The following is a 57,305-nucleotide window of genomic DNA, read 5'->3' on the forward strand; positions in this document are numbered from 1 at the left end:
GCAAGGCCGAACTCTTCGCCGTGGCGGTCACGCTCAACGCTCAGAGCGTTCAGTAACGGACCATTAGCGGCAGTTCCCGCCAAAACAAGACCTCGTGGTTGCCTGTCGCTAGCGTCCCGAGCCATGAACACCGACCGCACGCGCGGCGCGCAACTCGGCGACCCCGCTCCACAGAGTCACCCCTACGTGCCGCCGCAGCCCGGCACCCACCACTCGCCGACCCAGACGGTGACCGCGGGGGACAACAACAAGATCACGCAGAAGAACACCTCGCTGAAGTTCTCGATCCCGGTCGTCGGACCTCTGCTCAGCCTGGCGTACACCCATCCGCTGATGGCCGGTCTCATGGGAGTCCTGCTCCTCGGGGGAGGCGGCGCGGCGGTGGGCGCGGCCCTGCCCGACTCGACGCCGACACCCTCGACTTCGCTCGTGCGCGGCTTCGCCATGCAACGCTCGGACGGCGAGAAGGGGGCCGTCGGCTACGACTTCACCCACTCGCCGCCCGCCGTCGCCGACGCCGGCACGGACGCCCTGTACGTCCAGAACGGCTACCTGATGTCCACCAACGGCAAGCTGGCGTCGTGGAGTTCGTCCGAAGTGCCGACGGCCGAGGGCTGCCGCAAGGCCGTCAAGGAGCACCCCACGCGGGAGACTCCCGTGTCGGTCACGTACGTGATGTGCTACCTCGACCGCAACGGCGACCCCGGCTACATCTCCGTCACCGGCACCGACGACAGGTCGGTCACGATCGACACCGCCCACCTGACCTGACCCGCACCCGGCGGCCGGTCCCGTCACCCGGCCGCCCGCCCCCACCGCCCCACCGGCACGGCCACGCGGTGTGATTGACTGCCTCCGTGCTGCATGAGTCGGTCTTCCGCACCACGGACCTGCCGGTGGACGACCGGTTCGAGGCGTGGACGGAGCGCATGGGCCGGACCCACGCCCCCATGCAGCTCGCCAGCGACCGCACCGAGGACTACCGGGGCCACCAACGCGTGATCGGGCTGGGCGACGTGACCCTGTGGCCGGCGACCTTCGACCACCTGGTCTTCCGCCGGACGCCGAAGCTCATCCGCCAGTCCGACCCCGAGTCCTACCATCTCTCCCTCTTGCTGAAGGGCGAGGGCGCCGCCGACTGGGGCAGGCAGCGAAGCGCCTACCGGGTCCACGACTTCCACACCAACTCCTCCTCGCGGGCAGGGGAGATATTCACCGGCACCGACCCCGTCACCATCGTCGGCGTCGAGGTTCCACGTGCCCTCGTGGCCGTGCCCGCGGGCCGCGTGGACCGCGTCCTGGGCAGTCTCATCTCGGGGCGGGAGGGCATCGGCGCCCTGCTGGCGCAGTTCCTTCTGAACGTGGTCTCGGACACCTCCGTGTACGAGCCCTCCGACGCGCCCCGGCTGGGCACGGTCGTCACGGACCTGGTCACGGCCGCCTTCGCGCACGCCGTCGACGCCGACCTCCGGCTCCCGCCGGAGACGCACAGCCGTACGCTCACCCTCCGCGTCAAGGCGTTCATCCGCCGCCACCTCGAGGACCCCGATCTGACGCCCGCCGGGATCGCCGCCGCGCACCACATCTCCCGCAGCTACCTGTACCGCCTGTTCCAGAGCGAAGGCCTCACGGTCGCCTCCTACATCCGCGACCAGCGACTGGCCCACGCCCGCCGCGAACTCGTCGATCCCCGCCTGCGCGCCCTGCCGATCCACGCCGTCGCCGCCCGCTGGGGCTTCCCTCGCGCCGCGGAGTTCACCCGGGCCTTCCGCACCGCCTACGGGCTGCCGCCCAGCGAACTGCGCGAACAGGCACTCGCCGGGAGGTTCGACGCCGCCCCGCCCGGCGGCGCGGTGGACGCTGTGCACAGCGGTCGTGGACTGTCAGCCAACGACACACCGGGCGTCTCTCCCGCACCCTGGTGATCACGCGGCACACGCCCGCGCCGTCCTCGCCGTGCCAGGACGACAGGGGAGTCCTGGCACGGCACGGACAGAGCGCCGCCTCCTGTCGCACACCGCCGGTCGTGTGCGTCGTCGGCCCCTCGGCCGCGGATCGGTCGAGTGGTGACGGTCCGGCGGCGGGCGTACCGTCGAACGGTGGACCCGACAGTGGACGGAACCGTTCACCGACCTCTCCCCAGGGCCCGCCTCCGCGCGGGCGACGTGTCATGAGCAGCGTTCCGCAGCCCACCTCAGAACCCCGGACCACCGCCCGACAGGACGGTGGGGGCAACGCGATGGCGCTGCTGGTCATCGCCTCGTGTCAGCTGATGGTGGTCCTGGACATCACCATCGTGAACATCGCCCTGCCGGACATCCAGCGCTCCCTGGACTTCTCCACCACGAGCCTGGCCTGGGTGGTGAACGCCTACACGCTCACCTTCGGCGGACTGCTGCTCCTCGGCGGCCGAACGGGCGACATCCTGGGACGGCGGCGCATGTTCGTCTGCGGAGTGCTGCTCTTCGTGCTCGCCTCCCTGCTCGGCGGACTCGCCCAGAACGAGGGCCAACTCCTCGCCGCACGCGCCCTGCAGGGCGTCGGCGGCGCCATCGCGTCGCCGACCGCGCTCTCCCTGGTCAGCACCACCTTCCGCGAAGGCCCCGAACGCAACCGCGCCTTCGGGGTGTTCGCCGCGGTCTCGGCGGGCGGCGGCGCGATCGGCCTGCTCGCGGGCGGCATACTCGTCGAGTGGCTGAACTGGCGCTGGGTGCTGTTCGTCAACGTCCCCATCGGGCTGCTGATCGCGCTCGCCACGCCACGCTGGATCAAGGAGTCCGAGCGGCACCCGGGGCACTTCGACCTCACGGGCGCGTTCACCTCCACCGTGGGCATGGTGCTGCTGGTGTACGGGTTCATCAGAGCGGCGCAGGAAGGGTGGCGGGACCCCTTGACCCTGGCCTCGTTCGCCGCGGCCGTCGTGGTCCTCGCGCTGTTCGTCCTCGTCGAGAGGCGATCGCGGCAACCCATCACGCCGCTGCACATGTTCGCCGACCGCAACCGCGCGGGCACCTACGGGATCATGCTGTGTCTGGCCGCCGCGATCTTCGGCATGTTCTTCTTCCTGACGCTCTTCGTGCAGAACGTGCTCGGCTTCAGCCCGCTCGCGGCCGGGTTCGCCTTCCTGCCGGTCAGCGCCGTGATCGCGGTGGGCGCCGGGCTGGCCTCACGGTTTCTGCCCAGGTTCGGCCCCAAGCCCTTCATGGTGGGAGGCGCCGTGCTGGCGGCGGGAGGCCTGTCCTGGCTGACCCTGACGGACGTGCACTCCACGTACCTGGGCAGCGTTCTCGGGCCGATGCTCGTCTTCAGCCTCGGCATGGGCATGGAGTTCGTGTCCCTCACCCTGATGGCGCTCTCCGACGTCGCCCCGCGGGAGACCGGCGCGGCGTCCGGACTGCTCAACGCCACCCAGCAGGTGGGCGGTTCGCTCGGCCTGTCCATCCTGGTCACCATGTACGGCACGGCCAGCCGCAACGAGGCGGAGCAGCAGATCCCGGATTTCCTGGCGCAGGCCGGCCCGGCCGAGCGTCTGCGCTTCCGGCGCACCGGTCTGCTCCCCGCGCCCTGGTCCGACGAGATCCTCACCGCGGGCGTCACGGCGGCCTTCGTCATGGCGGCCATCTTCACGGTGCTGGCCGCGCTGATCGCGGTCCTGGTGATCCAGGTCCGCCCCTCGGACCTGGAACGCCTCAAGGGCGGCACGCCCTCCGGCGGCGTCTGAACCGCCGCCGCGGGCGATCACCTGCCGGTCGTCCGTCTTCCCGGTCACGCCTACTCACGCCGCCATAGGGGTTTGCCACCGGAGTGAGGGGCAACGCGAAGTCCATGACTGAACCGAACAGGAAGACGAACGAAGAGTCCGGAGCGAAGCAGGCGACCGCCGCCAAGGCCCGCCGCTCCGCTGCCAAGGCCACCGCTCCGGCCTCCCAGGCCGCGAAGAGCGCCGCGACCAGGACGACCGACGCCGCCTCCACCGCCAAGAACGGAGTCGAGCGTTCGGCCGAGGCGACGAGCGGCGCCGTGCAGAGCGCGGCACAGGGCGCCGTGCGGGGCGTCGAGGCGAGCCGCCAGGCGATCGTGACGACGTCGGGTCATGTCGCCGCGACCGCCAAGACGGCGTGGACGGTCATCGCCCACCGGAAGCTGGTCGCCGCCGGCGCGGCCGCCGGCCTCTCCGCGCTGACCGCCGCCTCGTACGCCGTGGGCCGCCGTTCCGGCCGTCACACGCACGGACCGATCACCCGGCTCACCGGCGGCCGGATCTGACCCTGCGGTCGCCTCGGCAGGACGGCCCCCGACGCGCCCGCGCCGGGGGCCGGGCCGTGCCCGGCGCCGTTCCGCGCCCGCGCCACCTGTAGAGCCGGCCGCACCACGGGTCCACCGCGAGACGCCGCCCCCTCGACCGCTCGTCCGACGACGACTCGCCCACCGACTCGCGCACGGTCCGTCCGGCAACTCGTCCGACACATCGTCGACGAAGTCGATCTGACACACCCTCACTCGGTGCAGGCCGTCTGCCCACCGCCCTGACGTCGGATCAGGGAGGAGGCCCTTCCAGCTTCCCCCCGTGAATCGGTCCGGGAGGGCGGAGGAGCCTCCGGCGACATGCCCGCCCCGAGGCCCGGGGGCACGGGTGGCACGTGAGCACGCCGCCTCCAAGGCCGGACGGGCCGCCTGACCGACCGCCGACCCTGCGCACGCGTCCACTTTCGTCTCGGCGATCCAGACCATCGGCCGACTGCGCCCCCGCCCCGCCCCACGGCACCGTGGGGGCATGGACGAAACCGATCGGATCACTCGGGCCGGGTTCCTGGCGGCCATGGCAGCGGTGGGCGCCGCGGGCGTGCTCGGGCCGGCGGGACGGGCACACGCCGCGGGTCACCGACGCGGGCTGCGGCACCGGGGCGTCGTCTACACCGTGGGGGAGGGCGAGACCCCGGCCACGGGTTGGAGCGCCCCCCGGATGAGAGCGGACATCCGCGCCATCCGCCACCGACTGCACGCCGACACCGTGGACGTCACCGGCGACGGCGTGGAACGCCTCACGGCGACCGCCGCGGAGGCGGCCGAACAGGGCCTGCACGTATGGCTGCAGCCCACGCTCGGCGACGTCCCGGAGCGCGACATCCTCGAACACCTCGCGGAGACGGGCCGGTTCGCGCAACGGCTGCGCAGACAGGGCGCGAGCGTCGACCTCAGCGTGGGCTGCGAGTTCTGGTTGTTCGTGCCCGGCATCGTGCCGGGGGACACGGCGCTGGAGCGCGTGCGCAACCTCATGAACGGCACCTACGACCCGGTGGTCTTCCAGCGCCGCCTCAAGGCCTTCACCGCCCGTGCCGCCGGAACCGCCCGGTCCGTCTTCGCCGGCCGGCTCGGCTACGCCGCCGCGCAGGACGACGCGGTCGACTGGTCGCTGTTCGACATCGTGGGCATCGACTACTACTCCTTCTTCCACCGCCCCGCCGACCATGTCGCGGAACTGCGCAGGTATCTGCGCTGGGGCAAGCCCCTCGCCGTCACCGAGTTCGGCACGTGCGCCTACCTGGGCGCCCCGCAGACCGCCGGCATGGGCTGGGACGTGGTCGACCACGACAAGGACCCCGAGGAGATCAAGGGGCGCCTGGTGCGCAGCGAACGCACCCAGGCCGACTACGTCATCGCGCTCCTGAACGTCTTCGAGTCGATGGGCCTGTACGCGGCGATGGCCTTCGAGTTCGTCACCCCCGACGCCCCGCACCGCCCCGACGATCCCCGACACGACCTCGACCTGGCTTCCTACGCCATCACCAAGACCATCGAGAGACGCCCGGGCCACCCGGAGTCCGGCTGGCACTGGGAACCCAAACAGGCCTTCCACGCCCTGGCCCGCCACTACGCCGGCCACGCGGCGGACCGGCGCCCCCGGTGACCCGCGGCGCGCGGCGCGCAGCGGACAACCGGAGCGGCCCCAGCGGCCGGCCGGACCGACCGGGAGGTCGGGGCGGGGTGCTTGTCCGGCGCGCGGGCGGCCACTACCTTGCCGAAGTGGATCTCTTCTCGCGCTCCTGGACGGCGTTGCGCACAGCGGTCGGCGAACTCGGTGACGAGGACTGGGAAAGGCCCTCCGGCTGTGCCGGCTGGCTCGTGCGGGACCTGGTGTGCCACCTGGTCATCGACGCCCAGGACGTCCTGATCACGCTGGTCACCCCCGTCGATGCCGAACCGACCGTGGACGACCTCACCTACTGGAACCTCGTCGAGCCTCCCACCGGGGAGGATCCGCTGGACGCGCTGATCCCGCGGCTGGCCGCCGCCTACGGGGAACCCCGTTGGCTCCGCTTCCACTTCGACGACGTCGGCGCCGCCGCCGGCCGCGCCGCCGGACTCGCCGACCGGGGTATGCGCGTCGGCACCCGCGACGAAGTCCTGACCGCGGAGGACTACCTGTCGGCGTACGTCATGGAATGGACACTGCACCACCTCGACCTGATCGCGCACCTGCCCGCCGCGGCGGGACCGCCCGCCGAGACGCTCGCGGCCGCCCGCGCCTCGCTGGAGCGGATCGCCGGTGCGCGGATCCCCGCCTCGTTCTGCGACGCGGACGCCCTGCGCGTCGGGACCGGACGACGCGCTCCGACGGACCCCGAACGGGCCGCGCTGGGGGAACTGGCCGGGAAAATCCCCTTCGTGCTGGGCTGAGCACGGGGTCATGGCCCGCAGGGGCGCATGGTGCGGCCCGTTGCGGTTACTCCGGTGACATGGCACCGAGCGCGAATTCCCACGACGGCCTCTCCCCGGCTCCGGCGTCCGGCCGGGAGCAGACGGCGCGGCCGGACGAGCAGGTGGAACGGCAGGAGCCGGACGAGCCGGCACAGTTGCCGAAGCGGTCCTGGTGGGCCGTGCTGAAGGGCACCGTGAGGGAGTTCCAGGACGACGAGCTCACGGACCGCGCCGCGGCACTGACGTACTACGGCGTCCTGTCTCTGTTCCCGGCCCTGTTGGTCCTGGTGTCCCTGCTGGGGGTGGCGGGCAAGTCGGCGACCGACGAGGTCCTCGACAACCTCCGCAAGGTGACGCCGGGGTCGGCCCGGGACGTCATCAGCGACGCCGTGCAGCAGTTGCAGGGCCGCGGCGGCGTCGGCTCCGTCATGGCGGTCGTCGGGCTCGTGCTCGCGGTGTGGTCGGCCTCCGGCTACACCGCCGCCTTCATCCGCAGCGCCAACGCGGTGTACGACATTCCCGAGGGGCGTCCGGTGTGGAAGGTGCTGCCGATCCGCGTGGGCGTGACGGTGGTGCTGCTGGTGCTCGCGGTGGTCAGCGCGCTGATCGTGGTCTTCACGGGAGGCCTCGCCCGTCAGGCGGGCGCAGCGCTCGGCGTCGGGGACACGGCGCTGACCGTGTGGTCGATCGCCAAGTGGCCGGTCCTGGTCGTCCTCGTCACGATCATGGTCGGCATCCTGTACTGGGCCGCGCCGAACGTACGCGGCCGGGGGTTCCGGTGGATCACCCCCGGGAGCGTCGTGGCGCTGGTCATCTGGCTGGTCGCGTCGGCCGGGTTCGCGTTCTACGTGGCCAACTTCGCCTCGTACAACAAGACCTACGGCGCGGTCGCCGGCGTGATCGTGTTCCTGGTGTGGCTGTGGATCAGCAACATCGCGATCCTGCTGGGCCTGGAGTTCGACGCCGAGATGGCTCGTCAGCGCGCCGTGGCGGGGGGCCTTCCGGAGGGTGAGGAGCCCTACGTCCGGCCACGGGACACCCGCGCGTGGAGCGAGGAGGACAAGCGCCGGGCGGAGGAGTGACGCCGGCCGGCGCGGCGGCTTCGCTCAGCGCACCGGGAAGCCGAAGGAGTAGCCCTGCTGCTTCAGCCACGGAAGGACCTCGCGCAGGGCGGCCACGGTCTCGGACCGGTCGCCGCCCGCGTCGTGGAAGAGGATGGTCGGGCCGTTGCCGACCTCGCTCTTGACGGTCGCGACGATGGCGGCGGAGCCCGGCTTCTCGAAGTCCTTGGTGTCGACGTTCCAGCCCAGCGGCCGCATTCCGCGGGAGGCGGCGAGACTGCGGCTGTAGGGGGTGAACGCACCGCCCGGCGCCCGGTAGTACACCGGCCGGACGCCTCCGGAGGCCTCGGTGATCATGCGTTCGGCGTCCAGGATCTGCTGCGACTGGTACGCGTCGGGTTTCTTGTCCATCGCGGTGTCGTGCGACACGGTGTGGTCGCACAGCCGGTGCCCGTCCGCCACCACCGCCTTGACCAGGTCCGGGTGGGCCTTGGCCTGCGTGCCCACCATGCAGAACGTCGCCTTCACGCCGTTCTCCCGCAGCACTTTCAGCACTTCGGGCGTCCACGTCGGGTCCGGCCCGTCGTCCACGGTGATGTTGACGCCCCGGGCGCCGTGGTCGGAGGCGTGGGCGATGTCCACCGACACCTTCGCCGGGACCGAGCCGGGGCTGCCCGGGGACGGGCTCGCCGACACGCCCGCCCCTGACGGGGCGCCGGAGGCGGGACCGGCCTGCGCGGTCCACACCGAGGTGACGGCCGCCACTGTCGTGACCCCGATCGCCGCCGCGAATACCCGGCCGTACCAACCCCGCCCGCCATGCCGCGCCATGTCTGCCCTGTCCTCGTCGTGTCCGTGTGTCCCGTGCAGTTGTCAGGACGGCGAAAGGACGCGGCGGGATCCGCCTGTTACCGATTGAGGACACTTCCGCGGGAGTTCAGGGACGTAGAAGGGAAGGCACGGCGACGCGGCGGCGCGGGACGTCGCCTCGGAGAGGCCCGACGTCGAGATGAACGCGCCGCCGCGTCTTGGGTGTTCGGCCCTTTCCGGACGTCACCAGGTGTGCGCGACGTCCACCACGAGATGGTCGGCCTGGCGCAGCACCCTGAACGGCAGGCGGGCGCGCACGCCGAGCCCGAACTGCGTGACGCCCTCGAAGCTCCCGCCGTAGCGGGTGTCCCGGAACGTGCGGTACCCGGTGAGGTCCACGCCCGGCAAGGGTTGGGCGACCCGCCCGGGATAGGTGGAGGCGCCGGTGTCGACGTTGTAGGCGGGGGCGTCGACCCGGACCTCCAGGATCGCGCCGCCGCCGACCGGGATGGGGCGGCCCGATCCGTCCTGGTAGAGCTGGTCGACGTAGCCGACGGAGAAGCCGAGCCGGTCGGCGCTCGCGCCGGGCACGTCGATGACGAACCGGTCGTAGCAGTCGTGGCGGCCGGTGCGCACGTTCGTCACCGGCGCGGTGGTGGAGGCGAGGTACGTCTTGCCCAGGCTGCCCCAGCCGGTGGGGCAGACGACGGCGGCGGTGCGTGCGGTGGCGGCCGGAGCGGCCACGGCGGGAGCCATGGACGCGCCGAGCGTGACGGTGACAAGGGCGATGGTGGCCCAGACGGTTCTGCTTCGCATCATGGTCTCCCCCGAGGGGTGCGCGTGTCGGACATCTACTGAGACAACCGGAACGCCCCGGGGGTTGCACCGCTTTTCGCCCCGGTGAGGCCCGAACGTGTCCGTGCCCCCGGCCGCCGACATCGGCCAGGGACACGGACGCCCTGGGGTCAGCGCGAGGTCAGCTTCCAGAGGTGGTCCGCTGTGCCGTTGTCGGTCCACTGCAGGACCTGCGCGCCGGACGAGGTGCTCATGCCGTTGACGCCCAGCAGGAGCCCGCTGTTGTAGTTGGCGATCTTGTAGTAGCCGTCGCGGGCCGGGACGACCTGCCAGAGGTGGTCGGCGGTGTTGTTGTCGCCCCAGATCAGGGCGGTGCCGCCCGCGGTGGTGCTCATCTTGTCGATGCCCAGCAGCAGTCCGCTCTTCTGGTTGACGATCTTGTACAGGCCCGAACCGGCGGCCGTCAGCGTCCAGTTCTGGTCCGTGCCCGTGGTGGCGGCCGACTGGACGACCGCAGTGCCCTGGGCGGTGCCCGCGTTCTGGGTGTCCAGCGCGAGACCGCTGTTCCGGTTGGTGATCTGGTAGCGGCCGGCCAGCGAGGTGCTCGTGCCGGCCGGGGTGATCACCAGGTGGTAGCCGTCGGAGGCGTTCATGGTGACGGGCACGGTGACCGAGCCGTTGCTCACGGTGTAGTCGGCGTCGGAGACGGTGATCGGGCCGGGGGAGGCGGTGGTGCGGCCGGTGTACGGGCTGTACTCCAGCTTCACGTGGACGGCGCCGCCGAAGGCCGGCAGTGAGGAGAGGCCGTTCACGGTCACGGCGCAGGAGCCGGTGCAGCCGCCGGCGACGACGCTGATCTGGTTGCCGGCGCCGTTGAGGGAGGCGAGACCGTCGATGCCGGTCTGGGCGGGAGGCGTGGTGACGAGCATGTTGCCCGACATGTCGCCGTACCACTTGTACGTCCAGTAGGCGCCGTTGGGGGAGCCGCCGGTGTCGACGAGGGTGTCGCCGAGGGTGCCGTAGTGGTTCCAGAAGGCGAGTTCCGCGTCGCGCACGCCGGCTCGTTCGAACTTGGCGGCGTAGCCGATGAGGGCGCCGGAGTCGCCCATCTCGCCAGGGGTGCCGTACTCCTCGATCGCGATCGGGCGCGGGCTGATGCCGAGGCTCGACTCCAGCGAGCGGTAGGCGGCGACATGGGCGGCGATGCCGGCACTGCCCTGCAGCTCGTGCCAGGCGATGACGTCGGGGACCGTGCCGCTCGCCTTGGCGTCGGTGAGGAACGAGGTCATCCAGGACTGGTTCCAGTAGGAGTGACTGGGCCCCTGGACGGGCGTCCTGGCGTCCTTGGCGCGGACCTCCTTGTACGTGCGAGCCCAACCGGCGTCGAACGCACCGGCCTTCGCGGTGTCCCAGGTCCAGTCGGGCTCGTTCCACAGCTCGTACGCGCTGACGTTCGTCGCGCCCGAGGACTGTACGGAGGCGACCTGCTTGTCCACCGCGCCCAGCCAGTCGGTCCAGCTCACCCACTTGTAGGGGAAGTTCGGGTACCAGTCCGGCATGCGGACGACGACCTTGGCGCCGGCACGGGCCGCCTTCGGCGCGACGACCAGGGTGTCCCCGGCCGGCCTGGGCTCGCCGTTGGGCAGTTGGGAGCCGCCCGGGGCCATCTGCACGAAGGTGTTCGGCTTCAGGGCGGTGACCAGGCTGTCGGCGGGCGTGGCGTTGTCCGCGAGGCCGTAGAGGCTGCCGGTCGCGACGTGGGTGACCGGACGCAGGGTCCGGCCCGCGTCGACGACCAGCGTGGTGGCCGGGGTGGGCGCCGCGTCGGCGGGGGCCGCCGTGGACAGCGCGGCGGCGGACAGCGCGGCCACGGCGACGGCGACGGTGAGGCGTGCGGGCAGGGGCGCTCTGGTGCGGCTCATGACGGAGTTCTCCTCACGGAGGGAGGGGGGAAGGGGTGGTCAGTCCTTGACCGCGCCGGCGGTGACGCCCGCGGCCACATAGCGCTGGGCCAGTACCAGCAGGACCGCTGCGGGGATGGACGCGAGGACGGCGGTCGCCATGATCGCGTTCCATTCCTGGTTGTTGTTGCCGATGTACTTGTAGATGCCGAGGGTGATCGGCCTCAGATCGCCGCCGCCGTCCAGGGTGGTGGCGAAGACGAAGTCGGACCAGGCCCACAGGAAGGAGAAGAGGGAGACGGTGACGAGGGCGTTGCGGCTGACCGGCAGCACCACCGACCAGAAGGTGCGCAGGGACCCCGCGCCGTCGATGCGGGCGGCGGAGACGAGCTCGTCGGGGATGCCCGACATGAACGCGGTGAAGATCATGACGGCGAACGGCACGGCGATGGTGGAGTCCGCGATGATCAGTCCCCACCAGGCGTTGAGCAGACCGAGGTCGAGGAAGAAGCCGTAGAAGCCCATCGCCATGACGATGCCGGGGATCATCTGCGCGACGAGCAGGAACAGTCCGAGGGCGCCGCCGCCGAGCGGGCGGAGTTTCGCCAGCGCGTAGCCGGCCGGGGCGGCGAGCACCAGGGTGAGGACGACCGTGCCCAGTCCGATGAGGAGGCTGGTGCCCAGGAAGGGAAGCTGGTCGTCGAGGACGGCGCGGTAGCCCTCGAAGGTGGGGTGCAGCGGGAACAGGTCGGGCGGGGTCCTGCGCATGTCCCGCTGCGGTGTGAGGGACACGTTCAGCATCCAGTACACCGGGAACAGCATCACCGCGGTCAGGACCAGCCCGATGACGGTGTGACGGCGGGAGGAGCCGGGGGAGGTCACGCTTCCTGCCTCCTCTGGACACGGATGTACAGCAGCCCGAAGACGAGCGCGATGAGGATGAGGATGTTCCCGACCGCGGCGCCGGGGCCGAACTTGGGCAGCAGCGTGCCGAAGCCCAGCTGGAACGACCAGGTGGCCAGCGTCGAGGAGGAGTCTCCGGGCCCGCCCTTGGTCATGATCCAGATCAGGTCGAACACCTTGAGGGTGTAGACGAGCCCGAGGAGCAGCGTGATCGCCGACACCGGCCGCAACAGCGGAAAGGTGATGCGGCGGAACTGCTGCCAGCTGCCCGCGCCGTCCAGGGACGCGGCCTCGTACAGCTCGGCCGGGACGTTCTGCAGGCCGCTGTGGAGGATGACCAGGTTGAAGGGGATGCCGATCCAGATGTTGGCGACGATCACCGAGGTCAGCGCCCAGTCGGGCGAGGTCAGCCAGCCGACCGGGTCCACGCCGACCATGCGCAGGGCGTAGTTCACCACGCCCGACTCGCTGTTGAACATCCACGACCAGGTCGACGCCGACACGATCAGCGGCAGCAGCCAGGGAATCAGGAACAGGGCCCGCAGGGTCGGGGCCAGCCGGAAGTGCCGGTTGAAGAAGACGGCCAGGGCGAGCCCGACGACGTACTGGAAGGCGATCGAGACGAACGTGAACACCAAGGTGTGGCGGAGCGCCGGGCCGAACGTGGGGTCGTCGAGCACCGTGCGGAAGTTGTCCCAGCCGGTGAAGGGCGCGTCCCCGGAGACGAAGGAGCGCACCGTGTAGTCGCGCAGACTCAGATCGAGATTGCGGTACAGCGGATACAGGTAGAAGGCGGCGAGATAGGCGATCAGCGGGGCGACGAAGGCGAGCGCGGTCAGCCGGCTGCGTCGCCGGTGGCGACGCCGCAGCGGCAGACGGTCGGAGACGGCCGCCGCCGCCGCCCGCCGTGGGCGGTCGACGCGGGCGAGGGTCATGTCGGCCTAGCCCTTCTGCGCGCCGGCCTGGGCCGTGTCGAGAGCGGACTGTGCGCTCTTGCTGCCGGAGAGCGCGGCCTGGACGGCGGTCCACAGCGGCTGCGAGATGGTCGGGTACTTGGTCCCCAGACCGCCGCTGGTACGACCGCGCGCCGCCGCCACCGCCGCCACCCACGGCTTCAGCTTCGGGTTCTGCTTCACCTGCTCGGCCTGGACGGCCGCGACGGGCGCCACGTACGTGAGCGCGGTGTCGCTGGCCAGCAGGTTCGCATCGCTGGTCAGACAGGCGACGATCTTCTTGGTGACGTCATAGCGGGCGGTGTCCTTCTGCACGGGCACCGTGACGAACTCGCCCCCCGTCGGCACCGGCGCCGAACCGCCGTTCTGTGCGGGGATGTTGATGACGCCGTAGTCGAAGCCGGCCTTGTCGGCGTTGCCGAGCTGCCAGGTGCCGTTCTCGCCGAAGGCGTACTCACCGGTGGCGAACTCCTGCCAGCTGGTGGTCTGGGTGTTCTGCAGCACGTCTTCGGGGGCCAGTCCGTCGTCCACCCACTGCTTCCACAGCGACAGCGCCGCCACGCCCTTCGGCGAGTTCAGCGCGGTGAGGTCGCCACCCGCGCCCCAGAACCAGGGCAGGAACTGGAAGCTGCCCTCCTCCGTGCCGATCGCGGAGAAGGTGATGCCCTTCTTGCCGGCCGACTTGACCTTCTGCAGGGCCGCGGTGAGCGAGTTCCAGTCCTTGACGGAGGCCGGGTCGACGCCGGCGGCGGACAGGACCTTCTTGTTGTAGTAGAGCCCGAGGGTGTTGGCCCCGATCGGGATGCCGTACGCGGCCCCGTCGATGGCGCCCGCGCCGATGATGTTCTGCTGGATCGACTTGGTGTCGAGACCGAGGTCGCTCGTCTTGCCGAGGATTCCGGCCTCCACCAGTGTGGACACGACCGGGTTGTCCACCAGCATCACATCGGGCGCGTTGCCCTGCTGGGCGGCCAGCAGGGCCTTGTTGCCGAGATCCGTGGTGTCGTATGCGGTCCGCTTCAGGGTGACGCCGGCCTCGGTCCCGCACCGGCTGACGCGCTTGCCCCACGCGGAGGCGGCGTCGAACTGGGGGTAGGGGTCCCAGAAGGTGTAGGTCCCGCTTCCGGCGTCGGAGGAGCCGGAGCCGTCCGAGCCCCCTGCGCAGGCGGTGAGCGACGCGAGTGTGCCGACGGCGGCGAGCGCGGCGAGGAGAGTGCGGCGGGTCGGTATCACGGGGTGACCTCGTTGTCGTAGTGGGTCGTGGTCGTGCGTGGTCGTCGGCAGGGGGCGTGGGCGACGGGAGGCGGCGCGGAGGACGGAGTCAGGACAGGGGCAACCAGACGCGCATGCCGCCGTCCTCACGGTTGGCCCAGGCGTAGTACGGGACGGCCGTCAGCTCGACGCGGTCGCCGCCGTCCGGTGCGGCGTCCTCGACGGCGTCCGTGGGGACGTAGGGCCACCAGCCCCGGTCGGGGACGACGCGCCGGCGGCCGGCCGCCACCACCGTCGTGACGCCGCCGAGCAGGTCGGGGCGCTGTTTCACGGCGAGCGGGCGGGTCGGATCGAGGACGATGTCGTCCAGGCCTCCGCCGGGGTGGTCGACCCCTTCCAGGCAGTACACGAGCGGTCCGCGCTCGATGGCGACACAGCCGCGCACCGCGTCGACCCGGGGGTCGGCGGCGGTCAGCCGGGGTTCGAGCGGCAGCTCCAGGACCACTTCGTCGCCGGGCGACCAGGTCCGCTCCAGGCGCAGCCAGCCCTCGGACGCCGGCGCGTCGTACGGCTCCCCCGCGCAGCGGACGCGGAAGTCGCGGGACCACTGCGGGATGCGCAGGGAGAGCGTCCAGGGGCGGTCGGCGGGAGTCTCCTCCACGGTGAGGCGGATCGTGCCGTCCCAGGGGTAGTCCGTCTCGGCGCGCACGGCGATGCCCTCGGCCGTGTAGCGGCCGCCGACGTACTGGTGGATCTGCAGGCCCGACGCGTCGACGCTGGCCAGGTAGTGCTCCAGACTGGCGAGCAGTCGCATGACGTTGGGCGGGCAGCAGGCGCAGCGGAACCAGCGGGTGCGGCGGGCCGACTGGTCGCCCCCGGGGTCCGTGTGGCCGTCGCGGACCTGGAGCGGGTTGACGTACAGCCAGCGCTCGCCGTCGAGGGAGACGCCGGCCAGGAAGCCGTTGTAGAGGGTGCGTTCGATCAGGTCGCCGTAGCGGGCCTCGCCGGTGAGCAGCGCCATGCGCCAGCTCCACTGGACGGAGGCGATGGCGGCGCAGGTCTCGCAGTAGGCGCGCTCGTTGGGCAGTTCGTACGGGTCGCCGAAGTCCTCCTCGTCGTGGTGCGCGCCGAGTCCGCCGGTGAGATGGGTCTTGGTGGCGGTCATGGCCCGCCACAACCGCTCGCCCGCCGCGCGCAGTTCCTCGTCCCCGGTCTCGACGGCCAGGTCGGCGGCGCCCGCCAGCAGGTACAACTGGCGCACCGCGTGCCCTTCCACGTTCGTGGCCTCGCGCAACGGCACGCGGTCCTGGCAGTAGGCCGCGCCGCCGAGCAGGCCGTGGCCGTACCGGTCGACGAAGTAGCCGGCGAGGTCGAGGTAGCGGCGCTCCCCGGTCTCCCGGTACAGCTCCACCAGGGCGGTCTCGACCTCGGGGTGACCGTCCACGCCGTCGATGGGCCTGCCGCTGCCCGGCGGTCCGAAGACGGAGTCGATGTGGTCGGCGAACCGGACCGCGACGTCCAGGAGTTCGGTCCCGCCGGTGGCCCGGTGGTGGGCGACCGCGGCCTGGATGAGATGGCCCGCGCTGTACAACTCGTGGCCCCAGCGCAGGTCCTGGTAGCGCCGGCCGTCCTTGACCAGCTGGAACCAGGTGTTGAGGTAACCGTCGGCCTGCTGCGCCGCGGCGACCAGGGCGACGATCCGGGCCACCTGGGCGGCGAGTTCGGCGTCCGGAGCCTGGGCGAGCTGCCAGGCGGCCGCCTCCAGCCACTTGTACACGTCGGTGTCCACGAAGGGATAGGCGCCCCGGAACTCGCCCTCGGCCGCGCCCGCCGCGAGCCGCAGGTTGTGCAGGTTCCCCGCGGACTCCAGCAGCTCCGGTCCCTGGGGGATGGAGACATGGGCGTTGGTCGCGCGGCGGGCCCGCCAGAAGCCCGTGGTGATGCCGGCCGCCGTGGGGCGCAGCGCGGCGCGGGCGTCCGGGCCGAGGCGGACCGGTCCCGGGGCGGAAAGGCTGGAGCGTGTGCGGGGCATGACTCTCCGGAGGTGGGGGCGCCGAGGAGGAGGGGCTCGCCGGAGCCTGACGGGGGCCTGTTTGGGAAACCGTTTTCTCGTCGTGAAAGTAGAGGGCAGCGGGCCTACCCGGTCAAGAGCCGTGGCAGGTTTTTTTCCGCTCCTCCACGGGCTGGTGCATCCCGTCGCCGACTGCCACCATGTCGGGCGTACGCATCATTGAGGAAAAGGTTTGCTCGTGACCTCAGCTCCAGGCTCTCCCCCCGACGGCCGGGCCCGGCTGACGGACGTCGCCGCCCTCGCCGGCGTCAGCGTCGGCACGGCGTCGAAAGCGCTGAACGGCGGGGGGCGGATGCGTCCCGAGACGCGTCAACGCGTGATGGACGCGGTCGCGGAGCTCGGATTCAGGCCGAACCGGCACGCGCAGAGCCTGCACAGCGGACGCAGCTGGACGGTCGGCCTGATGACGACGGACGGCATCGGCCGCTTCAGTACCCCTGTGCTGCTGGGCGCCGAGGACGCGCTCGGCGCGGGGAAGATCTCCGTGCTGCTGTGCGACACCCGGGGCGACGCCATCCGCGAGCAGCACCATTTGCGCAACCTCATGGACCGCCGGGTGGACGGCATCATCGTCGCCGGACGCCGTACCGACCCGCGGCCGCCGTTGCCCGGCGTGGAGTCCGTCCCCGTCGTCTACGCGCTCTCCCCGTCGGCCGAACCGTCCGACACCTCCGTCGTCACCGACGACCGCGGGGGCGTGCGGCTGGCGATCGAGCATCTGGTGTCCACCGGACGCACCCGCATCGCGCACGTCACCGGCCCGGAACACCACGCCGCCGCCCGGGAACGGGCGCGGTACGCGGTCGAGGAACTGGGGAAATCCTCGCTGGAGCCGTCGACGGGACGCATCCACTACGGCGAGTGGAGCGAGGCGTGGGGCCGTCGCGCGGCCGACGCGGTGCTGCGCACGGCCCCCGGCACCGACGCCTTCTTCTGCGGCAACGACCAGATCGCCCGGGGGGTGGCCGACGCCCTGCGCGAGCGTGGGGTGGCGGTTCCTGCGGACGTCGCCGTCGTGGGCTACGACAACTGGGACACCATGGCGCTGGCCAGCCGCCCGCCCCTCACCACCGTCGACACCAGCCTCGCCGAGATCGGCCGGATCGCGGCCCTGGAGTTGCTGCGGGCCATCGACGCCGAGCCCCGGCCCGGCGTGCACACCGTGCCGTGCCGGCTGGTCGTCCGCGAGTCCAGCTGAGGATGGTGGAGCCTACGGGGCGTGGTCGCCGGAACCGGGACCTCGACCCGACCCGGTGAGCACGCCCCGGAACCGACCGCCGCGGACGCACGCGGCGGCCCGGCCGGCCCGCCCGCCCGACCTGCACAGGGGGCAGTGGGCACCGCACCGGATGAGCGGGGCGGACGGAGAGAGACGGCGGCGACGGCGTCGAGCGGGCGGCAGGCGCCCCGTCGACCGGTATTCCCACCATGTGACAGGGCGGCCCGCACGGCTGTCGTGCGAGCCGTGGGGCCGCCGTCCGGGAGGGGCGCCGGGTTATCGGCGCCGGCAGGTCGTGACGCCCGGCCGCCAGGGGCAGGCGAGTGCGGCGAAGCCGCCGTCGGCGACCACGTCGACGGTGAGCGTGGCGCCGCCGCGCAGCACCTGGCTGTCCTGGACGAGGCCGTCCGCGCCGTCCCGGACCGTCTCGACCAGCCACTTGCCGGGCCCGAGAGCCAGCGGCACCCCGGCCGTCCGGGCCGCGCCCGCGTACACGCCGCCCAGGAACCACCGGTCGCCGCTGCGGCGGGCGAGCACGGCCTCCTGTCCGGGTCGTCCGGCCAGCAGTCGCGTGTCGTCCCAGGCCGCGGGGACCTGGTCCATGAAGGCACGGGCGAGCGGCCGTTCGTCGTAGGACTGCGGGGTGCCCGCGAACATCTGCAGGCCCGACTCGTAGACGACGGTCAGTCCGACCTCGGCCGCGTCGGAGTCGGGGCGCTGACCGACGCGCTGGAAGCCGCCCGGGGTGAAGTCCATGGAGCCGATGACGTTGCGGGTGAACGGCAGGGTGGTGAGATGGGCCGCGGTGTTGGTCCGCTTCTCCTCGCCGCCGACGCCCTCCAGGGTCATCACCTGCGGCCAGGTCCGCTGGATGCCCTTCGGGACGGTCGAGCCGTGGAAGTCGACCATGAGGTGATGGGCGGCGGTCTCCGGGAGGATCGTGTCGTACCACCGGAGCATGGACTGCGCCTCGGAGTTCATGAAGTCGATCTTGACGCCCTTGACGCCCCACCGTTCCAGGGTGGGCAGCCACCGGGCGCGTTCCTCGGGCGTGTCCAGGTCGCGCTGGTGGATCCACACGATGATCCCGACGCCCTTGGCGCGGGCGTACGCCACGAGTTCCGGCATCCAGCTGTTCGTCTCCCAGTCCGGGTCGGTGACGTCCCACTGGTCCTTCTTGAAGTACCAGCCCGAGTCCACGGCCTCGTAGGGCCAGCCCCGCTCGGCGGCGTAGTCGACGTACGCCTTCTGCGCGGCCAGGCTCTGACCGGCCGTGCGCCCGCCGGCGAGCCAGGTCCACAGCACGGTGCCGGGCCGGATCCAGGAGCGGTCGGCGACCTCGGAGGCCGGAGCCAGGTCGTCGGTGAAGGTGGACCGGGTGACCGTGGCGAGGTCACCGGCGACCACGGCCCGCCACGTGGTGGCGAGCGGGCCGTCGGCTTCGACCCGCTCGTCGGCGAGCTGGACGCGGTAGGCGCCGCTGCCCTGGGTGTGGGCGAGCCTGGCGCCCGAGTAGCCGCCGGTGAGGTCGGACTCGGCGAGCAGGGCGTAGCCGCCGGGGGTGGCGAAGAGGGCCTGCTCGGAGTAGGCCCCGGTGGGCGCCGTGGCGGCGGTGTACTGCGCGAACTGGCCCTCGTTGTCCGCCCGGTAGGTGCTCAGCCAGGCGTCCGCTTCGGCCGGCAGCCGGAACGCGGACGTCTCGCCGAGCACGTCGCCGTGCCCGGCGGGCAGGACGTAGCGGTAGGCGACGCCGTCTGCGGAGGCGCGGACCACGAGGTCGAGGCGGGCGCCGGTGGCCCCGGCGAACGACAGCCGGGTCTCCTGCATGTGCACCGTGCGGTCCAGGCGTTTGCCGGACTTCGTCCGGTAGTGCTCGTCCACGGCGCGGTCCTTGCGGTGCAGGAAGCGCAACCCCCGGGAGAGATCGGCCCCTTCGGTGACGATGCCGAGGGGCGACGGCTCCAGCACGGTGCGGCCGTCACGGGACACCGTGAGGTCGAGCGTGCCGGTGGCGTCGTCCAGAGTCACCCGCGCGTGGGGTGCGTGCGGGGCCTCCGCCGCGTGCACGGCCCATGCCCGCTCGTGCAGGGGAGGTTGCCCGGCGTGTTCGGGCACCGTCGTGAGAAGTGCGGCCACCAGCCCGGCGCAGAGCGCGGAGCACGCGGTTCTGATCGGAACAGCCATGAGAACCCTTCCGGTTGTCGTGGGTGCGGGGCGTGCGTGCGGGCAGCCGCCGGTTACGGGAGTCCCCAGGCGGCGCCGGGCTCGCCGACGGCCACGGGCGCGATGACGAGGTCGGGCCGGGAACCGGAGTGGATCAGCACCTCGCGGCCCCGGGGCAGGTCGATGGAGAGCACGCCGTCGCCCAGGTCGTGGGTGCGCGCCGGGCTGCCGTCGTCGAGCAGCACGGTGAGCCGGCCGCTCAGTCCGTGCTTCACCTTGAGCGGCGCGCCCGCCAGGCTTCTGATCCTGACGAACCGGGTGCTGCCCGCCGTGCGCACCGCACTGACCAGGAACGCGCCCTGGGTGCGGAAGTCGTGCAGGGTGAGGTCGGCCCAGGCGGACGGGACGGCCGGGAAGACCCGTACGACGCCGCCCCAGCTCTGGCAGAACATGTCGTGCAGCGACTGCGACGCGGACAGCGGCGTCTCGATGACGGGGCCGGCCTCGGTGTAGTGGGTGTTGGCCTGGCAGGGGTAGCGGGTCGTGGGGTCGAAGAACTTCCGCAGATAGGAGATCGCGGTGTCGCCGTCGCCGGTCATCGCGTAGAGGGAGGCCGCACCGGTGTAGCTGTAACCGCGGTGGGCGCCGGTCAGCGCGTGCCAGTGCTTGACGGACTTGGTGATCAGCTCGCGGTTCTCGGGCTGGTCCCAGTTGACCAGGTACAACGGGTACACCATCAGCAGATGCGAGTAGTGCCGGTGGGACTGGGCGTACGGGGTGTCGGCGCCGATCATGAAGCCGTCGGCGTCGACGGGGTACGGGGTGAGCCTGGCCAGGACGTCCCGCCAGCGGGGCGCCGACTCGTCGTCCACGCCCAGCAGTTCGGCGGACTCCAGGAGCGTCTGGCATCCCCAGCGGATGAGGGCCAGGTCGTAGTTGGTGTCCTGCGGCGGCACGACCGGGTACTCCGGGGACAGCGTGCTGGGCAGGTGCAGCTTGCCGTCGCTGCCCGGGGTCAGGAAGTGCAGGTAGTAGTTGATCGCCCGGCGCAGCACCGGGTAGACCGTGTCGCGCAGCAGGCCCTCGTCCATGGAGTGGCGGTAGGACAGCCACACGTTGTGCAGCGCCCAGGTGAGGTCGCCGGTCTCGGCGCCCGTGCCCGGCCGGCCCACCTCGCGGGTGGCGAACATGTCCGAGCTGCGGCCCACGCCGGAGCTGTCCGAGCGGTAGGCGGCGGGCACGTTGGCGGCCAGCTGTTCCTGGGTCTGCCGCAGGGTGCTGGCCAGCGAGTCGAGCTCCGGGTGGTTGAACCCATGGATGAGCCAGTACTCCAGCTGGACGTTGAGGTTCCACCAGACGGCGGGCCAGGGCGTGGGCTCCAGCCACGGCCCCGAGGTGGCCATGACCGGGCCGCCGGCACGGCTGGCGGAGGCGACCTTGTAGAGCTGGATCCAGTGGAAGCTCTGCAGCCGCTGGTCGGGGAACGAGACGAAGCTCTTCGGGTAGAGGGCGTGCCACCAGGCGACGTGGCGGCGGCGCAGGGCGCCGTAGGACTTCGCCCGGCGCAGGTTGCGCAGCGAGTCGGTCTCGGCGGCGGTGGTGGAGGGGGCGCTGTGTCCGACGCTGAGCAGCAGTTCCGCGCCGGTGCGGCGGTACGCGGTGGCGGTCTGGCCGCCGGTGAGGGGCTGCAGCACCTGCTCGGCGCCGTCGGCGGAGGTTTTCGCGGTCCAGGGAGGGTTGGGCGTGTACCCGGCGGGCGGGGCCTCCTGGATGCGGCGGGGGCTGACGGCGTCCTCGGGGTGGAAGGTCCAGACGACGCGCTCCCCGCCGTCGGCCGTGACCCGGACCGCCAGGACCTCGTCGTGGATGAACGCGGCGAGGGTGAGCCTGCCCGCGCTGGTGGTGACGGTGCCGGTGAGCTCGGCGTTCCACAGGCTCAGTCGCCAGTCGACGGCGGTGATCGCGCCGACCGGTTCGAGGGTGAGGTGTCCGACGGGCAGCCGGCAGGTGCCCCAGCCGCTGCCGAACTCGGGCCGGTGGTCCTGCACCCGGCCGTGCTGGACGGTGAAGCGGATCCGGTTCGCGTCCGGTTCCTGGTAGACCATGCTGCCGAGCAGCCCGTCCCCGAGGAACGGGCCCTCGTACCAGCGGGTGGGCAGCCTGCTCCAGAGAAGATCCTGGCCGCGCAGAAAGTCCGCCCAGGCGCGGTCGGAGGTCATCGTGTCGCGGAGTTTCCACGGGCGTTTCGCGCTCGTCGCCGACGGCGCCGCTTCGGCGGACCGCGCCGCGGAAGACTGCTGTGGTCCGGCGTGCGCCGTCGCGGGCAGGGCGGCCGCCGCCGCCCCGCCGAGTGCGGTGCCGATCACGGCCCGGCGGCGCAGGGGTGAGTTCTCTCCCGACTGCGGATTCATCGTCGTCCTCCAGACAGACATGACGGATCGTCAAGACATCGGGTGTATCGGGGAACCTAGAGATGCTCTGTGTACCTGTCAATGACCTGGGCGGCGACGGGAGTTGGCAGCCTGAGTGTCCAAATCGCCTGCAAGGCGGGCGGATACGGACGTCGTACCCACATCGGCGTCTCTTGTTCGACTCCTTGACTCCTCCGATGTATTCGGGTTGCCTGCAACCCGCGACCCTTACTGACCCACCGGAAGGACACGCGCTGGACAGGAGATCCGCCTTACGCGCCGGCACCGGCCGGTCCGCCCGACGGCTGGACGCAGACCTCGTTCTCCGTCGGCCGGCAGAAGCCCTGCAACCCCGACCTGGCGAAGCGGCACAGCTACGGCGACGGCGTCCGCCGCATGGGGGAGTACGGCACCGACGAGCGGTTCGAGGAGGGCAGCGCCACGGACCCGCGCATGAGATGCGCTGGAAGGTCGACCGCACGACGGGTGAGCACAGGTGGGACGCCGACGTCCCCCTGCCGTCCGGCGCCGACGGCGCGTCCTTCGTGCAGATCCTGCGGTCCGTCCGCGTCGATGTCCGGCGACTCCCTCGTCCGGCGGGTCGCCGCCCGATACTTCAAGAACGGCGTCCACCAGCACGGATCCGGCCGCGCCGAGGCTCGCTTCCGCGATCTCCGCCACTGGACGGGGTGACCGGGAACGAACACACGGCGCGGCCGGGGCCGTCGCTCAGACGTTGCGGCGGTACTGGCCGCCCACCTCGAAGAAGGCGTCGGTGATCTGCTGGAGGGAGCAGACCCGGGCGGCGTCCATGAGGACGGCGAAGACGTTGCGGTCGTTCACCGCCGCGTCCTTGAGGGCGGCCAGCGCCTCGTGCGCCGCGTCACGGTGAGCCGTCTGGAAGGCGCGCACGCGCTCCAGCTGCGAGACCTTCTCCTGCTCGGTCGCGCGCGCCAGTTCGATGACGCCGGGCTCGACGGTGTCGGCGTGCGGGTTGCGGAAGGTGTTGACGCCGACGATGGGCAGGGTGCCGTCGTGCTTGCGCTGCTCGTAGAGCATCGACTCGTCCTGGATACGGCCGCGTTGGTAGCCGGTCTCCATCGCGCCGAGCACGCCGCCGCGTTCGTTGATCCGGTCGAACTCCTGCAGGACCGCCTCCTCGACCAGGTCGGTGAGCTCGTCGATGACGAAGGACCCCTGCAGGGGGTTCTCGTTCATCGCCAGGCCCCATTCCCGGTTGATGATCAGCTGGATGGCCAGGGCCCGGCGCACCGACTCCTCGGTGGGCGTGGTCACCGCCTCGTCGTAGGCGTTGGTGTGCAGGCTGTTGCAGTTGTCGTAGATCGCGATGAGCGCCTGCAGACTGGTGCGGATGTCGTTGAAGTCCATCTCCTGGGCGTGCAGGGAGCGCCCGGAGGTCTGCACGTGGTACTTCAGCTTCTGGCTGCGCTCGTTCGCGCCGTACTTCTCCTTCATCGCGACGGCCCAGATGCGGCGGGCCACCCGGCCGAGCACGGAGTACTCCGGGTCCATGCCGTTGGAGAAGAAGAACGACAGGTTGGGCGCGAAGTCGTCGATGTGCATGCCCCGGGCGAGGTAGGCCTCCACGTAGGTGAAGCCGTTGGCCAGGGTGAACGCGAGCTGGCTGATCGGGTTCGCGCCTGCCTCGGCGATGTGGTAGCCGGAGATCGACACCGAGTAGAAGTTGCGGACCTTCTGCTCGATGAACCACTCCTGGATGTCGGCCATCATCCGCAGGCTGAACTCGGTGGAGAACAGGCAGGTGTTCTGGCCCTGGTCCTCCTTGAGGATGTCGGCCTGGACCGTGCCGCGCACGCTCGCCAGCGCGCGTGCCCGCAGTTCGGCCGCCTCCTCGGGGGAGGGCGCGCGGCCCTCGGCGGCGCGGAAGGCGTCCGTCTGCTGGTCGATGGCGGTGTTCAGGAAGAACGCGAGGACCGTCGGGGCGGGTCCGTTGATCGTCATGGACACGGAGGTGGTCGGCGCGACGAGGTCGAAGCCGTCGTACAGCGCCTTCATGTCGTCCAGGGTGGCCACCGACACGCCGGAGGTGCCGACCTTGCCGTAGATGTCGGGTCGTTCGTCGGGGTCGCGGCCGTAGAGGGTGACCGAGTCGAACGCGGTGGACAGCCGGGTGGCGGGCTGGCCCTCGGAGAGCAGCTTGAAGCGCCGGTTGGTGCGGAACGGGTCGCCCTCGCCGGCGAACATGCGCGCCGGGTCCTCGCCGTCGCGCTTGAACGGGAACACCCCGGCGGTGAAGGGGAAGCGGCCGGGCAGGTTCTCCCGGCGCCAGAACCGCACCAGCTCTCCGTGGTCGGTGAAGCGGGGCAGCGCCACGCGCGGGATCTTGTTGCCCGACAGGGACTCACGGGTCAGCTTGGTGCGGATCTCCTTGTCCCGGATCCGCACCACCTGCTCGTCCCCGGAGTAGGAGGCCACGACGGCCGGCCACTCGCGAAGCTGCTCGGCGATCGGACGCGGCAGGTCCCCGCGCGCCGTCTCCAAAAGCTCCCGTACGTTCGCGGCGTCGGAACCGGCCTCGGCGAGCTCGTCGCCGACCGTCTCCAGGCGCTGCACCCGTCGCGCCGCCTCGGCCAGCCGGTCGGTCTCGGCGTGATAGGCGCGGATGCTGTCGGTGATCTCGGCGAGGTAGCGCACCCGGTCCGCGGGGACCACCTGCCGGATTCCGGAGGAGTGGCGTACGTCGACCGGCGCCAGCCCGCCCTCGGACAGCGGCAGGCCCTTCTCCGCCAGGGCGGCCTTGAGGTGCTGGTGGAGCGCGGTGACCCCGTCGTCGTTGAAGGTCGCCGCCGAGGTGCCGAACACCGGCATGTCCTCCGGCCGCATGCCGAACGCCTCGCGGTTGCGCACCAGTTGACGGCCCACGTCACGCATCGCGTCCTTGGCGCCGCGCCGTTCGAACTTGTTGATCGCCACGACATCGGCGAAGTCGAGCATGTCGATCTTCTCCAGCTGCGAGGCGGCCCCGAACTCCGGCGTCATCACGTACAGCGAGGTGTCGACGAACGGCACGATCGCGGCGTCGCCCTGGCCGATGCCCGGCGTCTCCACGATCACCAGGTCGAATCCGGCCGCCTTGACCACGTCGATCACGTCCGACAGGTGCTCCGGCAGCTCATGGCTGCCGCGGGTGGCCAGGCTGCGGAAGAACACCCGGTTGCCGTCGAGCGAGTTCATCCGGATCCGGTCGCCGAGCAGCGCGCCCCCGCCGCGCCGGCGGGTCGGGTCGACCGCGATCACCGCGATCCGCAGCTTGTCCTGCTGGTCCACCCGGAACCGGCGCACCAGTTCGTCCGTCAGCGACGACTTGCCCGAGCCGCCGGTGCCCGTGATGCCCAGCACCGGGGTGCTCCGCCCCGCCGCGGTGGCCCGCACCTGGTCCATGAACTCCTGCGGCAGCTTGCCCAGCTCCGCGCCGGTGATCGCGCGGGCGACGGCGAACCGGTCGCCGGCGAGCACACCGGCCGCGTCGGCCGGCTTGGCGTCCCACAGATCGAAGTCGCAGTCCCGGACCACCGAGTTGACCATCCCCGCCAGGCCCATCCGCTGCCCGTCCTCCGGTGAGAAGATCGTCACCCCGCCGGCGCGCAGCCGGGCGATCTCCTCGGCGACGATGACACCGCCTCCGCCGCCCACCACCCGGACGTGCTCCGCACCCTGCGCGTGCAGCGACTCGACCAGGTACTCGAAGTACTCCACGTGTCCGCCCTGGTACGAGGAGACGGCCACGCCGTGGGCGTCCTCCTCCAGCGCTGCGTCCACGACCTCCTGGACGGAGCGGTTGTGCCCGAGGTGGATCACCTCCGCGCCCTGGGACTGGAAGATCCGCCGCATGATGTTGATCGATGCGTCATGGCCGTCGAACAGGGCCGAAGCCGTGACCAGACGGACGGGGTGCACGGGACGGTGCAGATCGCTCATGGGGCCTTCCCAGACAGATCACGGTAACGCCTACTGAGAAAATAGTAGGACGTCCTAGTAAATGAGGCGAGTGCTGTGACCAGAAGCACAGGGCGGGCACCGGGGAGGGTGGAGCGGGGACTGCGGTCAGGGGCGCGGAGCGACTCGCCCCGAGGGGGGGCTGCCGGGGGCGGCGGTCGAACGGCGCCCCCGGCTCCGGCCGGCCGGGGCGGCAGCCCCGCCGGCCGGTCGGCCGGGCGCTCGGATCAGAGCTGGCCGGACGCGGAGATGGTGATCTTCGCCGAGGTGTTGCCGCTGCTGGAGCCGAGCGCCTCGATCTTCTTGACGAGGGCCATGCTGTCTTCGTCGGCGACCTCGCCGAACACCACGTGCTTGCCGTCGAGCCAGCCGGTCACGACCGTGGTGATGAAGAACTGCGAGCCGTTGGAGTTCGGGCCCGCGTTGGCCATGGACAGCAGACCGGGACGGTCGTGCTTGAGCTGGAAGTTCTCGTCGGCGAACTTCTCGCCGTAGATGCTCTTGCCGCCGGTGCCGTTGCCCCGGGTGAAGTCGCCGCCCTGGAGCATGAACGCGGGGATGACCCGGTGGAAGGAGGAGCCGGCGTAGCCGTAGCCCTTCTCGCCGGTGGCCAGGGCGCGGAAGTTCTCCGCCGTCTTGGGAACGACGTCCTCGAAGAGGTTGAAGTTGATGCGGCCCGCGGGCTGGTCGTTGATGGTGATGTCGAAGTAAACCTTGATCGTCATACCTCTATCCTGCACGGTCCCCTCCGTGCTGTCGCACCGCGGGGTCCCGTGTCGCCGGCCGGCGGCCCCGCGGGCGCCCCGCCCCCGCGACGCCGGGCGGACCGCAGACCTCGCTGATCTGCGCAGACACCGCACGCACGGTCAGTCGACCGGCCAGGTGTGCGCCGGGGCGTTCAGGTGCATGTAGTCGATGTACTGCCGTGTCATCCGCCGCAGCGCCTCGTGCCGGCCGGCGTGGGCGGCGGCGGTGATGCGGTGGAACGTCTCCTTCTGCCAGACGGCCCCGTTGCGGCCGGTGACACAGCGCTGCTCGATGATGCCGAGCAGCGGCTCCCGCCAGGCCGCGTCCATGCCGGAGCGCTCCAGGCCCCGATGGGCCAGCGGCAGCAGACGCCGCAGGACGAGCTCTGGCACCGGGACCTCGCCCATCCCGGGCCAGTACAGCCGGGCCTCGATGCCGTGCCGGGCCGCCGTGTGCAGATTGTCCTCGGCGGCCTGGAAGGACATGCGTGACCACACCGGCCGCTCCTCCTCCACCAGGGCGCGGGTGATCCCGTAGTAGAAAGCGCCGTTGGCCAGGGTGTCGGCGACGGTCGGGCCGGCCGGCAGACAGCGGTTCTCCACCCTCACGTGCGGCCGGTCGTTCGCGACGGCGTACACCGGGCGGTTCCAGCGGTAGATCGTTCCGTTGTGCAGGGTCAGCTCGGCGAGTTCGGGAACGTCCCCCGCGGCCAGCGTCTCGCGCGGATCCTGCTCGTCGCACAGGGGAAGCAACGCCGGGAAGTAGCGCAGGTTCTCCTCGAAGAGATCGAAGACGCTGGTGATCCACCGCTCTCCGAACCACACCCGCGGGCGTACGCCCTGCACCTTGATCTCCTGCGGGCGGGTGTCGGTGGCCTGCTCGAACAACGGGATCCGGGTCTCGTGCCACAGCTCCCGGCCGAACAGGAAGGGCGAGTTCGCCGCCAGCGCGACCTGGACGCCGGCGACCGCCTGCGCCGCGTTCCAGTACGGGGCGAACTCGTCGGGGGAGACCTGGAGATGGAACTGGGTGCTGGTGCAGGCGGCCTCGGGAGTGATCGTGTCCGCATAGGTGCGCAGACGGTCCACGCCGTCCAGCTCGATGCGCAGGTCCTCGCCCCGCGCGGCGAAGACCTGGTCGTTGAGCAGCCGGTAGCGGGCGTTCTCCGACAGCGCCCCCTCGCCGACGTCCTGCTGCCGCAGGGTGGGCAGGATCCCGACCATGATCAGATGCGTGCCGACCGAGCCGGCGCGCTCCTCGGCGTGATTGAGCGCGGCACGGATCTCGGACTCCCAGGCGTCCGGTCCGCCCTGGGTCAGACGCCGGGGCGGGACGTTGATCTCCAGGTTGAAACGGCCCAGCTCGGTGGACCAGGCGGGATCCGCGATCGCCTCCAGGACGTCGTTGTTGCGCATCGCCGGCTCGCCCTCGTCGTCGACGAGGTTCAGCTCTATCTCCAGGCCCACCTGCGGCCGCTCGGACTCGAACCGCGACTCGCGCAGCATCTGCGCGAACACGTCGAGGTTCTCCTGCATCTTGATCCGGTACCGGCGGCGGTCCTCGCGGGTGAAGACCAGCGCCGGGACATCTCGTCCCATCGGCCCTCCCGGCTCGCCCGGTGGCGGACGCCCTGTGCCTCCAGCGTCGCACCACGGGCATCCCGGCACCACGCGGGACGACGGCCCACGCCCGGGGCACGCGGGCGGTCGTCGGGGCCTCCCGGTCGGGGCGTCTCAGCCGGGACCGGACGGCGGGCCGGTCAGGCGCCGCAGCCTGCGGTCGGCGTCCCGGGCCTCCCGCTCGGCTCGGGTCACGGCCTCCGCGGCCGCCCGGCAGTGTTCGTCGGCCTTCCGGCGCTCCTGCTCCGTGCGACGGAGGTCCTCCTCTCTCGCGCGCAGGTCCTGCTCCGCCCGGTGCAGCCGCCGCTGGGCTTCGGTCTGCTGCCGACCCGCCTGATCGTGGCGGTCCTGGGCGTGCCGCAGGTTCCCCTCGGCGTCCGCGTGCGCCGCCCGCAGATCGCCGAGCCGACGGCCGGCGGCCTCGGCCGCCCGGCGGGCCTCGTCCTCCTGTTCCTGCCGAAGACGGCGCCGCTCGGCGATCTCGTCCTTCGCCCGCGACGCCTGCGAGGACCGCGAAACCTGCGAGGACCGCGACGCCTGCGGTGGCCGAGATGACCGGGACGGCTTCGGCTGCCGCGGCGCAGCCGCCGTCCCGGCGTGTCCACCGGGCGTCGCGCCTGCGGTGGAGGGAAAGTCCGAGGGCGGCCTCAGGGCGCTCTCCAGGCGGCCCGTGGCCCACCGGTCGGCCGCGTCCTGATCGGCGAGCACGGCGCGCAGGGTCGTCTCGACGTCCTGCCGAGCCGCGTCCGAGAGCCGGTGCCCGGCCTCGCCTGCCAGCTCGGCAGCCTGCCGGGACAGCGCGGAGACGATGCTCCGGCGCTGCGCGGACAACTCCTTGATCCCCTCGGCGTCCAGATTCCCGTAGGCCTCGCGCAGCGCCCGCCCCAGTTCCAGGAACCGCCGGCTCTCCTGCTCCCTCCTGCGCAGCAGCAGGTTCGCCGCCCAGGCCGCGAGGGTGGGGCGGCGGGCGGCGTGGATCCGACGGGCGTCCTGCGGACGTCCGTCGGTCCTGGCCGCGGCTGCCAGTCGCTCGCGAAGGGGGACGAAGTCGGTCGGCGGCGTGGCGTAGAGCTCGTCGAGGACCTCCTCCACGTCATGCGTCTCGCCGGGCCGCACTCCCTTGCGCACCATGATCGCCAGCTTCCACCCGCCCGGACCGCCCCGCACCTCGGGCCCCCCGGCAGTCCGCGGCGCCTCGCCGGGACCGCCTTCCGGGGCGCGGGGCGCGGCCGGCGGCCGCGCGGGGGCGTCCCCCGTGAGAAGGGGGGTGCGGCGGGCACTCTTTACTCGCCGAATGCAGGAGCGGCGGCGGATCCCCGATGCGGAGGAGCACGACCATGGTGGACACGGACCCGTTCATCGACCGGCTGAACCCCGACATGTGCGTGGTGACGGCCGCCGCGGGCGGCGAGCGGGCGGGCTGTCTCGTGGGGTTCGCCTCCCAGTGCTCGATGCGACCGGTGCGGTTCGTGGTGTGGCTGTCCAAGGTGAACCGGACCTACGAGGTGGCCCGTCAGGCCCAGTTCCTCGCCGTACATCTGCTGACATCCCGTCAGCTCCGGCTGGCCGCCCTGTTCGGCGGGGAGACCGGTGACGAGGTGGACAAGTTCGCGCACACCCGATGGACGGAGGAGCACGGCGGGGCCGTCGTGCTGCCGGACGCGTGCGCGTGGCTGGTCGGCAGGATCGAGCAGCGGGTGGACGGTGGCGATCACGTCGGCTTCGTCCTGGCCCCGGTGCAGGTCGGCGGACAGGAGCCTCACGCGGACGCGTCGGAGGCGCCGGACGACGCGGCGTTGCTGCGGCTCGCCGACGCCGTCACGATCGAACCGGGCCATCCCGTGGACTGACCGGGGCGACCGGGGGGGGCGACTTGGCTGACCTGGGACGACGTCCTCCCGCGCCCGGCCCGCCGCTCACCGCATGCGTCGTCATCCGAGCGGGAGCAGACTGAGTGGATGACTGGCATGTACACCAAGCAGCAGACGGGCGACCGGCCCGCGGGCCGGGGTGCTCCTTCGCAGTCAGTGGCGCTCGCGGCCATGATGTTCGCGGTGGCGATGACGTTCATCGACCAGACCATCGTGGCGATCGCGACGCCGGACATCGTCCACGAACTCGGTCTCTCCGCCTCCGGCATGCAGTGGGTCGTCAACGCCTACCTGCTGTCCCTGGCCGCGTTCTTCGCGCTCGGGGGACGCCTGGCCGACCTGCTCGGTCCCCGGCGCGTCGTGGTGGCGGGCACCGTGGTGTTCGTGGTCTCGTCGGTGCTGTGCGGCTGCGTCCCCCGGGGCGACTTCGCGCTGAGCTGGCTCATCGTCTTCCGCGCGACCCAGGGGCTGGGCGCCGCCCTGCTCTTCCCCGCCGCGCTGGCGGTGGTCGTCGCGGTCTTCCCGGTGGAGCGGCGCGGACGGGCGCTGGCCCTGTTCTTCGGCGTCACCGGGGCGCTGACGGCCATCGGGCCGCTGCTCGGCGGCTGGCTCACCGACTGGACCTGGCGGGCGATCTTCTGGGTCAACGTCCCCGTGGCCGTCGTCGCGCTGATCCTGACCGCACTCGCCCATGTGTCCGACCGCCGCCGTGACGAACCCCTGGACGTGCCCGGCGCCGCGCTCATCGCGCTCGGCATGGGCGCGAGCGTGCTGGGCTTCCAGCAGGCGTCGGCGTGGGGATGGGACAGCCCGTTCACCTGGATCTGCATCGTGGGCGGTATCGGCGTGCTGTGGCTGTTCTGCCGCTACGAACTGCGCACGGCGCATCCGCTGGTCAAGCTCGCGGTCTTCCGCGACCGCGCCTTCGTGGTGGACGGGCTCGTGCTGTTCTTCGCGATGCTCGCGTTCGTCCCGCTGTTCTTCTTCGCCTCCGTCTACGCCCAGGTGTCCCTGAGCGCCTCGCCCAACCAGGCCGCCCTGTACCTGCTGTACTTCTTCGTGGGCTTCGCGCTCGCCTCGCAGTGGGGCGGGCGGATCCTCGACAAACGCGGCGCCAGGCCGACGATGAAACTGGGCTGCCTGGTGGGCGCCGTCGGCTTCGCGCTCTGGGCCGGGAAGCTGACCGACCTGTCCATGCACGACCAGTGGCCCTATGCGGCCCTGGCGGGGGCCGGGATCGGCTTCATCCTCGCGCCCGCCTCCACGGACGCCGTCAACCGGGCGATCGACGCCTCCTACGGGGAGGTCACCGGCATCACCCAGACCATCCGCAACTACGCGGCCAGCGTGGGACTGGCCCTGTTCGGCACACTGTTGACCCACTCCATGACCGACAACGTCAGGAACACGCTCGAGTCGCACGGGGTGCCGTCGTCGGCGGCGGGCGACGCGGCGAGGAACGTCGCGGAGACGGTGACCGGCAGCGGCGACAACCGGCAGCTGACCGGGGACGGCGCGGTCGCGCGGACGGTGCGGGAGTCGATGTCCGCGATCCGCATGGACTTCGCCGAGGCCAACCAGTGGGTGTTCTACGCCATGGCCGTCGCCCTGGGCGTCGGCTACCTGTGCGCGCTCCGGCATCCCGGCGGCAGGGGGATCGCCACCGACGAGGCGCAGCAGGAGGAGCCCGCGCGTGGCTGAGGGCAAGAGCCCGGCCGGTCGGCCGGTGGGCCGCACACGGCGAGTGTGCGCGCCCCGGTCCTGGCGCCGGGCCGGGGAAGCGTGAACGCCGCCGCCCCGGCCCGTGCGTCAGCGGCTGCGCAGGGCGCTGGTGGTGAAGAATCCCGTGGCTGCGGCGCTGACCAGAGCGCAGACGGCCAGGAGGGCGGTACGTCGCATCGAAGGGCCTTTCCGGTGATGGCGAGTTGGGTTCTGCCCAACGCCGGTCGGCCCCCTGTCGGTTCGCCGGCGGACCGAAGCCACTCGTTCGGACGCGTCCAAGCGTGTGCGGGCACGCACCGGGCCGACGGCTCGGCGCACCGGCGATCAGGCGTCGGCGCCTGCCGGACACGGCTTCGCGCGCCCGGGCCCACCGCTCGCCCGGCTCACGCCCTCGCGGGCAACGGCCGCCGGAACAGGTAGGCGGCCGCGGCCGAGACGAGAAGGGCCATGCACGCGATGAACACCAGTCCGGCGCCCTCCAGGCCGAGCGGGCCCGTCAGCAGGCCCACGCCGATCACCGGCACCGAGATGCCCGCGTACGCCACCACGAAGAGCGCCGAGATCACCGCCGCCCGCCGCTCCGGAGGTGACGCCTCGGCCACGGCGGACAGCGCCGCACGGAACGCCAGCCCCTGCCCGGCCCCGCCGACGAGCGCGCTCGACACCACCAGCGGCAGCGACTCCCAGCGCAGCGCACCCGCGAGCAACGCCAGCCCGGCCAGCAACGCGGCACAGCCCAGGGGCAGCGAACGCCGCACTCCGACCCGCCCGACGGCCGACTGCCCGGCCGTCGAGGCGAAGAACGCCAGCGCCACGACCAGACCGCTGACGGCGTGGTTGCGCACGTCGAGCGACTCGGCGAGGAACGCGGGACTGACCGAGGTGAACACGCCGAACAGGGCGAACCCCACGAACGAGGCCGTCGCCGCCGGCCCGAACACCGCCCGCACCTGCGCGGGCAGGGCCGGCCGCTGCGGCCGTACGCTGCTCGCCGGCCTGCGGTCGCGCACCGTCTCCGGGAGGCGTGCCACGACGGCGGCCGAGCAGGCCACCAGGGTGAGGTGCACGGCGAACGGCAGGTACAGCGGCCAGGGTGCGTACTGCGCGAGCACTCCGGCGAGCAGCGGGCCGCAGCCCAGTCCGCCCATGTTGGCGGCCGTCGCCACGAGGGTGGCCCGGGAGGCCCCGCCCCGGGGAGCCAGGTCCATCACGTAGGCGGTGGCCGCCCCGGTGAACAGTCCGGCCGACAACCCCGACAGCAGCCGCCCCGCGTACAGCCAGCCCAGCCCGGTGGCGCACAGGAAGCAGACGGCGCTCGCCGCCGCGCAGCCCAGGCCCCACAGCAGCACCGTCCGACGGCCCACCGTGTCGGAGGCGTTGCCCGCCAGCAGCAGCACGCCGATGACGCCGAAGGCGTACACCGCGTACACGACGGTGACCGTCAGTTCGGAGAAGCCGAACTTGTCCTGATACAGGCCGTACAGGGGCGTGGGCAAGGTCGTGCCGGCCATGCACACGGCGAACACCGCTCCGCCGAGCAGACAGGGGAGCCACCCTCGGCCGTCACGGTCCATGCCGGCGACAGTAGTACCGCGACCGCGGCGAACGGGCCCGCGACGGCGGCGAGTCGTCGCGCCGGGCCATCGCCGGCGATCCGTTCAGCCGGCGTGGACCTTGCCGTGCTCGACGACGTAGTGCGCCGGCGCGGAGCAGCCCAGGGACGGGGTGAGCAGCAGGCTCACGCTGATCGGCGCGGGCTCGGTGCCGGCCGTCGAGAACCGGCAGACGGCGCCGCTGCCCGTCAGCGGGAACCAGAACCAGCCGTCCACGTCGCCGACGGTCACGCGGTCCGACTCCTTCCAGGCGCCGCCGGAGTGCGTGTACACCTGCATCCGCACCGACGCTGCGTAGGCGTCGCCGGTCGAGCGCAGGGGGGTGAGGGTGACCTTGTAGTCGGAGCCGAGGACGGACGAGGCGATCTGGCGCGTCTGCGGCGCCGCGCGCCGTGCGGTCGAAGCTCCGGCGTCGGCCGCGCCGAGGGTGCTCGCCGCCAGGGCGAGGAGGGCCGCGGTCGCCAGGACGCCGCGGGTTCGGATGTGAGCGAGACTCATGGGTTCCCCCGTCGGAACGAGTCGGGACGGATGACGGCAATCATCCGCTTTCACTGACAAAGACACCCGAACTGCCTCACCGGTTGCACGGGATCGCACGGGCATGCCGGGATGTGACCCCCTCCATTGCACCGAGGGCGCAGGGCGGCCAGTCTCTGTCCTCGCACGTTTTTCCGAAGAACTGTTATCCGTCGCACCCGTGGAGATCCCCGATGCGACGGACAGCATCGCTCGGATTCGACGACAGGGAAGCTGCAATGAGTGAACGGCACACGGTGGAGGCGACGGCGCTGGTGGCCGCCGCGCGGGCGGGCGACCAGAACGCCCAGGACGCGCTCGTCGGCGAGTACCTCCCGCTCGTCTACAACATCGTGGGCCGGGCGCTGAACGGCTCGGTCGACGTGGACGACGTCGTGCAGGAAACCATGCTGCGCGCCCTGGACTCGCTCGGCGCGCTGCGCGATCCGGAGAGCTTCCGCTCCTGGCTGGTCGCGATCGCGATGAACCAGGTCCGGGCGCACTGGAACCGGCAGCAGCCGGCGCGGGTGGCCGTCGAGGAGGCCGACGAAGTGGCCGACCCGGGCGCCGACTTCGTCGACCTGACCATCGTGCGACTGCAGCTGTCCGGCCAGCGGCAGGAGACCGCGCGCGCCACGCGCTGGCTGGAGCCGGACGACCGGGGGCTGCTGTCCCTGTGGTGGCTGGAGTGCGCCGGTGAACTGACCCGGGCCGAGATAGCCGAGGCTCTCGCCCTCACGCCGCAGCACACCGCGGTCCGCGTCCAGCGGATGAAGGCTCAGCTGGAGGCGGCCCGCGTGGTCGTGCGGGCCGTGGACGCACAGCCGCCGTGCCGGGAACTGCGCGGCGAGCTCGCGGGCTGGGACGGCCGGCCCTCGGCGCTGTGGCGCAAGCGCATAGCCCGGCACGCGCGCGGATGCGCACAGTGCTCCGGTCTGTGGAGCGGACTGGTGCCCGCGGAGGGGCTGCTGGCCGGTCTCGCGCTGGTCGCGGCATCGTCCGCACTGCTCGCGCGGACGCGCTCGGCCGCGGACGCCGTCGCCCTGGCCGGTTCGGCGTCCTCGCTGCCCGAGGACGGACCGGACGTCACCGTCCGGTCGGGCGCACGCCACGAGGCGGCCGGCCGGACCGCCTCCCGAACCGCGACCCGGCGCAAGCGGCGCACCCGGCGCCGCGCGGTCGGCGGCGCGGTCGTGGCGGCGTGCGTGGCCGGCGGCGGCTTCCTCTACTTCGGCCTGCGACCGGAGGGCGGGGCCCAGGACAGCACCGCCGTGCGGCCCGTGGACGACGCGCTCGTCTCCGGCCGGCCCACGCCCGACATCGGCGACGAGACCTCGCCGTCACCGTCCCCTTCACCGACGGCCTCCGCGTCGACCTCGGCGTCGGCGAGTGCGAGCGCATCGCCGAGTCCCCGCAGGAGCGCGGCCGCGTCCGCGCCGCCCGCCGCGAAGCCGGCCCCGTCCCGTCCGCCCGTCTCCCCGAAGACGACCCTGCGGTCCGGATCGTCGGACCGCTCGGCCCAGGTGATCGCGCTCGTCAACCAGGAACGGGCGAAGGCCGGCTGCGGGCCCCTCACCGAGGACCCCCTGCTGCGAAAGTCCGCCCAGGGGCACTCCGACGACATGGCCGCCCGCGGGTTCTTCGACCACACCAACCCCGACGGCGCCGACCCCGGGAAGCGCATCACGGCCGCGGGCTACCGCTGGTCCACGTACGGGGAGAACATCGCCATGGGGCAGCAGACCGCCCAGTCGGTGATGACGTCCTGGATGAACAGCCCCGGCCACCGCGCCAACATCCTCAACTGCGCCTTCAAGGACATCGGCGTGGGGATCCACGACGGAGCGGGCGGCCCGTGGTGGACGCAGAACTTCGGGGCCAAGCTGTGACCGCGCGAGCCGCTCGCACCGCGCAGGCTCCTCGGGCCGGGCGCCGCGACTCCGCGGCGACGCCGGGACGCCTCAGCCGAAGCTGATGTCGGCCTGCTCGAACACGCAGTTCACGCCGTCCGCCGCCGCGTCGGGCTTCTCGGCCTCGCCGTCGTTCCCACCCCGGAACTTCCGGCAGGGCATGACCTTCCGGTCGGGGTCGCCCAGCACGGTGATGCCGCTCAGCCGGGCGGAGTCGCCGAAGTCGGCGTTGATCCCGACCAGTTCGCGGCCCGGGGCGGTGGCCGTGACGTTCTCCAGCACCACGTCGCGCCGGAACCGCTTCCTGCAGTCGCCGCAGGACCGGACCAGTTCGCCGAAGTCGGCGACCGCGAAGTTCCGCACGGTCAGCGTGCCGGCGCCGTCGAACCGGAAGACCTTGTCCGCGGCCCGGGCGGCGCCACCGCCGCTGACGACGTACGTGGCGTCGGCGGACGTGCCGAGGAAGGCCGCCGCGTCCTCGCCGACGTCCTCCCAGAACACGTTCTCCAAGGTGCAGCTGCCCAGACAGTGGACTCCGTCCGCGACCCGAGAGCCGATGATCACGTTCTTCAGGACGGCGCCGTCGGCGAGTTCGAACAGCGGACGCTCCCCCTCCTCCCGACCGTCCACGGCCGGCTCGCCCGCTCTCGTGAACCGGGTCCGTTCCCCGTCGAACACGCCGGTGACCCGCCGGGTCGCGGTGAGCTGCTCCTCGCCGGCCGCCTGCGGCACGGCGAGCACGCGCACATCCGCCGTGCCGCCGGTCTCGGTCGCGAGAGCGGCCTGCGCCGCGATCGCGAGGCTGAGGACGCCTGCCGCGACCGCGGCGATCAGCGGGGTCCTGTTCTGAGACCTGCGGTGCCCGGAGTGGGGAGAGCGAGCTGTCACGTGATCACCGCGCCTTTCCGAAAGCAGTCAGGACTGCATACGGGCGCGGCGCCAAGGGTGTTCACGGGTGTGGCCCGGGGCCGGGCGCCCCGGGCCACGAGGGGTTTCCTCGGGGAGGAGGGCCGGGGCCTCCCGGGCGGGTGCGCCGCCGGGCCGTTCGCTGGTGTGGGGCGAGACCGCGGTGAGGCCCGGCAGCCGCCCCGTACCCTTTCCGGGTGTCGTCCTCCCGCCTGCAACGTGTCGCCGTCCTCGTGCTCGAAGGAGCCAAGCCGCTCGACGTGGGCATCCCCGCGCAGGTGTTCACGACCCGGGCGAGCATGCCGTACGAGGTCCGGGTGTGCGGCGCGGCGCCCGGGCTGGTGACGGGCGGCGACGGGCTGTCGTACCACGTCGCCCACGGGCTCGAGGCGCTCGCCTGGGCCGACGTCGTCTTCCTGCCCGGCTACCGCCACCCCGACCGCGAGGATCCGCCGCAGGCGGTCGTCGACGCGCTGCGCGCCGCCCATGAGCGGGGCGCGCGGCTGGCCGCCATCTCGACCGGGGCCTTCGCGCTCGCCGCCACGGGTCTGCTCGACGGCAGACGCGCCACGACCCACTGGCACTACACCCGGGCACTGGCGGCCAGGCATCCGCACGTGCGGGTCGACGAGAACGTCCTGTTCGTCGACGAGGGCAGTGTGCTGACCTCGGCCGGCGCCGCCTCCGGCATCGACCTGTGCCTGCACGTCCTGCGCCGCGACCTCGGCGTGGCCGCCTCCAACCACGCCGCCCGGCGGCTGGTCGCGGCCCCCTACCGCAGCGGCGGCCAGGCGCAGTACGTGCCGCGCAGTGTGCCGGAGCCGATCGGCGAACGCTTCGCCGCCACCCGCGAGTGGGCGCTGCACCACCTCGGCGAGCCCCTCACCCTGGACACGCTGGCCCGGCACGCGGCCGTCTCGGAGCGGACCCTGTCGCGGCGCTTCGTGGAGGACACCGGATACACGCCCATGCAGTGGGTGATGCGCGCCCGCATCGACCGGGCGCGTGAACTGCTGGAGCGTTCCGAGCGCGGCGTCGAGCAGATCGCGGGCGACGTCGGCCTCGGCACCGGCGCGAATCTGCGGCTGCACTTCCAGCAGATCCTCGGCACCACGCCGAGCGAGTACCGGCGCACCTTCACCCGGGGCGAGTGACCGCGACCGGCGGTTGGCGAGATCCTTGCGAACCATGGCGCTCACGCCCGGGCCATGCGCGGACGACGCACGCGAGGCTGGTGGCGAAACCGAAGGGACATCACTCATGACTCGCATCGCCATCAACGGATTCGGCCGCATCGGACGCAACGTGCTGCGCGCGCTCCTGGAACGCGACAGCGACCTGGAGATCGTCGCCGTCAACGACCTCACCGAGCCGACCGCCCTGGCCCGGCTGCTCGCCTTCGATTCGACGTCCGGCCGGCTGGGCCGCCCGGTCAGCGTCGAGGGCGACGTCCTCGTCGTCGACGGCCGTCGGATCAAGGTCCTCGCCGAGCGCGAGCCGGCGCAGCTGCCCTGGGCGGCGCTGGAAGTCGACATCGTGCTGGAGGCGACCGGCCGGTTCACCTCGGCCAAGGCCGCCCGCGCCCACCTCGACGCGGGCGCGCGCAAGGTGCTCGTCAGCGCGCCCTCGGACGGCGCCGACGTCACGCTGGCGTACGGCGTCAACACCGACGCCTACGACCCCGAGCTGCACACGATCGTCTCGAACGCGTCCTGCACCACCAACGCGCTCGCCCCGCTGGCCGCCGTCCTGGACGATCTCGCGGGCATCGAGCACGGCTTCATGACGACCGTGCACGCCTACACGCAGGAGCAGAACCTGCAGGACGGTCCGCACCGCGACCCGCGCCGCGCCCGCGCCGCCGGCGTCAACATCGTGCCGACCACGACCGGCGCCGCCAAGGCGATCGGCCTCGTGCTGCCCGGCCTCGACGGCAAGCTGTCCGGCGACTCGATCCGGGTGCCGGTCCCGGTGGGCTCGATCGTGGAGCTCAACACGACCGTGGCCCGCGACGTGACGCGTGACGACGTGCTGGCGGCGTACCGCACGGCCGCCGAGGGCCCGCTGGCCGGCGTCCTCGAGTACTCGGAGGACCCGCTGGTGTCGTCCGACATCACCGGCAACCCGGCCTCGTCGATCTTCGACTCGGCGCTCACGCGTGTCGAGGGCCGCCACGTCAAGGTCGTCGCCTGGTACGACAACGAGTGGGGCTTCTCGCACCGGGTGATCGACACGCTCGAACTCCTCGCCGCCCGCTGAACAGGCCGTTTCATGACGGCCGGTCGGCCGCCGCGGGGGCGGCCGACCGGGCCGTCCGGTGGGCGGCACCGACCCGCAGGTCCGCGGAGAGGGCGTCGAGCCACACCTCCATGTCGCTCAGGAGTGACACGACGTCCGGCGCGGCCGTGGACGTGAGGGACGGCGGGGGCGTCAGCCGGACCCGGACGCCGCCCGGCGGGAAGTGCGCCGCCCGCACGGTGGCCGCCTCCACCTCGGCGGTGGCCTCCCGGAGCCAGTGCCGCGCCGCGACGGGCAGCTCGTGAACCTGGTCCGTCCGGGGCAGCCAGTGGGCCCCGACCAGGACACGCGAGCCGAAGTTGAGGACGGCGAGGTAGTCGGGTTCCGTCCCGGGCGCGGACGCGGAGGGCTCCGTGCGGTACTGCGCGTAGGCGCCTTCGGCGATACGGAGCCGGTGCCGGGCCAGCCGGAGGGTCCGACCGGCCGCGTCGCCGCCTCGGCCGGGACCGCCGCGGCCGGTCGTGGCGTCGGCGGTGACCCGCACCAGGGGCGCGGCGGCGCACAGCAGGGCCCCCATGCTGCGCCGCGTCTCGGCGCGGGCGCCGAACGGCCAGGCCAGGACGCCGCACAGCAGACCGACCGCGCTCCCGGTCAGCACGTCGACGACCCGCATCTCCGCGAGCCGCCACGTCACGGGCGCGATCTGCGCGAACGCCACCGACACGACCAGGGTGAACAGCCCCTGCGCCCAGGCCGGCCCCTCCAGCGGGCCCACGGTGAACGCGACCAGCATCATCGGCACGAGCAGACAGGCGTACACCTCGGTGGCGGCACCCGCCTCGACGAGCAGCAGACCGGCCGCGAGGGCGCCGGCCAGCGTGCCGACGACGGCCGCGCGGACGCTCGACCAGGTCGCGCCCGCCGTGGTGCGCCCCAGGGTGAGCACGGCCAGCAGCACCCAGAAGCCGTGCGAAAGATCCAGCGAGCCGGCCACCAGCCGGGCGAGGGCGAGACCGAGAGCGGTGCGCATCGCGTTCTGGAAGACGACGGAACGGCGGGTCAGATTGCCGGAGAGCCGGACGGCGAACAGGCGGACCGTCGAGAGCCGTGCGTACCAGAACTGCTCCCGGGGCAGCCCGTGCACGGGCCGACGGCCGCCGTACGCGAGGGCGACGGCCGTGCGCACGGTCACCGCCGAGACGGCGATCGTCAGCACCGTCGACTGACGGCGCAGCAGTTCGTGCGGACGGTCGGCGCGCCCGGCCGGGACGGCGTCACGCGACACGAGGAACTGGGCGATCATCTCCTCGATCAGCTCGGGTCCGGCCGTGCGGCGCTTGTGGCGCAGCGAGCGGGCCGTCCCGCCGCAGACGACGGCGACGCCCCGGAGCAGGTCCTGCGAGGCGGTGTCCGCGGTAGCGCGCGGCATCTCGCAGAGGGCCGCCAGCTGGTCCACGAGACGCCGCGTCGCGGAACCCGCCTGGGCCAGCGCGCGGTCGCCGCGTCCCGCGCCGGTCGGGCGCGCCCCGGCGGGCAGCCGGGAGAACCGCAGCTCCCGGCCGGCCCCCCGCAGCCTCCCGCCCGCCCCGGGCTCCGCACCCGCGGTACGGGTCAGGGCCGTGGCGGAGCGCGCCGCGAGATCCAGGACGTCGGCGACCCGGACGCGGTACGAGGGCTCAGGGGGGTCCGGGAGGACGGCCGACTCGCACAGCGCCAGCAGCAGTCCGCCGACGGCGATTCCGGCCAGCCGTTGCGGCAGGGTCTGCGGGGCGAAGGGCGGGAAGCAGGCGAGGATGTAGAACAGCTGCAGCCCGGGCGCGGTCCCGGCCGGGCGCGGGCCGCACACCGCGCCGAAGGTCAGCCCGAACGCGACGAGCAGCATGCCCGCCACGGCAGGCCAGGTTCCCACGGCGAGAGCCGTGCCCAGGGCCGCCAGGGCGGCGGCGGCCGGCAGGGCCCCCAGCACGGTGACGGCGCGCCCGCGTCCGGAGCCCGGCAGCGGCGACAGGACGCCCAGCGCGATGGGCGTGAACAGGGCGTACACCGCGGTCACGGGCTGATCGAGCAGATACGCGGCCGGATAGAACCCGGCGGCCGCGGAGACCGTCACCCGTACGGCACGGCGGCCGGCCCTGACGGATTCGGCGAGCGAGGGCCGTGGGGCCATCGGCGTTCCTCTCCGCGCGCCACCCGAGGTCGTCAGCACCCCCAGTGTCGCGCGGCTCCCGAGGCCACGCAGGCGGAGCCGCTCCCCGCGGGGCGGGAGGCCCGCGTTCTTCTACGGCCGATCGACGCGGGCTCCGTCTCCGGTGGCCATGCGGGCGCGGGTCAGTCGTCGAGGAGGGTCTGGCGCGGGGTGCGCAGGTAGACCTCGCGGTAGAGCGCGGCGAAGCGGCCCGGGTGGAAGAAGCCCCAGCGGGCCGCGACCTCGGTGACCGTCGTCTCGGCACGGGGGTCGGCGGCCTGCAGCTCCCGGTGGGCGTGCGAGAGCCGCACACGGCGGAGATGGGCCAGCGGGGTGCTGTCCATATGACGGCGGAAGGCGTACTGGAGTGCGCGGACGGTGACATGCGCCGCGGCCGCGATGTCGGCCACGGTGATCGGCTGGTCGGCGTGGTCGTCGATGTAGGCCAGCGCCCGGCGCAGCGCGTCGGGATGCGAGTCGCGGCGGTCGGCCGGCGTGGGGTCCGTCAGCGCCGTGTTGGGGAACGTGCTCAACACGGTCGCGGCCAGGTGCTGGGCGGCGGTCGACACCACCAGCGCCTGATTCGTCATGGCCGGCTCGGTCAGCACGTGGTCGCGGACGTAGGTGATCGTCTGCCGCAGCTGCTCGGCCGCGGTGGGCGAGTGCGGCCGGTGACCGGTCAGCCGGACCGGCTCGGTCGCGGTCGGCGCCGCGGTCGCGGCCACCTGGTCGAGCAGGGCGGGGTCCAGCATGGTGATGTTGTAGCGGGCGCTGCAGACCCGGCCCGCGTACGGCAGGGTCGGCGGTGCGAAGGACACCACGTCGCCGGGGCCGAAGGAGTCCTCGACCCCCTGGTAGACGTGGTCCTGGATGGTGCCCTCGTGGACCACGCACAGGCAGATCCGGTTCAGCGGGGTGACGGCGTAGCTCATGTCGAATTCGAGGTCGAGCTCGTCGACGGTGATCGGGCCGAGGCCGCTGCGGCTGATCCGCGCCCGGCTCGTCTCGGGGGTGCTGCTGCCGATCCGCATCTTCGCGTAGGCGCGGCTGAGGAAGTCCTCGGTCCGGTCCAGGTCGTCGCTGTCGAATGTCAGCGTGTGCATGCCCCCGGATCTCCTCGCCCTGGATCGGTGTACGTCGATTCAGGCTACGTCTGCCCCACATTTCCTCCACGAAGCCCGCGCAGCCGATATGCGACAGGATCTTCTTTCGTTGTGCGGCTGGTCGCCCCCGGTTCTTTTCGTTCACGGGATCGCGGCGTGCCATCCGGCACCGCAGAGTGGAGCGGAACTGCGCCGTGCGCGTGCTGCGTGCCGGTGCTCCCGGGGGTGCAAGGAGGAGAAGCGACCTCGCATGTCGGACAACGACGAACTCGTACAGAAGGTCGCCGCCCTGGAACAAGAGGTGGACCAGCTGCGCCAGGCGCTGGCCTCGCGCGCCGAGATCGACCAGGCGATGGGCGTGGTGGCGGCGGTGTGCCGGATGAGCCCGGAGAACAGCTGGGACGTGCTCCGGCAGGTCTCCCAGCACACCAACATCAAGCTGCGCGAAGTCGCTCAGCACGTCATGCGCTGGGTGGTCAGCGGTCGTCTGCCCGACGAGATCCGCCCGGCGATGCGCGCCGCGGTGGTCAGGACCCGGCATCGGACCCGTCACGGCGGCGCGCGCGGCCTCGAACTCGACCGCGGCGCCGGGATCGGGATCGACCGCGGTCAGGAATCCGCCGCCGAGCCGAACGCCACCCAGGAGGCGTGAACCCGCGTCCGCGGCGACCGCCCTGCCGGAGCGCGGTCGTGCGGCGACGGCCGGTCTCTGACATCCTCGACGCCTCGGCCGGGACCGGTCGTCCGACGGCCGGATCCGGGCCGGGCGGGCGCTGTGCGGGAGAGCGGGGGAGCAGTGGACGAACGAGAGGCCGTCACCGCGGCGGGGACCGCGTTGGCGGTGCGGCGCCTGCCGCCCGCGCCGGCCGGAGCCGCCGTCCTGGTCCTGCACGGCGGTCGGGAACGCGGCCGTGCGCGGGCCCGGCCCTGGCACCCGGCGGCCCTGCGGATGCGTCCCGTCCTGCGGGCGGCCCTCGCCGCGACGGACCGCCGGGACGTGCTGCTCGCAGAGGTGCGCTACCGCTACCGGGGATGGAACGCGACGGCCGACCCGGTGGCCGACACCGCACGCGCCCTCGACGAGCTGCGCGCGTCGGCGGGCGAACTGCCGGTGGTCCTCGTGGGGCACTCCATGGGGGGCCGGGCGGCGCTGCGGGCGGCCGCCGACCCCTCGGTGCACGCGGTGCTGGCCCTGGCGCCGTGGTGTCCGCCCGGCGAACCCGTCGACCATCTCGCCGGGACCGGCGTCGTCGTCCTGCACGGCGACCGCGACCGGGTGACCGACCCCGGGGAGTCCGCCGGGTACGTGCGCCGGGCCCGGCGGGCGGGCGCGCGAGCCGGTCTCGTCCTCGTGCGCGGAGGCGACCACGCGATGCTGCGCCGCAGCGGCGACTGGCATCGCGCCATCGCCGCGGTCGTCGCCCAACTGCTCCGGCCTGAGGAGGGATTGACGGGACTCGCCGGTGAAGCCTGTGCGGCGGAGGACCCCTTGAGGTGGTGAGCCGGACCGCGTCCGGCCGCGCCGCGGGCCGTCGGCGGGCCCCTCGGTGTCGGCGCTCGCCGCGCCATCGGGGACAATACGATGATGTCGTCGCCCGAGGTTGTCCTGCCGAGCCGTCAGGCGACGTCCCGCAAGCGCCGGTTCGCCCCGTCGGATCGTCGGCCGTGTCCCCTGTCCGTCCTGCCGCGTCGGCCCGCCCGACCGCCCACGAAAGCAGAGCCTCTCCGGTGATTTCCGCCTTCGACGACACCCCCATCTACCACCGTCTCGTCACCGAACGCGGCGACGTACCCGCCGACGTGCGCGGTGAGGCCGAACGCATCAAGCGCGACCTGGACCGCGTGATGAGCGCCCCGTCCTCCTTCGCCCAGGGCGGGCTGCCCGCGCAGCGCTCGTTCTTCTCCTGAGGCCGAGGGCGCGAGACCGGGCGTCTCGTGCCGCTCAGTCCGCGGTGGCGACGCCCACGCCGACGGCGATGAACAGCCATCCCGTCGTGCGTTCCCAGCGACGCCGCCAGGCAGGCCGTGCCAGCAGCGACCGCAGCCGCGCGGCGACCCGCACGAGCAGCAGCCAGTAGACGACGCCGACGGCGACGTCGAGGCCGCCGAGCAGGAAGATCTCCTCGGCGGGCGAGTCGCCGTGGCGGGTGAACTGCGGCAGGACGCTGAGGAAGAACAGCGCCGCCTTGGGGTTCAGGACGTTCGTCATGAACCCCTGCACGAAGCTGTCGCGCCGACTGCCCAGGGCGGGGTGCGCCGGCGCGTCGGCGCCGGAGCCGGGCTCGGGGCCACGCTCGGCGCCGTGCTCCGAGCCGCGCCCGCCGTGGGCCGCCGCCGTGGCCGACGTGTCGCGGCTGTCGCCGCCCGTGCGCCGACTCTGCAGAAGCACCCGTACACCCAGATACGCGAGATAGGCCGCCCCCGCCAGTTTCACGGCGGTGAAGGCGAGCGCGGACCCCGCGGCGAGCACGGACAGACCCAGGGCCGCGGCGCACATGTGCACGCACAGACCTGTCTGCGCGCCCAGCGCTGCCGCCCGGCCCAGTGCGGCGCGCCGGGCGGCCGCCCTGACGATCACCAGGAAGTCGGGCCCGGGAACAAGGTAGGCGAGCAGCACCACGCCCAGGAATCCCGCCAGATCGACCGACACCGGCCCACTCCCTCCCGTACGCCCCACGCGGGGCCACTACCGGCCTACCGTGTTCCGTCCCGGCGCCGCCGGCCTGTGCCCGCGGTCCGGTCCCTGCGCGCGGAGCCTCACCGCCCGCCCGGCCCCTCGCGCAGGTGCGCCGCGGCGCCGTCGGCCCGGCCGCCCGCGCCGAGGAGCCCGGTGGGCCGGAACGGCTCGGCCGCCTCCAGCCGGGGCAGCTCGCGCCGCGCCACGCGCAGGACCAGGGGCGGCAGCGCGGCGCGGGTCCCCTGCACCAGGCGCAGCCAGGCGGGGACGTAGACGGCGGTGCGCCGGCGTTCGACGGCGTCGGCGAGCCGCCGCGCGACGAACTCGGGCGAATACACGCGCCGGGCGGGCGCCGGCATATGGGCGCGCAGCTCACGCAGCACCGCATGACGGTCGGCGTCCCGGATCATGTCCGTGTCCGCCCAGTTCAGATAGGCGACGCCGACGGCCACGCCGTGCTGGGCGACCTCGGCCCGCAGCGAGTGCGCGAAGGCCTCCGCACCGGCCTTCGAGGCGCAGTACGCGCTCATCAGGGGAGCGGCCCCCATCGAGGCCAGGGAGGCGATCTGCAGGTAGTAGCCGGCCGTCTCCACCAGATCCGGCAGGAACGCGCGCGCCGTCAGGGCGCTGCCCACCACGTTGACGTCGATGACGCGCCGCCAGGACGCCATGTCCGCGACGGCGAAGGGTCCGCCTTCGGCGATGCCCGCGTTGGCGACGACCACGGAGGGCGGCCCCAGCCGCGCACGCACGGCCGCCGCCGCCCGCTCGAGCGCCTCGGCGTCGGTGACGTCGGCCTCCAGGGCCAGCGCGGGGCCGGGCAGCGACGCAGCCAGCTCCCGCAACGCCTCCCCCTCGTGCCCGATCAGCGCCGGCCGCGCACCACGCCGGGCGAGTTCCCGTGCCTGCGCCGCGCCCAGTCCTCGGGCGGCTCCCGTGATCACGACGGTGCGGTCTCGCAAGGGGCTCTCGTGCACAGGCTGCTCCCTTCCTCTACGGCGGTGACGCCGTTCAGCCGGCGGACGGCCGCTTCGCACCGGTGCGGTCGCGGCGGGCCAGCACCCGCTGCAGGTACGTGCGGCCGGGCGGAACACGGCGGCGCAGTGCGGCGCGGGCGGCGTTCGCCCCCGGCGCTCCGTGGACGCCGCCGCCGGGATGGGCGCCCGCGGAGGCCAGGAACAGTCCGCGCACGGCCGTCTCCGGGCGCCCGCTGCCGGCCAGCGGCCGGAAGAAGAGCTGCTGGTGGAGAGCGGTCGTGCCGCCGTTGATCGCGCCGCCGTGCAGGTTGGCGTCGAGGGACTGCAGCGTGGGCGGAGCCAGCACGCGCCGGGCCCGGATCAGGGCCCGGAAGCCGGGAGCGAACCGCTCCACCTGGCGTTCGACCCGGTCGGCCATCACCTCCTGCTCCCTCGCGTCCCAGACGCCCGTCAGTCGCTCGTCCCCGGCGTCGCCCGCGACCTCCTGCGGGACGTGGGTGTAGGCCCAGGCGGCCTCGGTGCCCGCGGGGGAGCGCACGGGGTCGGTCGTCGTCATCTGGCCGAAGAGCGCGAAGGGACGGTCGGGGACCTGGTGCATGGCGATCTGGGCGGCGAAGCGGGTGAGCTCGTCGAGCCCGTCCGCCAGGTGCACGGTTCCGGCCCGCCGGGCCGCCTCGGCCTGCCAGGGCACGGGTCCGTCCAGCGCCCAGTCGACCTTGAACGTGGCGAAGTCCCACTGGAACCGCTCCAGGTCGGCCGACACCTGGGCCGGCAGGTGCTCCGGCTCCAGCAGCGATCCGTACAGCGCCGGCACCGACACGTCGGCCAGCACGGCGCGCCGCGCGGCGACCGGCTCGCCGTCCGCGGTGCGCACCCCCACCGCCCGTCCGTCGCGGACCACGATCCGGTCCACCCGCTGCCCGCAGCGCAGGGTGCCGCCGCGTGAGCGCAGCCGTCGGACCAGGGCGTCCGTCAGGGCGCCGGAGCCGCCGGCCGGCGCGGGAAAGCCGTAGCTCTGTCCGAGCATCGACATCAGCCAGCCGAAACCGCCGCTGCCCGCGGCCTCGGGGGCGAGGTCGGCGTGCAGGGCGTTGCCGGCCAACAGCAGCCGGCCGCCCTCCCCCGCGAACTCCTCCTCGCCCAGCCGGCGCACCGGCAGGACGAGCGTACGGGCCATGCGCAGGCCGCCCGCTCCGCGCAGCCGGGCCGCCAGCCGGGCCGTCGCCCGCAGCGGCGGGAACGGCGTGAACAGCGCGTCGAGGATGTCCGGGCGCAACCGCTCCCACACCTCGTGCAGCCGGCGCCAGGCGTCCCCGTCGCCGGGCCGGAAGGCGTCCAGCGAGTCGGCCGTGACGGCGATCCTGCGGTCGAGGAGCGCGCAGCGGCCGTCGGTGAGGGGGTGGGCCAGCACGCTGGGCGCGTGGCTCCAGCGCAGGCCGTGCTCGTGCAGCCGCAGCCCGGACAGCACGGGGGAGGAGACGGCCAGCGGGTAGAACGAGCTGAACAGGTCGTTGACGAACGCGGGGTCGACCTCCCGGTTGTGCCGCACCGCGCCACCGGGCTCGGGCTGCTCTTCGACGACCTCCACGCTCCAGCCGGCGTCCACCAGGAGGTTCGCCGCGACCAGTCCGTTCGGTCCCGCGCCGATCACCACCGCGTCAGGCATCGCCACCTCCCCGGGCGGGCGGGAGCGCCGCGTCACTCGGGGTCGTTCCGGCCGGTCGATGCCGAACCGGTCGATGCGGAACAGCCACCCGTGCCTCCTGCGATCGCTGCGGACGAGGTGCGCCGAGTGCCCATATCGGCAGGCGTGAACCCTGCCGCGGTGTGCGGGGCGCGCTCCGGGGCAGGAGGCCACCCGTGGGGAGGTCGCGTTGTCAGTGCCGTGATGAAGGATGCCCCAGGTGAGATCAACTCCGGCTCAGCCGGGTAGGCGGTCTCATGTCCCCGTCCAGRAAAGGTCACCGCCGATGCCGCTCACCGCCGACCAGCCGCAGGTCCTCGAGGTACGCTCCGCCGCGCGCCGCCCGATGCGTGAGGAGTGGGCGGCACCCGTCACACCGGGCCCCGTCGTCGCGGTCGTGGCCGGCGTGCCCCGTCCCCGTGAGGCGCCGCGTCCCTCCCGGCGCGCCGCGTCGCCGCGTCCCGCCGCGCCGCCGCGCCGCCCGGGAACCGACGTGCTGCGCATCGTCTCCGACTCGCGCACGCCCGTGTTCGTCACCGAGCACGCCAATGGGCGCCGGGTGTACGGCTACTGGCGGCCGTTGGACGCCGAGGGCGGCCGCGGGGGCTGTTACGTGGCCCTGCCGGCCGCCGAGTGCGACGAGTTGTACGCGGCCGGCCGGATCACGCTCGGCGAGCCGGTCACCGACCCCGCCAAGACGACGTACCGGGTCCTGCCGGCGCGTACCGCGGCCGCGGCCGCTCGTCAGGCGTCCGCGCCCGCGCCCGTCGCCCCGACCGGGCTGCGGCGACGCGCGGCGCGAGCGGCCTGATCGGCCCGTTCGGGGGTAGCCGGACGCCCAGAAGGGATCGTCGCTCCGACGCGGACCCGGGCGACACCCAGGCAGACCATTCAGGCAATCACACAGACAGACGGCTGAGTCAGACCAGGGGAGGAGAACGATGAGCGTCATCCAGCGCATCAAGGACTTCAGCAGGAGCCCCCAGGGGCGGCGCACGATCGAGCAGGTACGCCGTACCGCTGCCGATCCGCGCCGTCGTGCCCAGGCACGCGGCCTGCTGGCACGGCTGCGCACCCGGCGCTGACCGCCTGGCCGGCTCTCACGACCTCGCGACCGGCGTCGCGACGAACCCGCCCGCCGCCCGCCGTCCTCCCGACGGCGGGCGGTCGGCTGTGAGCTGTGGTGGGCGGTCGGCTGTCGCAGCGAGTCGAACCCGGCCTTGGATCTCGTGCCGATGCCGGTGCTGCCGAAGCCTCTTTGCGTCAACTCTGCGTCAACGCCCTTGATGTCGAAGCCTCTTGAAAGGCCATCAGGGAGTGCAGGTGTCATCGCGTTCCTCCCCGACGGCGGCGACCGCCCGAACACCTACGACGAGGGTATGCGGGCGGCGACAGCCTCCGGCCACCGGCCAGGTTCAGCTCGTGCCTTCAGGAACCGGAGGGCTGCGGGCTGAAACAGGCCGTGACGGTCTTGCCGTGGGGGCACGGGTGAGCTTCCCAGCTGTCCGCCAGCGCGTCGACGAGGAACATGCCCCGGCCTCCGGTGCGGTCGGTGCTGGGGCTGCGGGGAGCGGGCAGCTCGGCCGACGCGTCGTGGACCGCGATGTGCAGACAGCGGCTGTCCCAGGTCAACACGAGCTGCGCGTCGCTGTGCGCGTGCCGGTGGGCGTTGGTCACCAGTTCCGAGACGGTCAACAGCACGGCGTCGACCGTCTCAGGAGCGGTGGTGGCCCAGCCCAGGGTGTCGAGGTGGGTCCGGGCCCAGTCGCGGGCCGTCTTCACCGTGGACTCCAGGGGCAGAGAGCGGGCCCATCCGACTGCCCGCAGCGCTGATCGATCCATTGCTGATCCCTCCGAGAAAGCGTCCACCGGCCCTCCGTCTACCCCGGGACGCCGAGGTGACGCCGCGCCCGCGGCGGTCCACCCGCAGGCGTGACGCCCCGTCCCCCCGACATCCCGCCGAGGTGTCCGCTCGCGGTCCTGCCGGGCATGGTGGAGACATGATCGTGCTCGCCCTGCTCTTCGCCGTCCTCGGGGCCGCCAGCAACGCGGTGGGCACGGCGTTCCAGCGCAAGGCCGCCTCCACCGTCCCCCGGGGCGGCGGCGTACAACTGCTGCGCGCCCTCGTGCGGCGGCCCGCCTGGTCCATCGGCATCGCCGGCGTCGTCGGCGCCGCGGTGTTCCAGGCGCTGGCCCTGGTCAACGGGCCCATGGCTCTCGTACAGCCCGTGTTCATCCTGGAGCTGCCGTTCGCCCTGCTGGTGGCGGCGCCCCTGCTGCACCGCCGGCTGTCGCCCGACGCCTGGCGGGCGGTCGCGGCGGCGGTGGCCGGCCTCGCCCTGCTGCTGACCTCGGCGGCCCCGCACGGAACCCGGCAGCAGGCGGCCATGGAGCGGTGGATCCCGGTCCTGGCGGTCGCCCTGGGCGCGATGACCGCGGCGGTCGCCCTCACCCGTTCCTCCTCCTCGCCGCTGTTCCGGGCCGCCGCGCTGGGCTCCGCCGCGGCGATCGGCAACGCCCTGACCGCCGCCCTGATGAAGTCGGCCACCGGGCGTCTCGCCGACGACGGGCTGCCCGCCTTCCTCACCGCCTGGCAGACCTACGGCTTCGCCCTCACCGGCGTCGCGGCGCTCCTGCTGCTGGAGAACGCGCTGCAAGCCGGTCCCCTCACCGCCTCGCAGCCGGCCCTGACCATCGGCGACGCCACGGTGAGCCTCCTGCTGGGCGTGGTCCTGTTCGAGGAGGAGATCCGGGCCGGGTGGTGGCTGCTGCCCGAAGGGATCGGCGTGCTCCTCATCCTGTGGGGAGTGGTGCGGCTGACCCGGGTGGTGCCCCACCTGTCCGACGTCGTCCACTGAGCACGGCGGCCCCCCGGTACCCGGTCACGCCTGTTCGGCCACGGCGTCCTTCTGCAGCTCCACCGCCGCCAGCAGGCTCAGCTTCTTCTCCGCCTGGCGCAGCGCCTTCACGGCCGCGATCGAGGACACGTCGCCCGTGAAGCCGACGGCGGCCAGCCGGGAGCGGACCCAGTCGGCGCGCAGCCGGGCCTCGGTGGTCGCCGCGGTGGCCCCGACCAGTGCGACGGCGCGCTCCAGGCCCGGGCGCTCCTCGGGGGAGGCGTCGGCCAGCGCCTCGCGCAGCGCCGCCGCGACCACGTCCGCGTCCCGGAGGACCAGGACGAAGTTGTGCTTCTTGTTGAGTCCCGTGATTCCTGTCATGAGGATCATCCTGGCTCTGAGTCCCGTGCCGGCCAAGCGACTTGAGGAGCATCAGAGCCTCCGTCCGGGTCGGGATGCGAGCCGGGCGCACGGCGGGGTAGGCGGGAGGGAGCAGAGACCGACGAAGGGAACGTCATGACGACCTACGTGATCACGGTGCCCGGCACCTTCACGGCCGGGATCGAGGACGAGGCGCGCATGCGGCTGAGCCAGGCCCTGCGCCCCGTCGATCCGCATCACACGCGGATGGGCGACGCGCAGGACCTCGACCCGCTCACCGTGAACGAGGACGACACCTTCACCATCCGGCTCGCCGTCGAAGCGGACAGCGTTCCCCATGCGGAGGAGGACGCCCGCAGGCTCGCGGACTCGGCCCTGCAGGCCGCGGGTCTCGACGGGAGCGAGGCGCCGCTCGGCCCGGCGGTGATCACCGGCATCGACTCCGAGATGTGAGCCGCTCCCGCGAGCCGCGGGCTCGCGGGAGCGGCTCGGGGTCAGCGGCCGCCGCCCCGCCCGTGTGTCAGGCGCTGCCACACCGCGCCCGCCATCGCCTGCTCGCCCTTGGCGTTGGGGTGCGCGGGGGCGGCGGGCGAGGCGGGCTGCAGCGGCTCGATCCACCGGACCGCCGGGGAGGTGCACATGTCGTGGCCGACGGTCGGACCGTAGGTGTCGACGTATTCGGCGCGGTTCCAACGGGCCACCAGGCGCAGCATCAGGTTGAGGCGCCTGCCGGTGTCCCTCAGGTAGGGGAAGTCGCCTGCCGCGAACGGCACCGACGGCGCGCAGCCGCTGCCGTCGTCGGGCAGCAGGTCGGGGTACCCGACCAGGAGGACCCGGGCCCGCGGAGCGCGCTCGTGCACGGCCCACAGCACCCGCGCGATCTTCGGCGCGGTCCTGGCGATCGTCACCGTGAGCTCGTCGACGCCGGACGTGCCGTAGTGACGCCGGCACGGATCGCCGGTCGGGTCCTGCGCGGCCACCTGCGCACAGGTGGCGATGATCGAGCCGAAGCCGATGTCGTTGCCGCCGATCTGGACGGTCACGAGGTCGCTGTCGCGGTTCACCGCGTCCAGCTGGGGGCCGTTGGCGCCCTGGGGCTTCCACATGTTCTCGGTGGTCGCCCCGCCACAGCTGACGTCCTTGAACGTGGTGGCGCGCAGCCGCGCGGCGACGAGGGACGGGTAGTTGTGGTCGGACCGGGCACAGCCGACGTCCACCTGCCGGGGGATGAAGGGCCCGGAGGTGTAGGAGTCGCCGAGCGCCGCGTAACGGGCCGCGCCGCCCGCCCCGTGCGCCGCGACCGGAGTGGCGGAGGCGGCCACGAGAGCGCAACCTCCGAGCGTGGCAAGGAGGGTGACGCCTCGTCGGCGACGACCGGCCGGTCTGCCCGTGCCTGTTTCGCGTTGCATCGAGTCTCTCCCCCTCGCAGCCCGTGGCCCGCCGGCGGCACCGTCCTCACGGTGTCGTGACGGTTCGACTGGGCTTGTATACCGTCCGGTCGGTCGCCGGTGCCAGACTCCGGAGCGAACCCGTTCGCCTCATGGAGAGAGAACCGACATGCCTGAGGGATGGCAGTGGGACAGAACCCTGTTCGCCGGAAGCGCGGCCTACTACGAGCGCGGCCGGCTTCCGTACGCGCCGGGCTTCGCCGAAGCGCTCGCCGCCGCTCTCGGTCTGGACGGCCGGGGCCGGCTCCTCGACGTGGGCTGCGGCCCGGGCGTCGTCCTGCTGCCCATGGCGCGCTTCTTCCACGAGGCGGTCGGCGTCGACCCCGACGAGGACATGCTCGCCGAGGCCGAGCGGCAGGCCGGCCGCCGAGGCCTGGGCAACATCCGCCTGGTGGCCGCGCGCGCCGAGGAACTGCCCGCGGGACTGGGCGAGTTCAGGGCCGTGGTGTTCGCCCAGTCCTTCCACTGGACGGACCGCGAGCGCGTGGCGGCGGCCGTGCTGCGGATGCTGGAGCCGGGCGGCGCCCTTGTCCACGTCAGCGAGCTCCACGATCCGCCCGCAGAGCCGCCGCCGTCGCCCGCGCCCCCCTACGAGGAGATGGCCGCCCTGGTTCGCCGCTACCTGGGCCCGGTGCGCCGGGCGGGGCAGGGCACGCTCGTCGACGGCACGCCGAACGGGGAGGGCCTCGTGATCGCCAGGGCCGGCTTCGAGCACTTCGATCGGCTCGTCGTGCCGGCCGGTGAAGTGGTCGAGCGCACCGCGGACGACCTGGTCGCCTGGACGTTCTCCCGGTCCGCCTCCGCGCCGCACCTGTTCGGCGACCGGCGCGAGGACTTCGAGCGGGACCTGCGGGCGCTGCTGGGGCGGGCCGCTCCCGAAGGCCGCTTCGCGGAACGTCTCCCGGCCACCGAGATCATGATATGGCGCAGGCCGGCGACCATGTGATCAGCGGCGTGCGCCCGAGCGGCTCTCCGGACCGCGGGGTCCTCCCGTTGCCGGAACCGCCGGACGCTCCGGACCGGGACACCGTGACCCGGCCGCACGGCCCGGCGGCAACGGAAGGCCGTCCGGCGCCGCCCGGCCGTTCCGCTCCCGGCGGGCGTGGACCGCCCGGTGCGGCCGAACCGGCAGACGCAACGGCCTTGGTGACGATCAGTCAGAGACGCACCGACAACGCCAATCCGCGTTCTACCCGACGCCCCGACGCCCCGACGCCCCGACGCCCCGACGCCCCGAAGCCCCGCCGACCGGCCGGTGACGGCGACGCCGCGGACATAATCCGCTTGACCCCGCCGCGGAGCGACGCTGCACTGTGCGGGGCGCACGAGTCGGGCGCCCGTGTCCCGGGGAGGCAGCGCCAGGCATGGAGATCCGTTCCACGACCGACCAGGACCTCGACGTCTTCGTCGACACGCTCCATGCCGCCTTCGGGCGCTTCCCGGAAACCCCCACCGGGGACGGCGGGCTCTGGTGGTCGGCGTTCGAGATGGACCGCGGCCTGCTCGCCCTCACCGAGGACGGGCGGCCCGTCGGCACCGCCGGGGCGTACTCCTTCGAGCTCACCCTGCCCGGTGAGACCGTCGCCCCCTGCTCAGGAGTGACCGCCGTCGGCGTTCTGCCCACGCACCGACGCCGTGGCGTGCTCAGCGCCATGATGCGGCGGCAGCTCGCCGAGTTGCGGGCGCGCGGGGAGTACCTCTCCGTCCTGCTGGCCTCCGAGGCCCTGATCTACCGCAGGTTCGGCTACGGGCCGGCGACCTACACCCAGCGGCTCACGGTGCCGCGCCACCGGGGCGCCCTGGCCCTGACCCAGGGCGCGGCGGCCGCGGCGGACACCGGCGCCGTCGAGCTGCTGCCGCGTGCCGAGTGCGTCGAGATCCTGGAAGAGGTCTACGACCGCTACCGCCGCGCCCAGCCCGGCGCGCTGTCCCGGCCGCACCGCTGGTGGGCCGTCGGCGCCGGGCAGCCCCCGATCTCTCCGGCGCCGCGCTACGTCGCGGTCCACCGCGACGTAGCCGGCGTCCCCGACGGGTACGCCTCCTATGCGATCGGCGAGTCGGAAACCCTCACCGTCGACGAGACCGTCGCCGCCGCCGACGCCGTCTTCACGGCCCTGGTCCGGTTCGTGCTCGGGCACGACCTGGTCGACGAGGTCGTGATCAAGCACTTCCCGCCCGGGCATCCGCTGCGCTGGCAGTTCGCGGACTTCCGCGCCGGGCAGGTGAGCGGCGACACCGACTGGCTCTGGGTGCGACTGCTCGACGTACCCCGTGCGCTGACCGCACGCGGCTGGTTCTGCGACGGCGAACTCGTCCTCGACGTCGACGACCCGTTCCTCGACGAGCGCGGCCGCTACCTGCTGACCGTCCGGGACGGCAAGGCCGACTGCGTCCGGACGGACCGGGAACCCGACCTGTCCCTGGACGTGAGCGATCTGGGCTCCGTCTACCTCGGCGGCACCGACCCGAGCACCCTCGTGCGCGCCGGGCGCATCCGGGCCCACCGGCCGGACGCGGCCGCCCTCGCCGACGCCCTCTTCCGCTCCGACCGTTCCCCGCACTGCCTGCACTGGTTCTGACGGCGGGCGCGACCCGTCCGGCGGCAGGCGCGCGCCGCGCCTGCGCGCAGGTCAGGGGAGACGGGGCAGGACGTCCCGGGCCGAGTGACTGAGGAGGCGGAGGTTGTGGGTGAACCGTTCGAAATCCTCGGCGGGCAGCGGCGCGACGAAGTACCGCCGGATGTTCTCCAGGTGCACCTGAGCGGCCCGGACGGTCGTCTCCTCGCCCAGCGGAGTGAGCCGCACCAGCTTGGCGCGCCGGTCGTCGGGGGAGTCCGCGCGGCTCACGAGTCCGGCCGCCGCCATGCGGTCCACGAGCCGGGTGGCGCCGCCCGTGGTCAGCACCTGTTCCTGGGCGATGGCCCGCATCGAGAGGCCCGGCGCGCCCGCCCGGCCGAGGATCAGCAGCACCTCGAACATCAGATGGCTGATTCCGCACTCCTCTTCCAGCGCTCGCCCCAGGATGTACTCCAGCCGGTTGGCCGCCCCCTGCAGACGTCCGAACGCCAGAACCAGCTCGTGGCCGGCGGCCTCCTTCGCCGTCCCGATCTCCGCCTGCTCGCTCACGGTCTCCCCGCCCCTTTCACCGTCCCGGGTATCACCGTACCGATCATGCCCGGGAGACGCGGGGGGACGTCGGGCAGGGCGTCGCCGTCGCCGTCGCGCCGGGCGGCAGCGCGGCCTCGGTCCGGGCTTCCAGGGCGCGCAGCACGGCCGCCATGTCCTCGCCGCCGTGTCCCTGGGCCACGGTCTCGCCGTACAGGGCGTGGCAGACGTCGAGGAGCGGCGAGGCGAGACCCGCCTCGCGGGCGGCGTCCGCGATGAGACGGTTGTTCTTCAGGACGTCCGCGGCGGCCGCCTGCACGCTGAAGTCGCGCTCCAGCAGCTTGGGCCCCTTGACCCGCGATACGGCGCTGGCCATCGGGCCCGCGTCCAGCACGTCGCGCAGCAGACGTTGGTCGAGCCCGTGCCGCTCGGCGAAATGGAACGCCTCGGCCAGCCCGGTGACCAGGGTGATCAGGAACAGGTTCACCGAGAACTTCATCAGCAGCGCGCCCGGCACCCCACCGCAGTCGAAGGTCTCCCGGCACAGGGGGGCGAGCAGCGGCCGCACGGCCGCCACGGCGTCGTCGTCGCCCGCGAGCATCCCGACCAGTTCACCCCGCTCGGCCGGGACGCGGGACCCGGAGACCGGGGCCTCGACGTAGCGGCCGCCGGCCGCCCGGAGGTCCGTCTGAAGACCGGCCGAGTACTCGGCGGACGTGGTGCCCATGTGGACGACGGTGTGCCCGGCGACGCGGGAGGGGAAGGCGGGGGAGCCGCGCCCGAGTACGTCGTCGATCGCCGTCTCGTCCGCCAGCATGAGGATCACGGTCCCGGCCCGGTCGAAGACCGCGCCGGGGCTCGGCGCGACCTCGGCCCCCAGGGCGCGCAGCGGCTCGCACCGGCCGGGGGTGCGGTTCCCCACGACGAGAGGCGTTCCGGCGCGGGCGAGATTGGCGGCCATGGGCTGACCCATGACCCCGAGTCCGATGAATCCGACGTGCACGACGCACCGCCCTTCCCGGCTCACGCGCGTTTGCGGCTCACGTCGGGCGACCGAACCGCCGCGGTCGCCGACACGGCACCGACTATGACGGCGGTCATAGTAGTGCACTCTATGACCGCCGTCATAGAGTGGACCGGGTCCGGAGGTGTCACGGAACGGTGGGCGGAGGTCGACGATGGCGGTGTCCGAGCGGGGACCGCGCGAGCGGATGGTGTTCAGCGCCGCCCAGCTGATCCGGCGCGACGGGGTCGCCGCCACCGGCATGCGCGAGGTCGCCGCCCACGCGGGCGCGCCGCGCGGCTCGCTCCAGCACTACTTTCCCGGCGGCAAGGAACAGCTGGTCAACGAGGCGGTGGGCTGGGCGGGCCGGTACGCGGGCAACCGCGTCGCCCGCTTCCTCGCCGCGTTGTCCGAGCCGACGCCGGCCGCCCTGTTCGCCGCGATGGTGCGGCAGTGGACCGACGAGTACGAGGCCGCCGGCTTCGGGGGAGGCTGCCCGGTGGCCGCCGCCACCGTGGACTGCGCGCAGTCCGCCGTCTCCACGCGGGAGGCGACGGCCGCCGCGTTCGCCGCCTGGACCGCGCCGGT

At 72.8% G+C, this 57,305-nt stretch carries 49 protein-coding genes (1 of these 49 running past the window's edge); 23 read left to right on the forward strand and 26 right to left on the reverse strand.

Annotated elements, in window-relative coordinates; translation table 11 throughout:
• Positions 1-123: 123 nt before the first annotated feature.
• From BG482_RS19090 to BG482_RS19120, 7 genes are all read left to right on the forward strand, one after another.
• Positions 124-771 carry a hypothetical protein gene (locus tag BG482_RS19090; RefSeq protein ID WP_069770280.1) on the forward strand — a complete coding sequence of 216 codons (648 nt, stop codon included), beginning with the start codon at positions 124-126 and terminating at the stop codon, positions 769-771.
• Positions 772-857: 86 nt separating this feature from the next.
• Positions 858-1,925, forward strand: a complete 1,068-nt coding sequence (locus BG482_RS19095) for an AraC family transcriptional regulator (protein ID WP_079141918.1) — start codon at positions 858-860, stop codon at positions 1,923-1,925.
• Between the two features lie 245 nt (positions 1,926-2,170).
• Positions 2,171-3,721 (forward strand): MFS transporter, encoded by a 1,551-nt coding sequence (locus tag BG482_RS19100; RefSeq protein ID WP_370745832.1) that lies wholly within the window; start codon positions 2,171-2,173, stop codon positions 3,719-3,721.
• A gap of 104 nt (positions 3,722-3,825) precedes the next feature.
• The gene (locus BG482_RS19105; RefSeq protein WP_069770282.1) at positions 3,826-4,266 is read left to right on the forward strand and encodes a hypothetical protein; all 441 of its coding nucleotides are present in this window, start codon (positions 3,826-3,828) and stop codon (positions 4,264-4,266) included.
• 508 nt (positions 4,267-4,774) lie between these two features.
• Complete coding sequence (locus BG482_RS19110; RefSeq protein WP_069770283.1) at positions 4,775-5,908, forward strand: abortive phage infection protein; 1,134 nt, start codon at positions 4,775-4,777, stop codon at positions 5,906-5,908.
• Positions 5,909-6,024: 116 nt separating this feature from the next.
• A complete protein-coding gene (locus tag BG482_RS19115; RefSeq protein ID WP_069770347.1) occupies positions 6,025-6,678 on the forward strand; it encodes a maleylpyruvate isomerase N-terminal domain-containing protein in 654 nt (217 codons plus the stop codon).
• Positions 6,679-6,737: 59 nt separating this feature from the next.
• Positions 6,738-7,781, forward strand: a complete 1,044-nt coding sequence (locus BG482_RS19120; RefSeq protein WP_069770284.1) for a YihY/virulence factor BrkB family protein — start codon at positions 6,738-6,740, stop codon at positions 7,779-7,781.
• Between the two features lie 24 nt (positions 7,782-7,805).
• Here the strand turns inward: BG482_RS19120 and BG482_RS19125 are convergent, their stop codons facing one another.
• The 7 genes from BG482_RS19125 to BG482_RS19155 all read right to left on the reverse strand — a co-directional run bounded on the left by BG482_RS19125 (position 7,806) and on the right by BG482_RS19155 (position 16,366).
• Entirely contained in the window at positions 7,806-8,591 is a 786-nt protein-coding gene (locus BG482_RS19125) for a polysaccharide deacetylase family protein (RefSeq protein ID WP_069770285.1), read from the reverse strand.
• Positions 8,592-8,813: 222 nt separating this feature from the next.
• Positions 8,814-9,389 carry a hypothetical protein gene (locus tag BG482_RS19130; RefSeq protein ID WP_069770286.1) on the reverse strand — a complete coding sequence of 192 codons (576 nt, stop codon included), beginning with the start codon at positions 9,387-9,389 and terminating at the stop codon, positions 8,814-8,816.
• Between the two features lie 146 nt (positions 9,390-9,535).
• Complete coding sequence (locus tag BG482_RS19135; RefSeq protein WP_069770287.1) at positions 9,536-11,287, reverse strand: RICIN domain-containing protein; 1,752 nt, start codon at positions 11,285-11,287, stop codon at positions 9,536-9,538.
• Positions 11,288-11,326: 39 nt separating this feature from the next.
• The gene (locus BG482_RS19140) at positions 11,327-12,088 is read right to left on the reverse strand and encodes a carbohydrate ABC transporter permease (protein ID WP_069770348.1); all 762 of its coding nucleotides are present in this window, start codon (positions 12,086-12,088) and stop codon (positions 11,327-11,329) included.
• Between the two features lie 56 nt (positions 12,089-12,144).
• Positions 12,145-13,104, reverse strand: coding sequence for a carbohydrate ABC transporter permease (locus BG482_RS19145; protein WP_069770288.1), 960 nt, complete (start codon positions 13,102-13,104; stop codon positions 12,145-12,147).
• 6 nt (positions 13,105-13,110) lie between these two features.
• Positions 13,111-14,355 (reverse strand): extracellular solute-binding protein, encoded by a 1,245-nt coding sequence (locus BG482_RS19150; RefSeq protein WP_069770289.1) that lies wholly within the window; start codon positions 14,353-14,355, stop codon positions 13,111-13,113.
• Positions 14,356-14,443: 88 nt separating this feature from the next.
• Positions 14,444-16,366 (reverse strand): glycoside hydrolase family 127 protein, encoded by a 1,923-nt coding sequence (locus BG482_RS19155; protein ID WP_069770290.1) that lies wholly within the window; start codon positions 16,364-16,366, stop codon positions 14,444-14,446.
• Positions 16,367-16,583: 217 nt separating this feature from the next.
• Between BG482_RS19155 and BG482_RS19160 the strand changes: the two genes are divergently transcribed.
• Positions 16,584-17,603 (forward strand): LacI family DNA-binding transcriptional regulator, encoded by a 1,020-nt coding sequence (locus BG482_RS19160; RefSeq protein WP_069770349.1) that lies wholly within the window; start codon positions 16,584-16,586, stop codon positions 17,601-17,603.
• A gap of 297 nt (positions 17,604-17,900) precedes the next feature.
• On the opposite strand, the gene BG482_RS19165 is transcribed toward BG482_RS19160, so the two are convergent.
• The 6 genes from BG482_RS19165 to BG482_RS19195 all read right to left on the reverse strand — a co-directional run bounded on the left by BG482_RS19165 (position 17,901) and on the right by BG482_RS19195 (position 29,673).
• Positions 17,901-19,808 carry a glycoside hydrolase family 97 protein gene (locus tag BG482_RS19165; RefSeq protein ID WP_069770291.1) on the reverse strand — a complete coding sequence of 636 codons (1,908 nt, stop codon included), beginning with the start codon at positions 19,806-19,808 and terminating at the stop codon, positions 17,901-17,903.
• 53 nt (positions 19,809-19,861) lie between these two features.
• The gene (locus BG482_RS19170) at positions 19,862-22,198 is read right to left on the reverse strand and encodes a Tat pathway signal sequence domain protein (RefSeq protein WP_176741420.1); all 2,337 of its coding nucleotides are present in this window, start codon (positions 22,196-22,198) and stop codon (positions 19,862-19,864) included.
• 729 nt (positions 22,199-22,927) lie between these two features.
• Positions 22,928-26,158, reverse strand: a complete 3,231-nt coding sequence (icmF, locus tag BG482_RS19180) for a fused isobutyryl-CoA mutase/GTPase IcmF (protein ID WP_069770293.1) — start codon at positions 26,156-26,158, stop codon at positions 22,928-22,930.
• A gap of 245 nt (positions 26,159-26,403) precedes the next feature.
• Positions 26,404-26,901: a peptidylprolyl isomerase gene (locus BG482_RS19185; RefSeq protein ID WP_069770294.1), complete on the reverse strand. Its 498-nt coding sequence runs from the start codon at positions 26,899-26,901 to the stop codon at positions 26,404-26,406.
• A 141-nt stretch (positions 26,902-27,042) separates the two neighbouring features.
• Complete coding sequence (locus BG482_RS19190; RefSeq protein ID WP_069770295.1) at positions 27,043-28,521, reverse strand: glutamate-cysteine ligase family protein; 1,479 nt, start codon at positions 28,519-28,521, stop codon at positions 27,043-27,045.
• A gap of 135 nt (positions 28,522-28,656) precedes the next feature.
• Entirely contained in the window at positions 28,657-29,673 is a 1,017-nt protein-coding gene (locus tag BG482_RS19195; RefSeq protein ID WP_069770296.1) for a hypothetical protein, read from the reverse strand.
• 206 nt (positions 29,674-29,879) lie between these two features.
• On the opposite strand from BG482_RS19195, the gene BG482_RS19200 reads away from it, so the two are divergent.
• Positions 29,880-30,392: a flavin reductase family protein gene (locus BG482_RS19200; RefSeq protein ID WP_069770297.1), complete on the forward strand. Its 513-nt coding sequence runs from the start codon at positions 29,880-29,882 to the stop codon at positions 30,390-30,392.
• 117 nt (positions 30,393-30,509) lie between these two features.
• Positions 30,510-32,114, forward strand: a complete 1,605-nt coding sequence (locus BG482_RS19205) for an MFS transporter (protein WP_069770298.1) — start codon at positions 30,510-30,512, stop codon at positions 32,112-32,114.
• A gap of 404 nt (positions 32,115-32,518) precedes the next feature.
• Here BG482_RS19205 and BG482_RS19210 read toward each other — a convergent pair whose 3' ends face one another.
• Positions 32,519-33,709 carry an MFS transporter gene (locus BG482_RS19210; RefSeq protein WP_069770299.1) on the reverse strand — a complete coding sequence of 397 codons (1,191 nt, stop codon included), beginning with the start codon at positions 33,707-33,709 and terminating at the stop codon, positions 32,519-32,521.
• Positions 33,710-33,793: 84 nt separating this feature from the next.
• A complete protein-coding gene (locus BG482_RS19215; protein ID WP_069770300.1) occupies positions 33,794-34,246 on the reverse strand; it encodes a hypothetical protein in 453 nt (150 codons plus the stop codon).
• A 257-nt stretch (positions 34,247-34,503) separates the two neighbouring features.
• On the opposite strand from BG482_RS19215, the gene BG482_RS19220 reads away from it, so the two are divergent.
• Positions 34,504-36,153 (forward strand): sigma-70 family RNA polymerase sigma factor, encoded by a 1,650-nt coding sequence (locus BG482_RS19220; RefSeq protein WP_069770301.1) that lies wholly within the window; start codon positions 34,504-34,506, stop codon positions 36,151-36,153.
• Between the two features lie 72 nt (positions 36,154-36,225).
• Here the strand turns inward: BG482_RS19220 and BG482_RS19225 are convergent, their stop codons facing one another.
• Positions 36,226-37,062 (reverse strand): pectate lyase, encoded by an 837-nt coding sequence (locus BG482_RS19225; RefSeq protein ID WP_069770302.1) that lies wholly within the window; start codon positions 37,060-37,062, stop codon positions 36,226-36,228.
• Positions 37,063-37,277: 215 nt separating this feature from the next.
• Here BG482_RS19225 and BG482_RS19230 point away from each other — a divergent pair, with 215 nt between their 5' ends.
• Both BG482_RS19230 and gap read left to right on the forward strand, forming a co-directional pair.
• Complete coding sequence (locus BG482_RS19230) at positions 37,278-38,234, forward strand: GlxA family transcriptional regulator (protein WP_069770303.1); 957 nt, start codon at positions 37,278-37,280, stop codon at positions 38,232-38,234.
• A 106-nt stretch (positions 38,235-38,340) separates the two neighbouring features.
• Positions 38,341-39,339, forward strand: coding sequence for a type I glyceraldehyde-3-phosphate dehydrogenase (gene gap / locus BG482_RS19235; protein ID WP_069770304.1), 999 nt, complete (start codon positions 38,341-38,343; stop codon positions 39,337-39,339).
• A gap of 10 nt (positions 39,340-39,349) precedes the next feature.
• Here the strand turns inward: gap and BG482_RS19240 are convergent, their stop codons facing one another.
• Both BG482_RS19240 and BG482_RS19245 read right to left on the reverse strand, forming a co-directional pair.
• A complete protein-coding gene (locus tag BG482_RS19240; protein ID WP_069770305.1) occupies positions 39,350-41,485 on the reverse strand; it encodes an FUSC family protein in 2,136 nt (711 codons plus the stop codon).
• A gap of 161 nt (positions 41,486-41,646) precedes the next feature.
• The gene (locus tag BG482_RS19245; protein WP_069770306.1) at positions 41,647-42,606 is read right to left on the reverse strand and encodes a helix-turn-helix transcriptional regulator; all 960 of its coding nucleotides are present in this window, start codon (positions 42,604-42,606) and stop codon (positions 41,647-41,649) included.
• Between the two features lie 250 nt (positions 42,607-42,856).
• On the opposite strand from BG482_RS19245, the gene BG482_RS19250 reads away from it, so the two are divergent.
• From BG482_RS19250 to BG482_RS19260, 3 genes are all read left to right on the forward strand, one after another.
• Positions 42,857-43,258 carry an ANTAR domain-containing protein gene (locus BG482_RS19250; RefSeq protein WP_069770307.1) on the forward strand — a complete coding sequence of 134 codons (402 nt, stop codon included), beginning with the start codon at positions 42,857-42,859 and terminating at the stop codon, positions 43,256-43,258.
• 144 nt (positions 43,259-43,402) lie between these two features.
• On the forward strand, positions 43,403-44,107 hold the full coding sequence (locus tag BG482_RS19255) for an alpha/beta fold hydrolase (RefSeq protein WP_069770308.1): 705 nt from the start codon (positions 43,403-43,405) through the stop codon (positions 44,105-44,107).
• Between the two features lie 227 nt (positions 44,108-44,334).
• Positions 44,335-44,514, forward strand: a complete 180-nt coding sequence (locus tag BG482_RS19260) for a hypothetical protein (protein WP_069770309.1) — start codon at positions 44,335-44,337, stop codon at positions 44,512-44,514.
• A gap of 34 nt (positions 44,515-44,548) precedes the next feature.
• On the opposite strand, the gene BG482_RS19265 is transcribed toward BG482_RS19260, so the two are convergent.
• The 3 genes from BG482_RS19265 to BG482_RS19275 form a co-directional block, all read right to left on the reverse strand.
• Entirely contained in the window at positions 44,549-45,256 is a 708-nt protein-coding gene (locus BG482_RS19265; RefSeq protein ID WP_069770310.1) for a LysE family translocator, read from the reverse strand.
• 107 nt (positions 45,257-45,363) lie between these two features.
• Positions 45,364-46,260 (reverse strand): SDR family oxidoreductase, encoded by an 897-nt coding sequence (locus tag BG482_RS19270; RefSeq protein ID WP_069770311.1) that lies wholly within the window; start codon positions 46,258-46,260, stop codon positions 45,364-45,366.
• 34 nt (positions 46,261-46,294) lie between these two features.
• Positions 46,295-47,926 (reverse strand): NAD(P)/FAD-dependent oxidoreductase, encoded by a 1,632-nt coding sequence (locus BG482_RS19275; protein ID WP_069770312.1) that lies wholly within the window; start codon positions 47,924-47,926, stop codon positions 46,295-46,297.
• Between the two features lie 304 nt (positions 47,927-48,230).
• Between BG482_RS19275 and BG482_RS45275 the strand changes: the two genes are divergently transcribed.
• Positions 48,231-48,755: a hypothetical protein gene (locus tag BG482_RS45275; RefSeq protein WP_079141920.1), complete on the forward strand. Its 525-nt coding sequence runs from the start codon at positions 48,231-48,233 to the stop codon at positions 48,753-48,755.
• Positions 48,756-48,885: 130 nt separating this feature from the next.
• Entirely contained in the window at positions 48,886-49,029 is a 144-nt protein-coding gene (locus tag BG482_RS44025; RefSeq protein WP_167467611.1) for a hypothetical protein, read from the forward strand.
• 343 nt (positions 49,030-49,372) lie between these two features.
• Here BG482_RS44025 and BG482_RS19285 read toward each other — a convergent pair whose 3' ends face one another.
• Complete coding sequence (locus tag BG482_RS19285; RefSeq protein WP_069770313.1) at positions 49,373-49,786, reverse strand: ATP-binding protein; 414 nt, start codon at positions 49,784-49,786, stop codon at positions 49,373-49,375.
• A 158-nt stretch (positions 49,787-49,944) separates the two neighbouring features.
• Here BG482_RS19285 and BG482_RS19290 point away from each other — a divergent pair, with 158 nt between their 5' ends.
• A complete protein-coding gene (locus BG482_RS19290) occupies positions 49,945-50,802 on the forward strand; it encodes a DMT family transporter (RefSeq protein ID WP_069770314.1) in 858 nt (285 codons plus the stop codon).
• A gap of 24 nt (positions 50,803-50,826) precedes the next feature.
• Here the strand turns inward: BG482_RS19290 and BG482_RS19295 are convergent, their stop codons facing one another.
• Positions 50,827-51,162: a hypothetical protein gene (locus BG482_RS19295; protein WP_069770351.1), complete on the reverse strand. Its 336-nt coding sequence runs from the start codon at positions 51,160-51,162 to the stop codon at positions 50,827-50,829.
• 135 nt (positions 51,163-51,297) lie between these two features.
• Between BG482_RS19295 and BG482_RS19300 the strand changes: the two genes are divergently transcribed.
• A complete protein-coding gene (locus BG482_RS19300) occupies positions 51,298-51,615 on the forward strand; it encodes a hypothetical protein (RefSeq protein ID WP_069770315.1) in 318 nt (105 codons plus the stop codon).
• A 41-nt stretch (positions 51,616-51,656) separates the two neighbouring features.
• Here the strand turns inward: BG482_RS19300 and BG482_RS19305 are convergent, their stop codons facing one another.
• Positions 51,657-52,571 (reverse strand): SGNH/GDSL hydrolase family protein, encoded by a 915-nt coding sequence (locus BG482_RS19305; RefSeq protein WP_069770316.1) that lies wholly within the window; start codon positions 52,569-52,571, stop codon positions 51,657-51,659.
• A 148-nt stretch (positions 52,572-52,719) separates the two neighbouring features.
• Between BG482_RS19305 and BG482_RS19310 the strand changes: the two genes are divergently transcribed.
• Together BG482_RS19310 and BG482_RS19315 are read left to right on the forward strand one after the other, a co-directional pair.
• A complete protein-coding gene (locus BG482_RS19310; RefSeq protein WP_069770317.1) occupies positions 52,720-53,556 on the forward strand; it encodes a class I SAM-dependent methyltransferase in 837 nt (278 codons plus the stop codon).
• A 418-nt stretch (positions 53,557-53,974) separates the two neighbouring features.
• On the forward strand, positions 53,975-55,189 hold the full coding sequence (locus BG482_RS19315; RefSeq protein WP_069770318.1) for a GNAT family N-acetyltransferase: 1,215 nt from the start codon (positions 53,975-53,977) through the stop codon (positions 55,187-55,189).
• Positions 55,190-55,240: 51 nt separating this feature from the next.
• Here the strand turns inward: BG482_RS19315 and BG482_RS19320 are convergent, their stop codons facing one another.
• Together BG482_RS19320 and BG482_RS19325 are read right to left on the reverse strand one after the other, a co-directional pair.
• Positions 55,241-55,735, reverse strand: a complete 495-nt coding sequence (locus BG482_RS19320) for a MarR family winged helix-turn-helix transcriptional regulator (RefSeq protein WP_069770319.1) — start codon at positions 55,733-55,735, stop codon at positions 55,241-55,243.
• A gap of 43 nt (positions 55,736-55,778) precedes the next feature.
• Entirely contained in the window at positions 55,779-56,717 is a 939-nt protein-coding gene (locus tag BG482_RS19325) for an NAD(P)-dependent oxidoreductase (protein ID WP_069770320.1), read from the reverse strand.
• 175 nt (positions 56,718-56,892) lie between these two features.
• Between BG482_RS19325 and BG482_RS19330 the strand changes: the two genes are divergently transcribed.
• Positions 56,893-57,305, forward strand: partial view of a TetR/AcrR family transcriptional regulator gene (locus BG482_RS19330; protein WP_069770321.1) — the 5' portion only. 184 nt of this gene lie beyond the right edge of the window; the window shows 413 of its 597 coding nt (coding positions 1-413); its start codon is at positions 56,893-56,895; the stop codon falls past the right edge of the window.

The sequence above is a fragment of the Streptomyces sp. LUP30 genome (genome assembly GCF_001746365.1).
Classification (GTDB): domain Bacteria; phylum Actinomycetota; class Actinomycetes; order Streptomycetales; family Streptomycetaceae; genus Streptomyces.

Bases quoted from the DNA above. Each gene is read 5' to 3' on its own strand.
- BG482_RS19170 (WP_176741420.1), bottom strand. From the start codon at position 22,198: ATGAATCCGCAGTCGGGAGAGAACTCACCCCTGCGCCGCCGGGCCGTG.
- BG482_RS19310 (WP_069770317.1), top strand. From the start codon at position 52,720: ATGCCTGAGGGATGGCAGTGGGACAGAACCCTGTTCGCCGGAAGCGCG.
- BG482_RS19305 (WP_069770316.1), bottom strand. From the start codon at position 52,571: ATGCAACGCGAAACAGGCACGGGCAGACCGGCCGGTCGTCGCCGACGA.
- BG482_RS19290 (WP_069770314.1), top strand. From the start codon at position 49,945: ATGATCGTGCTCGCCCTGCTCTTCGCCGTCCTCGGGGCCGCCAGCAAC.
- BG482_RS19245 (WP_069770306.1), bottom strand. From the start codon at position 42,606: ATGCACACGCTGACATTCGACAGCGACGACCTGGACCGGACCGAGGAC.
- BG482_RS19200 (WP_069770297.1), top strand. From the start codon at position 29,880: ATGGTGGACACGGACCCGTTCATCGACCGGCTGAACCCCGACATGTGC.
- BG482_RS19300 (WP_069770315.1), top strand. From the start codon at position 51,298: ATGACGACCTACGTGATCACGGTGCCCGGCACCTTCACGGCCGGGATC.
- BG482_RS19165 (WP_069770291.1), bottom strand. From the start codon at position 19,808: ATGGCTGTTCCGATCAGAACCGCGTGCTCCGCGCTCTGCGCCGGGCTG.
- BG482_RS45275 (WP_079141920.1), top strand. From the start codon at position 48,231: ATGCCGCTCACCGCCGACCAGCCGCAGGTCCTCGAGGTACGCTCCGCC.
- BG482_RS19210 (WP_069770299.1), bottom strand. From the start codon at position 33,709: ATGGACCGTGACGGCCGAGGGTGGCTCCCCTGTCTGCTCGGCGGAGCG.
- BG482_RS44025 (WP_167467611.1), top strand. From the start codon at position 48,886: ATGAGCGTCATCCAGCGCATCAAGGACTTCAGCAGGAGCCCCCAGGGG.
- BG482_RS19110 (WP_069770283.1), top strand. From the start codon at position 4,775: ATGGACGAAACCGATCGGATCACTCGGGCCGGGTTCCTGGCGGCCATG.
- BG482_RS19195 (WP_069770296.1), bottom strand. From the start codon at position 29,673: ATGGTGCGCAAGGGAGTGCGGCCCGGCGAGACGCATGACGTGGAGGAG.
- BG482_RS19155 (WP_069770290.1), bottom strand. From the start codon at position 16,366: ATGCCCCGCACACGCTCCAGCCTTTCCGCCCCGGGACCGGTCCGCCTC.
- BG482_RS19250 (WP_069770307.1), top strand. From the start codon at position 42,857: ATGTCGGACAACGACGAACTCGTACAGAAGGTCGCCGCCCTGGAACAA.
- BG482_RS19090 (WP_069770280.1), top strand. From the start codon at position 124: ATGAACACCGACCGCACGCGCGGCGCGCAACTCGGCGACCCCGCTCCA.
- BG482_RS19185 (WP_069770294.1), bottom strand. From the start codon at position 26,901: ATGACGATCAAGGTTTACTTCGACATCACCATCAACGACCAGCCCGCG.
- BG482_RS19205 (WP_069770298.1), top strand. From the start codon at position 30,510: ATGTACACCAAGCAGCAGACGGGCGACCGGCCCGCGGGCCGGGGTGCT.
- BG482_RS19220 (WP_069770301.1), top strand. From the start codon at position 34,504: ATGAGTGAACGGCACACGGTGGAGGCGACGGCGCTGGTGGCCGCCGCG.
- BG482_RS19315 (WP_069770318.1), top strand. From the start codon at position 53,975: ATGGAGATCCGTTCCACGACCGACCAGGACCTCGACGTCTTCGTCGAC.
- BG482_RS19135 (WP_069770287.1), bottom strand. From the start codon at position 11,287: ATGAGCCGCACCAGAGCGCCCCTGCCCGCACGCCTCACCGTCGCCGTC.
- BG482_RS19105 (WP_069770282.1), top strand. From the start codon at position 3,826: ATGACTGAACCGAACAGGAAGACGAACGAAGAGTCCGGAGCGAAGCAG.
- BG482_RS19285 (WP_069770313.1), bottom strand. From the start codon at position 49,786: ATGGATCGATCAGCGCTGCGGGCAGTCGGATGGGCCCGCTCTCTGCCC.
- icmF (WP_069770293.1), bottom strand. From the start codon at position 26,158: ATGAGCGATCTGCACCGTCCCGTGCACCCCGTCCGTCTGGTCACGGCT.
- BG482_RS19145 (WP_069770288.1), bottom strand. From the start codon at position 13,104: ATGACCCTCGCCCGCGTCGACCGCCCACGGCGGGCGGCGGCGGCGGCC.
- BG482_RS19100 (WP_370745832.1), top strand. From the start codon at position 2,171: ATGAGCAGCGTTCCGCAGCCCACCTCAGAACCCCGGACCACCGCCCGA.
- BG482_RS19130 (WP_069770286.1), bottom strand. From the start codon at position 9,389: ATGATGCGAAGCAGAACCGTCTGGGCCACCATCGCCCTTGTCACCGTC.
- BG482_RS19215 (WP_069770300.1), bottom strand. From the start codon at position 34,246: ATGAGTCTCGCTCACATCCGAACCCGCGGCGTCCTGGCGACCGCGGCC.
- gap (WP_069770304.1), top strand. From the start codon at position 38,341: ATGACTCGCATCGCCATCAACGGATTCGGCCGCATCGGACGCAACGTG.
- BG482_RS19240 (WP_069770305.1), bottom strand. From the start codon at position 41,485: ATGGCCCCACGGCCCTCGCTCGCCGAATCCGTCAGGGCCGGCCGCCGT.
- BG482_RS19125 (WP_069770285.1), bottom strand. From the start codon at position 8,591: ATGGCGCGGCATGGCGGGCGGGGTTGGTACGGCCGGGTATTCGCGGCG.
- BG482_RS19140 (WP_069770348.1), bottom strand. From the start codon at position 12,088: ATGCTGTTCCCGGTGTACTGGATGCTGAACGTGTCCCTCACACCGCAG.
- BG482_RS19295 (WP_069770351.1), bottom strand. From the start codon at position 51,162: ATGACAGGAATCACGGGACTCAACAAGAAGCACAACTTCGTCCTGGTC.
- BG482_RS19120 (WP_069770284.1), top strand. From the start codon at position 6,738: ATGGCACCGAGCGCGAATTCCCACGACGGCCTCTCCCCGGCTCCGGCG.
- BG482_RS19275 (WP_069770312.1), bottom strand. From the start codon at position 47,926: ATGCCTGACGCGGTGGTGATCGGCGCGGGACCGAACGGACTGGTCGCG.
- BG482_RS19190 (WP_069770295.1), bottom strand. From the start codon at position 28,521: ATGGGACGAGATGTCCCGGCGCTGGTCTTCACCCGCGAGGACCGCCGC.